The sequence below is a fragment of the Kitasatospora sp. GP30 genome (assembly GCF_029892145.1).
Classification (GTDB): Bacteria; Actinomycetota; Actinomycetes; order Streptomycetales; family Streptomycetaceae; genus Kitasatospora; species Kitasatospora acidiphila.
The window spans coordinates 1-55,437 of the sequence record NZ_JARZAH010000037.1; the positions used below are offsets into that span (position 1 = coordinate 1).

Here is a 55,437-nt window from a genome sequence, read left to right on the forward strand (position 1 = left end):
GGGGGGCGCGCGCCGGGCCACCCGGCCCCCCGCGGGGGGGGGGGGGGGGGGGGGGGGGGGGGGGGGCCCCCCCGGGGCGGGGGGGGGGGGCCCCCCCCCCCCCGGGGGGCGCCCCCCCCCCCCCCGCAACTCCTCCACCAGTGCGTAGAGCCGAGCAGTGCGGTTCATGAGGCTGACGCTACCGTCACGCGCCGGCCAGGAAGTCCCGCTCACGCTGCAGTTCCCGCTCGGTGACGGTCAGCGGGAAGAGGGTGAAGCCGTGCATCGCGCCGGCGACGACGCCGAGTTGCACGGGCGCCCCCGCCGCCTGCCACCGCTGGGCCAGGAACAGCGAGTCGTCCAGCAGCGGATCCTCGGTGCCGACGACGATCCGGGCGGGCGGCAAGCCGGTCAGGTCGGCGAAGAGCGGCGAGACCTCCGGATCGCGGCGCTGCTCCGCCGTCATCCCAGGCGTGAAGAGCTCATAACTGCCCCGAATCGAGTCGGAGTTGCTCAGCAGCCGCCGGGAGCCGAACAACCGCTGGCTCGGTGTCATCGACAGGTCGTACGGGCCGAAGAGCAGGTGGGCCGCCCGGAACGCGCCGGTGATGCCGTGCCGGTCGCGAAGGCGCAGCAGTGTCAGGACACTCAGGTGGGCACCGGCCGATTCGCCGCCGATCAGTAGCCGTTGGGTACCGAACTCGGCCGCTGCGTGATCCACCAGCCAGCGGGCGGCCGCTTCGCAGTCGTCGGGTCCGGCGGGGAACGGGTGCTCCGGCGCCAGGCGGTACTCCACGCTCACCACGGCCAGCCGTGCCTGCACGGCGTGCCGCCACAGCCTCTCGTCCTGCCCGTCCACGGAGCCGAACGCCCAGCCACCGCCGTGTATGTGCAGGTACACGCCGTCCACGTGCTCCGGCACGAACACCCGGACTTTCACCCCGCCCGCGACGACGCGGTCCTGGCCCTGCGGCAACCTCACCGGCGGCGTGTCGCCACCGAGCCGGTTGCGCCGCAGGGACGCCAGCAGGGCGGCGTCCGGCGCTTGCGTGCGGGCCGGGCGGCTCGCGGCCGCCGCCTCGAACTGCTCGTTGAATGCCAGGGTTTCGGCGAGGCAGTCCTCGTCTGTGATCGTCATGATCCGATGGTTGCAGCCGTCCGCGACAACACCATGTCACCTTTTCCCAGTGACCCGCGTCACAGTCCCCCGTTGCCCGTGGCGGTGTCACCTCGGGCGCCGGGGCAACGAGTTCGAGGCAACCGCAGGGCTCGGATACCGCGGGGCTCGGATGCCGCGGGGTTCAGATTCCGCGGGGTTCAGACGACGTCCAGTTCGATGGCCATGCTGCGCTGCGCCGACCAGCCGCGGAGCACCACACCGTCAGCAGCGGTTCGCACGCCGATGTCGCCGGCGAACGCCTCCCGCAGGGCGGTCATGCTGTCCCAGTCGAGCTGGGCGACCTGGTAGTAGGGCTCGCCGACGATCGGTGCCGGGTTGCGGGACAGGGTGAAGCGGCGCAGACCCGGCAGCTGCTTGCACAGCGGGATGTGCACCTCTCGGTAGTGCTTGTCGAAGGCCTCCGGATCGGACGGGGTGTCCCAGAGAACGAGGAACCTCGCAATACGCGCCATCTGCTGCTCCTTTCAGTGGCTTCCGCACATGTGGCTTCCGGTCAAGTGGGTTCTGGGTAGCGGCAGTTGCGTTCGTATCGCCCGGACCCACGACGGGCGGCGCCGCACGCTACTCGGCGATCGTCACCCAGCGCAGCTCGGTGAAGAACTCGATCTCCCGGCTGCCGCCGAAGGAGCCGTACCCGCTGTCCTTCATCCCGCCCATGGGCGCGGTGGGCTCCTCCATCAGCGTGTGTGTGTTGACGTGGGTGGAGCCGTGCCGCAGCCGCCGCGCGAAGGACAGGGCCTTGAGCGTGTCGCGGGTGAACACGCCGCTGGCCAGGCCGTATTCGGTGTCGTTCGCGAGCGCGAGCGCGGCCTCGTCGGAGTCGACGGTGTAGAGCGAGGCGACCGGGCCGAAGGTCTCCTCGTAGTAGATCCGCATCTGAGGGGTGAGGCCGTCGATGACCGTGGCCGGGTAGCGGTTGCCGTCCGCCGGGCCGCCGCCCAGCAGCACGCGGGCGCCCTTGGACACGGCGTCGGCGACCAGGCCGGCCACGCGCTCGGCCGAGCGCGGGTTGATCAGACCGCCGACGAGCGTGTCCGGCGCGTCCGGGTCGCCGGCCGGGGCCACGGCCGCGGCCTTGACGAACTTCTCGGTGAACTCCTCGGCGATGTCCTGGTGGAGGATGATCCGGTCCACCGAGAGGCAGATCTGGCCGGAGTTGTTGTAGCGCCCGTAGACGATCTCCCGCACCGCGTGGTCGACGTCGGCGTCGGCGAGCACGATGATCGGATTCTTGCCGCCGAGCTCGAGGATGGCCGGCTTGAGGTACTTGCCGGTGAGCTCGCCGATGATGCGACCGACGCCGGTGGAGCCGGTGAAGGTGACCCGGCGCACCCGCGGGTCGGCGATCAGCGCCTCGATGATCGCCGGGGCGTCCTCGCGGTCGTTGGTGACGACGTTGAGGACGCCGGCGGGGAGCCCGGCCTCGGCGAGCACATCGGCGAGGAACAGGCCCGAGGTGATCGGAGCGTCCTCGCTGGGCCGCAGCACGACCGTGTTGCCGACGGCCAGCGCGACCATCATCGCCCGCGCCTCCAAGATCAGCGGGGCGTTCCACGGGACGATGCCGACGACCACGCCGGCCGGCTCGACCATGGCGAGGGAGAGCTGCCTGCGATCGGTGGACGGGATGTGCCCGGCCAGGGCGGTGGCGGCGGTCGCGGCCTCGCGCATGTTGCGCGCGGTGACGAAGACGTTCTGCCGCGCCCAGTTCCGGGTGCCGCCGGTCTCGGCGATCATCGCGGCCGTGTACTCCTCGAGCCGGCTCTCGAGCAGGTCGGCGGCCTTGACCAGCACGTCGCGCCGCGCGGCGGGTGCCAGCCCGGCCCAGAGCGGGAAGGCGTCGTGGGCCGCGTCCACGGCGGCGGTCACATCCTCGGGACCAGCGGCCGCCACGATTGCGTAGACCGCGCCGGTGCTGGGGTCCAGGTCCTCGGTGGTGCGGCCGGAGCGGGCGGGGACGGACGTGCCGCCGATGAGCAGTTCACGCTTGATGGCCATGAGTTGCGGGTTCCTTGGGTGTCGTAGTGCGCAGGCGCTGCCGGAAGGTTCTGACCGGCCGGGGGAGAAGGTCGAGGGGCGTTCGGCGGCGTCGGCCGCCGACCGGCGGATCAGTGCGCGCGGGTCAGCACCGGCACACCGCCCGGGCAGGGCGCGTGGTCGTGGTGCGCGGGCAGCGGAGCCGCTTCGCGGGCGGCCGCCGACGGCCGCCGGTGCCGGAGCGAGGCGAGCACGGCCAGCGCGACCAGGGCGACGACGCCGATGCCGTAGCCGTACGCGCTGGTGAACAGGCCGATGTGCACCACCGCGACGCCCGCGCACACGGCCGGCACGCTGGTGCCGAGGTAGCAGACCACGTAGATGGAGGCGACCGTTTCGGCCCGGCGCTCGACCGGGGAGAGCCCGGTCAGGGTGCGCAGCGCGCCGGAGAAGGAGGGCCCGAACCCGGCCCCGGCAACGACCGTGCCCACGTAGAACAGCCAGGTCTGCTTCGTGGCCAGGGCAGCCATCGCCAGTGCCACACCGGCCAGCAGCAGGGCCGAGCCGCCGTAGAGCGCGCGCTCCACCGACCAGCCGCGGCCGTAGACCGCCATCAGCACGCCGGTGCCGTTGAACGCGGAGATGACCGAGGCGCCGATCAGGTGGTTCGAGGAGTGGGTCAGGGCGCCGACGATGGAGGGCCCGAGCGACAGGTAGAGCCCGGTGAGCGCCCAGGTGGCGACGAGCGCGGGGGTCAGGCCGAGGAAGGCGCCGCGCACCTGCGGCGGCAGCCCCAGATGAGGCTTGAAGGAGACCGGGACCTCGCCGCGCCGCACGGTCTCCGGCACCGCCGCCGTCAGCAGCAGCAGTACTGCGAAGCCGACGCCCACCAGGATGTAGACCAGCCGGGTCGGGGCGGGCGCGAACTGCACGAGCAGCCCGGAACCGATGGCCCCCAGCGCGATCCCGCCCGAGGAGGCCACGTTCGTCATCAGCGCGCCGAGCTTGGACCCGGGCTTCTGCAGGTCGATCAGCATCGCGCTGACCGCGCCGGAAGCGAGCCCGTTGGCCACGCCCTGGAGGATGCGCCCGACGAAGAGCCAGGCGACCCCGTGCGCATCGGCGAACACGGCCATCGAGGCCAGTTCGAGCACCGCGCCGGCCGCGAGCACCGGGCGCCGGCCGATCTGATCCGAGAGCGAGCCGGCGAACAGCAGGGTGAGCAGCATCGCCAGCGAGTTCATCGCGTACACGACCGTTACCGTGATCGGCGAGAACCTCCAGTCATGCTGGTAGATCCCGTACATCGGCGACGGTGCCGTGGAGGCGACCAGCAGCAGGCACATCATCGCCGCCAGCGTCCAGAACGCCGCGCCCCTGGGGAGGATGACGCGGCCGGGCGCCGCGGGCGCCGATGCGTCGGTGACCATGCTCTTCCTTTCGAATGTCGCGATCCCGACGCCGCGTCGTCGGGCGGCCCGCTCCGCCATCGCCGCGAGATCGGCGGCGATGGCGGAGGTGACGTCCCGTCATGGCCCGTCGTACGGCCTGTCGTACGGTCCGCCGCCGACGCGGACAGGTCGGTTTCGCAGCTGCGGGTCGCTACCCGGCTGAGGGCGTGACCGGGTGCGTCTCGCAATCCGCCGGACGGGTGAGCTCCAGGACCCGTGGTCCGTACCCGGTGCCGGTCGCGCCGCTGCTGTCGACGGCGAGTCGACGTCTGTCCATCCGTCCCCCTCGGTTCGGGGATGACGTTAGGCAGGCGCCACAACGCCGCTGTATCGCCGTTGTATCGCCGCGCTATCGCGGGCGAACGTGGCGGGGTGGTGCGGACGATGACGTGGTCTCTGTCGCCGCTGCGGCCGCTGTGGCCGCTGTCGCCGCTGTGGCCGCTGGCGCTGTGGCTGCTGTCGGATTCGCGGAGTTCGCCAGGCCCGGTCCGGCGGATCAAGTGACGCGAAGCCCACCGCTCCGAGACCACCGCACCCGGTTGGGCGACGAGCTCAGGCCGTCGCCTCCACGGTCGAGCCCGCGCGGGTCTGCCGCTGCACGATGCGGCGGCGCCGGGACGGCATCCCGAGCGTCGGGTTGGCGACGCTCCAAGCCGCGCCCTTGCAGACCAGTTCCTTGTAGCCGGCGGCGATCCGACCGGTCAGGGCCGCCCGGACCGCGCGGTCGTCGGCGGTGACGTACTGGATCAGGCCTTCGCCGCGGCCCAGTGAGATGCACTGGTTGAAGTAGCGGAGCGGCACCTTCGGGAGCTTCCCGCCGGTCAGGCGCGCCGCGATGCCGTCCGCGGCCAGCCAGGCCGTGGGGATGCCCGAGGCGCACGACATGCGCAGCGGCTTGCCGCCGGGGCCCGTCACCATGGCCGCGTCACCGATCGCGTACACGTCCGGGTGCGAGACCGAGCGCATGGTCCCGTCGACCACGATCTGCCCTGTGCCGGTGACCTCCAGGGCGCTGGCCTTCGCCACCGGGTGGACCGTGAAGCCCGCAGTCCACACCGTGACCGCCGCCGGGATCGACGTGCCGTCGGCGGTGGCCACGCGGTCCGCCTCGACGCTGGTGACGGCGACCTGCTCGTGCACCGTGATGCCGAGCTTGTCGAAGACGTTCCGCAGGTGCCGGCGGCCCTTGGGCGAGAGCCGGTCGCCGAGGCCGCCGTGGGTGGCCAGGGCGACGTCGAGGTCCGGGCGGGCCTCGGCGATCTCGGCGGCGGCCTCCAGGCCGGTGAGCCCACCGCCGACGACGAGGACGGGCTGCCCGGCGTCCAGGCGGGCCAGGCGTTCACGCAGGCGCAGTGCTCCGGGGCGGCCGGCGATCTCATGGGCGTGCTCGGCGGTGCCGGGGACGCCCTGGTCGGTCCAGCCGCTGCCGAGGGCGTACACGAGGGTGTCGTACGCCAGCTCCTCGGTGGTCGTCACGTTCGTGACGGCGACGGTCCTGCGGTCGACGTCGACGCCGGTGACCTTCGCGAGCTTCAGCTCGATCCCGGTGCCCGCGAGCATCTCGCTGAACGGCCGGGGCTTGAGGCCCCGACCGACCGCCAGCTGGTGCAGCCGGACGCGCTCGACGAAGTCGGGCTCGGCGTTGACGAGGGTGATGGCGACGTCCTCGCGGTGCAGCCGCCTGGCGAGCCGCCCGGCGGCGATGGCTCCGGTGTATCCGGCTCCCAGAACGATGATCCGGTGCTGCATGTCGCTTCTCCTGTCTCGCGCGGATTCGCGGGTTCGGCACTTGAACCGGGCGGCCCGCCGTTTCCTGACAGGAGTGCGATGTGAAGCGCGTCACATCGGTTCAGAAGGCGCTGAGCAGGGGTTCCCCGTGATCGGAGGTCGCCCAACGCCCGGTCGCGCGAGCGAGCTTGTCGGGATTGACCTGGTTGCGGAACGCGGTGATGCCCTCGGCGGTGATCTCCAGGCACATGACGCCGACGACCCGGCCATCGACGACCGCCACGACGGCCGGGCCGCCGTTGGCGGTCGTGACGTACACGTCGGCCGAGCCACCGACGATGGCGCGCTTGGCCGTGCCGGGCTTGAACAGGCCCCGCATGAACTTCGCGACCGCGAGGCCACCCTCGACCACCCTGGCGCGCGCCGGGATCTTCCCGCCGCCGTCGCCGACCGCGATGGCGTCCTCGGCGAGCAGCCGCACGAGCGGCTCGGTCCGGCCACTCGTGGCGGCTGCGAGGAACTCCTCGACGATCCGCCGGGCAGCAGCCCCGTCGATCTCGCTGCGGGCCTTGCCGTCCGCGATGTGCTTCTTGGCGCGGTGGAAGATCTGCTGGCTGGCGGCCTCGGTGATGTCCAGGATCTCGGCGATCTCCCGGTGCGGGTAGTCGAACGCCTCCCGCAGCACGTACACCGCCCGCTCGTTGGGGGAGAGCCGCTCCATCAGCGTGAGGATCGCGTACGAGACCGATTCGCGCTGCTCGGCGGTGTCGGCCGGTCCCAGCATCGGGTCCCCGGCGAGCAGCGGCTCGGGAAGCCACTGGCCGACGTAGGTCTCGCGCCGCACACGGGCCGAACTCAGCTGGTTGAGGCACAGGTTGGTGAGCACCTTCGTCAACCAGGCCTCGGGGACCACGACGCGCTCGACATCGGCGGCCTGCCAGCGCAGGAACGTCTCCTGCACGGCGTCCTCGGCCTCGCTCGCGGAACCGAGGAGCCGGTAGGCAATGGCCTCCAGGCGGGGCCTGAAGGCCTCGAAGCGCTCCACGTCGGCCATCGTCAGGGACATGGCCCGATCCTAGCGAGCCGGCCTTCTGCCACTGCGAGCCGGCCATCCGCGCCTCGCTCACGGGGAGGCCCCTGAGCAAGGAGAGGGTGATGGACACTGCGTGGACTTCCCCCTCACGATCCCCCTATCCTCCAGGCGATCTCTGCGGTGACCAGCACCGCAGGCATGTCCCGTGGGGGTCCGTCCGTGAAATCAGCACCTGTTGGCGAAGCAACGCGTCCGAGTCCACGCGCCGTCGCCTACCGAGGAAAGCTTGCTGATCCTCGACCGCTGGCCGTGGCCACGCAGGTGTTGATCGTCATGCATGCCGTCCTGGGAACGGCTGATGGCATCAGCCCAACGTTCTTCGCCGAGACCGCCCGGCTCCCGATACCTCTGTTCCTGGGCATCGTCGTGGTGTTCCTCTGTTGGTTCCGGCGCTGCCGGCTCAACGCTGAGGTCTTCGCACCCGGCACACACAAGTACCCGGCGAAACATGCGGTCGGGACGTGGTTCACTCCGGGGGTGATGTGGTGGGCTCCGCGCCGCATCACGCTGGACGTCTGGCGCGCTAGCGGTGCGACCGGCAGTCCCTGGGTGATCAACGCCTGGTGGGCGGCCTGGCTCGCCAAGTCCGTAGGAGTCACGGCCTACATGGTGATCGACCTGAACGGAAACCCGAACTCGCCCGCCACCGTTCTGGTCGACGTCGTCGCCTCAGCCCTGGCAATCCTGATGATCCAGCAGGTGACTGCCGCTCAGAACACGAAGGCGAATGCGGTGAACGGTCAGAGTGCGGAGAAGAGCTGAGAGCAGCCAGGCTAAGCTCGGCCTCTGACTGGCCGTTGCGGCCCGTGGTCCGGGCATCCGGGCGGGGACCGGCAGCGCGTGCGCCTGAGCAGTGAGCCGCGCCGGCGGCCCGCAGCAAGGCGCGAGGTGGGCCCGCCCCGGGGCTATGGGGCAGGCCAGGTGGTCCCTGAGGTGGGGCCAGACCTAGGGCCCCAGGGGGCCCTTTCGACCCGGCGCTGCCGCGCGATCCGGTGGAGCCAGTGGAGCCCGATGACCCTGGACGCGTTCGCCACCCGCTGGGGCTCCAGGCAGCTCGTTCGCCCTCGTGGTCGAGACCCTCGCCACCGCAAGGTGGCGGCCGGGTGCGCCCGTACGGGTTGACGTTCCGTCGACTCGGCGCGGAGCTCCGGCGAGCGGCCCGCCGTCCGCGTCACCATGGCCCGGTGGATCGGACAAGTACCAGGCTGCTCGCAGCGGTCGGCATCCTGAGCGCGGGGGCGGGGCTGCTGCTCGCCTGCTCGAACGGGTCCAGCAGCAGCGGGGGCAGCGGGACAACCACCTCGTCGCCGTCACCAACGGCCACCGGGTCAGCAGCGCCCACCGGTTCGTCACAGTCGACGGGCGGCAATGGCGGCGGTGGCGGTGGTGGCAGCGGTGGTGGCGGCGGTGGTGGCGGCAACGGTGGCGGTGGCGGCGGCAACGGCGGGTTCAACTCCGCCGGGCGGCTGTCGGACAACTTCAGCGGCTCGTGGCCGAATTTCGCCCCGATCGTCGCGAACACCTCCAGCAGCTCTCCGTTCGTGGGAACCGTGAGCGTGACCGAGTGCACGAGCGGATCCCATCCCGCGCATCCGAACCCGTCCGCCTTGACCATCACGGTGCCGCCGGCCTCGTCGACCACCGCCCCGCCCTTCATCTTCTCCGGCGGCAACACCGACCCGGCGGCCGTCCATGTGGTGTGCGCCCGGCTGGCCGCGCAGGGCGACGGCGAGCAGAGCCAGCGCTACACCGTCAGCCCGTCGGCCGCGGCGCCTCCGCAGAGTCCCGGGGCGTCGCCCTGACCGCACGCGAGGAGGGCGCGGAGCCGCGCACGCTGGCGGGCTGGGCGGGCGCGGTGGCCTCCTTCGTCGCCCCCACCACGTTCGTCACCGCGCTGCTGTTCTACTTCGGCTTCGCCTACACCGACGCGCTCTACGAGCAGTTCGGGGTGGACGCGGCCACCCTGGGCTTCTCCAGCCAGGACTACCTGCTGCGCAGTGCGAGCCCGCTCTTCATCCCGGGCTTCATCGCCCTCGCCACCGGCCTGCTGCTGATCCTCGCCTACTACCTGGCCGGCGCGGTCGCCGACCGGGACCCGGACGACCGGCTGCGGACGGGCGTCCGGTACGGGTCGTACGGACTGGTGGTGGTCGGCGCCGGCCTGTTCGTGCTCGGCATGCTGGCCGGGTTCTCGGTCTGGCGGACCAGGGAGATCGTCACCCCGCTGCTGCTCGGCGGCGGACTGCTACTCGCCTACTGCGGCCGGGTGTTCGCGCTGCGCAGCTCCGGGACTCGGCTCTCGCTGCGCCGGGAGCAGGGGGCACTCGCGTTCGTGGTCGCCCTGGTGGTGCTGACGGCCTTCTGGGCGACCAACGCGGCGGCCAAGGCCCACGGCCGCGCCGACGCCCGGACGCTGGCCGACCACCTCTGGCTCCGCCCGGAAGTCCGGGTGGACACCACCGAGCGGCTCTACTTCGACTACCCCGGCGTCCAGGAGACCGTCCTGCCACCGGACGGCCCCGCCCAGCGCTTCCACTACCGCTACGACGGCCTGCGCCTGCTCGCGCAGTCCGGCACTCGGATGTTCCTGATCCCGGACCAGTGGACCGGCGGGAAGGGATACGTCCTGGCGATGACCGCAGACCCGAACGTCCGGATCGCCTTCCACCCCTACTGACGGACAGCCGGGGCGAGAGCCGTGACTTGGCCGGGTGACGCCCTGGCCGTTCGCCGAACGGCGGCAGCAGAGGCCGGTGGTCCTGGGGCGTGAGATAGGCGCAGGGCAGCGGGTCGACAGCCCGCGCGAGGGCGGTGGCTCGCTGGGCCAACGAGGTCGACCTGGCCCTGCTCAGGTGGCCGCCGGCGGGAAGGCGAGCGCCAGCACAACGTGTGGCACAGCATTGAGCACCATCACCGTCCGTCATCTGACGTTCGCCCAGTGAGCCTCCTCCAGTAGGGTGCCGGGACGATCCAGTCAGGGGAGGGACATGTGATGGTGCCGGAGCTCGCGGGTGTCTGGGTAAGAGGGCTGGCAGCCGCTCGGCGGAGCCCGCAGCCGGTGGAGGTCGCGTGGGGGCTTCGGGTGGACGTCGGCCGCACCAGGGAGCGGGTCCGGCACGTGCTGCTGCGGTCCGATGAGGCGAGTGTTCGCGCCGCAGCAGCGACTGCCGACGAGCCGAACGTCTGGATCAAGGCGTTCGTCGTGCCCGAGCAGGGGTCGGCGTGGCTCGGACCGGACTGGCAGTACCGCGGCACCGAGTTCGTGATGACCACCGCCCTGACGAATCCCGCCCCGCGGCTGCCGGACGGCTACGCCGTGAGTGCCGAGGAGACCGACGGCATCGTCCACGTCCGGGTGCGGACCGTCGAGGGCGATGTTGCCGCCGCCGGATACGCGACCGTTACCGACGGCGTGGCGGTCATGGACCGGGTCGCCACCTACCCCGAGCACCAGCGCCGCGGCCTGGGCACGCTGGTGATGGACACCCTGGCCGCCACCGCTGTCGAGCGCGGCGCCCACACTGCCGTCCTGGGCGCGACCGACGAGGGCCGGGCCCTCTATGAGTCACTCGGCTGGACTCTGCTCGCACCCTTGGCGGGCTTCGTCCACCAGCCTTGAGGCCTGGCCTGGCGTCCCTCCGCAGCGGGTGGATCAGAACGATCCGGGTTGGCCGCTGTTACTGCTCGGCAGTTTGTCGGTGTGGCACCCCGCAAGTGCACAACGGCCCGGGAATACCCTTGTGTTGGCACAACGTCAGGAGCTGGAGGGGAATGCCGGGGACGATCTGTGCCGGCTGCGGAGGCAGCGGCCGAGAAGCTGACGCACGAGATGACCGGGCGATTGGCCCGAACGCCGAGCCGATCAATCACGACCGATACCGTCCAGGACGTGTGCACTACGTGTGTCGGCTCCGGCAAGCAGCAACACTGACAGCATGAGCGACGACGAGCAGCAGCCCACGGGATCCGAGTTCGTGAAGTTCCGGTTGAAGTGCCCCAACTGCAACGAGCAGGGGATCCGCCACCGGGCCCGCATGGGGGCCCGCGCCTACATCCGTCACGACGGCCAGGACTCCATCGCGGTCGGCACCAGCTACATCCCGGAGACCTGCTCCGACTGCGGTGGGTCGGGCTTCCTGCCGCTGGGCTCCGGGGAGTGGAAGGGGCGCCCCAAGCCCGACCCGTTGGACTGACCAACGGCCCTGCCTGAGCCCGTCAGTAGGCTTTGGTCGGGCCGGGCCTTCGCGCGGCGGAAGCGTGCGGGGCTCGAAGGAAGCACGGCTACGCAGCGCAGGAACGGCTCATGCTGCGGAGCAGATCGGTGGCGGTGCCTGGGCTGTGAAGTGATTCGTGTGGATACGAGGTGCTGGTCATGGTCGGCCAGACCGCGGACCGGCTCAGAAGATCTTCATGCCGTCGAGATCCACCCCGCCAGCATGGTTCGGGAAATCGAAGTAGGTGTACTTCCCGACCGGGGTGGAGGGCTGCCAGTTGCCGTCCGCCTCGTACTGCACGACGTTGTTTCCCGTCGAGAAAGCATCGAGCCAGCAGCCGCCGAAGCACGAGAAAGTCCATGTTCCAGCGTTGGCGAAGCAGGTATATTCGCTCCGCGGACTGTCGTTCCCCTGATGCCACCAGACCTGCAGGTAATCACTGCTGTCACAGGGGACGATGGACATGTTGGGGTTGGCGGTTGCTGCCGACGCGTTTCCGGCGCGGACAACCACTGACAGTCCGAGGGCCGCCAAGGTGGCAGCGAAGGCGACCGCGATCTTGCGCTTCAGGCGTGTCACGAGAGTTTCCTTTTGGTCCAGTTCGAGGGCGATGCCGCTGCGCTCGACGTGTGCAGCCAGGCAGGTGCCGACCGCCGGCCACACCACGGAACGCCTCAGGTCCATTGACTCTTTCGTATCGGCCGACGCGCCGTGCGTATCGCCCTGCTCACAGGGGTATTTGAGGGATTGCCAGAATCCTCACAAGGGAACGACCCGAAACAACGTCCGAATTGGCATTGCCGACCGGCGCCGGTGTTTGCCGGACCACCACAGGTCTGCGCCGTTCGGACCCAGGGCCGCGACGCGGTCGGCGCGGATGACCGTGCCGTCCAGGTTCAGGTGTGTCAGGCCGGCCGCCTTGACGTTCTCCAGCACCTCCTTGAGGTCCGGCCCGCCGGCGGCCGGGACCTCCAGGCTCTCGTGCGGATAGCGGTACGTCGTTGGTGCTGACACGCCGTTGTCGCAGGCGAGTTGGGCCATACGTGCGCCGTCGATGAACCAGCGCAGGACCAGCACCGCCTGCCGGAAGCAGACCGGAGTGCGGCGTCCACGACGTGTGCCGAGCTCGGCCCTCTTGTCGCTCAGCAGCCTGGCCAGGTGCTCGGCGGTCGCCCGGCGCACGTCGAGAACGGCGGTGTATGTGACCCTGGTGGACACGTGAGGCCCCTCGGTCGAATCTGATCTGTCGCAAGATCGTTCCTACCAGGGGCCTTACGTGTGCCCGTAGTTGGCACCCCGTCTTGGTGACGGTCAGTGGTCAGGGGGTCGGGGCGATGGTCAGGCAGGAGGTCGAGGGAGGCGCGGTGAATCCGGTGCCGGTGACCGTCGCGGTCTGTGCGGCCAGGCAGGCCGGGGCGATCATCGCGAACTGCACGAACCCCGCGCCGCGCGCCGTGTCCAGGGTGTCGAAGGCCTGGGTTCCGGAGATGTTGACGGGCCAGCCGGGGGCGGCGGGGCAGGACGGCGCCGCGTCGATGCTGTTCTTCGTGTTCGTGCCCGCTGTGTACGGACCGAGGCTCGGCGACGTGATGGTCGTGGTGAGCTGCGGGCCGTTGCCGGTGCCGGCGATCTGACGCACGCAGTTGTTGAGATTCAGGTAGCGGTTCCCGAGCATGTCCAGTGGCTGGGTTCCGGAGATGTTGACGGGCCAGCCGGGGGCGGCGGGGCAGGTCGGCGCGGTGTCGATGGTGTTCTTCGTGTTCGTGCCCGCTGTGTACGGGCCGAGGCTCGGCGACGTGATGCTCGTGGTGAGCTGCGGGCCGTTGGCGAAGAGCTGGCGGTCGCAGTTGTTCATGTTGATGTAGCGCCGCCCGAGCAGGTCAAGCGCCTGGGTGCCTTGCAGGTTGATGGGCCAGCCGGGGGCGGCGGGGCAGGTCGGCGCCGTATCCGCCGAGTTCGAGACGTTCGACCCCGCCACATAGGGGCCGAGGCTCGGCGACGTGATGCTCGTCATGAGCTGCGGGCCGTTGGCGGAGAGCTGGCGGTCGCAGTTGTTCATGTTGAAGTAGCGCTTCTTGCCGAACTCCATGACACCGCTGGTCGCGCCGACGGGCTGGCCGAACAGGCCGGCCGTCGGGGAGATGGTGAGCGTCGAGCCGGTCCAGACGGCGGCCTCGTTGATCGCGCCGGACTGCCCCGTATCGGTGTTGCAGATCAGCGAGGAGGTCCTGCCGTCGGCTTCGGTCAGGGTGGGCGTAGCCTCGGAGCCGGCGGGAGTCGTCGGGTTCAGGCACACCATGGTGGAGTTGGGCGCCAGGGTGAAGCCGGGCGGAAGCGTCGTGGACACCTGCGCGCCCGTGTGCTCGACCGGGTCGGAGTTGTTGTACCAGGCGCGCACCAGCACCGTGGCGCCAGGGGGGACAGTGGGGTTGGACGACCAGGTTGCCCCGTTGTCCGTGGAGTACAACAGGCTGCCGGTCGTGGCGGCCGTCGCTGGGGCGGCCGCGAACAGCGGCGCCCCCACAAACCCCAGGGCCATTGTGGCGGCGGCGACTTGGCGGGTCCACGACCTCGAGCTGTTCGGTTGCACGGTGTCCTCTCGGGCCCCGCGGCCGGAGGCGGCGGTGGCCTGCGCGCCGGTGAGCCGACAGGCGGATGCCAGGGTGGTAGTGGTGGCAGCCCAGCGGGAGAACTTCATGGTAGCTCCAAGGAGTTGCCTGGAAGTGGCAGCACAATTGATAGCTGAGCCATCTGTCTAGCGCGCCTTTTTTGTCCCCTACAGCACTCGAAATGGTGATTCGCAATCAAATCACGGTTAAAGCTTGGAAAGTCGGTAGTCCTGAGCGGGCCCATCGCCCTTGCTGGTCAACGACGTCCAGGGCGGGTGCTGGACGGTCGCGCCGGTTCCGCCGATTACGCTAGCAACGAGACCTTATCGAGAAGCCTCACTCCGATGCCCGACGGAGTGATCCCGTCCTGGTACGGGTTGACGCTCATTTACCGGCCTGCGAGCTCGGCGGCCTGCCGATCGAGCGGTTCCACCAGGCCCTGATCGCCGAGGGTGCGACCGAGTTCGACCGGCCCCCTGCGCGAACTCCTGCTCTACCAGCACCCGGACTCGCTGTTCCCCCGGCCACCCGCACCACCACCGCCGGTATCTGCCCGGTTGCTTCCCCATCGCCGAGCCCGCCTACCGCGACACGATCAAGCTCCCGGTCTGGCATCGTGAGCAGGATCTCGCGCCGGCTGAGCAATACGTCCGCGCGGCCGCCAAAGTGAGTGACCATCACAAGGAGGTGCTGACGTGAGCGTTATCTCCCCCGAGTTCCTGTCCGGCCTGGTCAGCGATGCCCAAGCCGACGGCATCACCGGCTTCGTGGCCGCCGCCGTCGTCACCGATGCGGACCGGGTCCTTCTCCTGTGGCGCAAGCCCGACGACTTCATGGGCGGGATGTGGGAGATCCCCTCCGGCAAGGTCGAGGACGGCGAGACCATTCTCGAAGCCCTCCACCGCGAGACCACCGAGGAGACCGGGCTGATAATCGACATGGTCAACGGCTACATCGGGCACTTCGACTATCCGAACAGCCGCGGTGGCACCACCCGCCAGTTCAACTTTGCCGTCACAGTGGCCAAGGCCGAACCCGTCGTTCTGACTGAGCACGATGCCCACCAGTGGGCCCTGCTCGGCGACCTGCCTGAGGTGAGCGACGCGGTTCGCAAGCTGATCGCGCCTCGGCAGGGGCCGGTGGGCTGAGTCAGCTGGTGTGGTCGGCGTGGTGGTCGAACTCGCCGGCCTTGATGCCCTGGAGGAACTTGGCGAACTTGATGGGGGTGGTGCGGACGATGATGTCGCCGGTGTCGGATTCGCGGAGTTCGACCAGGCCGTCAACTGTGCGAACCTCAATACAGTCGTTGTTCGCCGCGCTGTAGCTGGACTTCTGCCACTGTGAGCTAGCCATGATTGCTCTCCACTTCGATGGCTGAGGAGCACTGGGGCTGTTCTACCCAACGGCGCGCCCCTCGCACCGGGGTGGTGGCGAGGGGCCGTTGGGGTGGGTCAGTTGGTGTGGTCGGCGTGGTGGTCGAACTCGCCGGCCTTGATGCCCTGGAGGAACTTGGCGAACTTGATGGGGGTGGTGCGGACGATGATGTCGCCGGTGTCGGACTCGCGGAGTTCGACCAAGCCGTCAACCGTGCGCACCTCGACGCACTCGTTGCTGTTGGTGCTGAAGCTGGACTTCTGCCACTGAGAGCTAGTCATTGCTGTCCTGCATCTCTTTCATGATAGAGCGAATGAAATCTCGTGATTCGTTTTCTGATAGCGCGATAGACCCGATGCGCTCAAGGGCCGCGCGATAGCGTCCGAGCCGAGCAGGTGAGTCGAAGAGGTGGGAACCATAAAATGCATCCACCTGGATAGTGTCCAACTCCGGTACTGGCCCTGCCATGTGGGCGAAGTCCTCACTTGGGAGGGGAAGGTCAGCTACCTCGAATGGCACGACTCTGATGGAGATCCCCGGATGTTCGGAGACCTCAAGCAGTGAGAAGAGTTGGTCCCGGAGCACTGCACGCCCGCCATACTGGCCGCGTAGGGCGGCTTCATGCAGGAGTGCCAAGTATGGCGTCTCGCCTGACCGGACGACCTGCTGCCTACGCAGGCGGAAGGTTGTCCTGAGGTCGATCTCTTGCTGGGGAAGCGGCAGCAGCCCTTTCGTGAACAGGGCGTTGGCGTAGGACCGCGTCTGAAGTAGCCCAGGGATGTAGGTCATGGCGAAGTGGGTGAGCTCCCTCGCGTGCCCTTCCAGCTCTGCCACATCGAGGAAGTCGGTCGGGAGGACTCCCCGATACTCCTCCCACCAGCCGCGTGCTCCCCGGTCGGTGATGATGTCAGCCAGGGCGTTCACCAGGGGCTCATTGGTGCACATGCACAGCTCGGCGATGGTGTACAGGCGCTCCACGCTGATGCCGGTCTTCGCGGTCTCCATCTGCGTGATCTGGGCGGGGGCACAGCCGAGCAGGCGGGCGAGTTGGCTGCCCCCGAGGTTGGCCTGCTCCCGCATCCTCCGCAGTTCGACGCCCAGGCGGCGTTGACGAAGAGTCGGGTTCGCTCGAAGGGCCATGTCGTCCTTTCTATAGGTGCTGGGACCAGTCTGCCTCAGCCTCCAGCCTGGTCGTAGCCACGAAAGAGGGAACTTCCCGGCAGTCGCCGTAAAGTTTTAGGCGACCTGCGCTATGGTCGGTGTCACACCGATCCGACGGATCGTCAGTAACGCCTGTTCCCAGGGCAGTAGGCGCCCGCTGCCCCCGCACCGCAGAGCAGTCACGCGCGGCATCAACCAGCCGTGTCCTGGCCTGGTTCACGGCGACGCGTCCGCCGACGGATGACACTCACCCCCCAGCACATCCCGGAGGTTCCCCGTGCGTACCTTCACCCTGCCCAAGAGCCCCGAGCCGCCCGACTGGTCCACCGCCCGCGAGGAGTTGCGCGAGGCCATGGCCGGCGCTGGGTGGCCCGACGACCTGATCGCCGATGCCGAACTCGCGTTGCACGAGCTGTTCGTCAATGCGTGGAAGCACGGCGGCAGTTCCGCGCCCGTCGTGGTGGTCGCGCTCCTCGGCGAGCCCACCCGCGCTCATACTCACGCCCTGCGCACGCTCCGCGTCTCCGTGGCCGACGACAGCCCGACGCTCCCCGAGCAGCGTAGCTCCGCCGACCCGTACGAACTCTCCGGCAGAGGCCTGCACTTGGTCCGCTCGCTCACCCACCGGTTCGGCGCCGCGCCGCGCAAGCACGGCGGCAAGAGCGTCTGGTTCGAGCTGGACTCCGCCGCGTGAGCGCCGCCCGTCCCGCGCCGATCGCGCCGGCCGACCCCGGGATGCGCGACTACACCGAGGCCCAGGTCACCGAGCTGATCAGTGAACTCCAGGAGTGCGGAGGCCCGTTGGGCCTGCTCTGGGGGTCGGCGCGTACCAGCGGCACCGTCGACGGCCACGTCCTGGTCAACTTCGGCAACGCCCCGGTCAGCACCCTCCTCAACCTGCTCAACCTCATCCGGTATGCGGAAGGGAGCGGGCTGTGGGAGTCCTGATCACCCTCGTCGACAAAGGGGCGCACGTCGAGCGGACCACCGTCGCCCACCTCGACGTCGAGACCGTCCCGGACGCGGCCCTCCAAGTCCGGGTCACCGTGGACCTCGACATCCACGCCGGCCCCGGCGAGCAACTCGCGCTCGCCCTCACCCGGCAGCAGGCCGAGCAGTTCCTCCACGACCTCGCCGCCCGCCTCGGGCGCCGGCTCATCGGGCTGAGCCAGTGAGGTCAGCCGTCCCCGACGCCCTGATCGCCATCGTGCTCGCGGTCGTCTTCACGCTCGCGCTCGCGAGTCTCGTCCTCGGCGTCGTCGCGACGCTCAGGATGGCCAGGGCCGCTGACGAGGAGCAGTGGGCGTCGCGCCAACGACCCGGGCGCTGACAGCGGCGCAAAGCACACCCACCGCCGCACCCTGATGAGGCGTCAGTCGAGCCCGAGCTCGCCCAGCTTGCTCCAGCCGTTGGCGCCCTCGATGGTGGTGCTGACGATCTGCGGTGCCCGTTGGACCAGTGGGCGCATGGTCTCCATCGCCGCCCGGAAGTGGTCCGAGTTCACGTGGGCCTCGCCGGCGTCGTCCTGGAAGGCCTCGACGAGCACATAGGTGTCGGGCTCCTCGGCACTGCGCGACCACTCGAACCAGAGGTTGCCGGGTTCGGCGCGGGTTGCCTTGGTGAAGGCGTCGACGTGGGACAGCCAGGAGTCGGCGTACTCGGGCTTGACCGGGAATTTCACCACGATGAAGATCATTCACCGAGTCTAGTCCTCGAGTTCGGGTGGCTCCCGTGACGCCGCCGGAGGCAGGGCGATGCGGTGATTGTCGGGTTGTCGTCGGAATCGCCCGACACGGGGGCATGGGGCCGTGCGGTCCGGGCGTCGCGAAGCGGCTGCCGTTAGCGTCGGCCGCATGGTCACCGCGCCGGGCCCGGCCCGAGTCCTCGTCACTGGCGGAAGCGGCTTCCTCGGCACCGAGATCTGTCGGCAGCTCACCGCTCGTGGCACCGAGACCGTCTCGTTCAGTCGCCGCCCGAGTCGCACACTTGAGCAGCTCGGTGTGCGACAGGTGCACGGCGACCTCCTCGACCGCGCCGCCCTCGACCGGGCGGTCGCCGGCTGCGACGCCGTCGTCCACAACGCGGCCCTCGCGGGCATCAGCGGCGCGCCGGGCCCCTACTGGCGCACCAATGTGGCGGGTACCCGTGCCGTCATCGACCGCTGCCGCGCCCACGGTGTGCGCACCCTGGTCCACACCTCGACCGCGAGCGTCGTCTTCCGCCCCGGCGGCCTGGAGAACGCCGATGAGCGCCTCCCGTACCCCGTTCGGCATCTGGCCGCCTACCCGCGCACCAAGGCCGTGGCCGAGGCGCTCGTCCTCGACGCCAACGGCCCCGAACTCGCGGCCCTTTCGCTGCGTCCGCACATCATCTGGGGGCCGGGCGACCCGCACTTCCTGCCCGCCCTGACCCGGCTGGTCCGCCGCCAGGCCCTGGTCATGCCGGGCAGCGGCGCCAACCTCGTCGACACCACCCATGTGCGCACCGCCGCCCACGCCCACCTGCTCGCCCTCGACCGGCTGCACCAGGGCCAACCCGTCGGCGGCCGCGCCTACTTCATCGCCCAGGGCGAGCCGCTGCCGCTCGGCGGGTTCCTCGCGCTGCTGCTCGCCACCGCCGGCATCCGCGCCACCTGGCGGCCTGTGCCGGTCCCGCTCGCCGTCGCCGCCGCGGTGGCCCGGGAGGCCGTGGGTCGGCTGCGGCGCGGCACGGGTGGCCGCACAGGCGCCGGGGCTGGTACCGACCCAGGCGCCGGGGCCCGCAGCCATACGGGCACCGGCACCCGTGACCTCAGCCGGTTCCTGGTCGCCGAACTCGTCCACCCGCACTGGTTCGACCTGACCGCCGCCCGGAGGGACCTCGGTTTCACGCCGCCCATCGGCCTGGCCGAGGGGATGCATCACGCGTTCGAGGCCGCCGGGCGTCCGGGTGGCGGTGCGGGCGGGATCGCTGACCTGCTGTCCGGGCTGGCGCTCGACTAGGCCCTGCCTGGCGTGTGGCGCTGATCACACTTTCGGGATGCAACCTGATGGGTGGGTTAGCTGGTTATGGGGGGTAGTAGTGCGGGATTCGTGGCGGGGGTGTGTCTCGTGCTGTCTTCTCATGATGGTCCCCCGTGCATGCGCCTTATCGAACATTAGTTTCATTAAGGCGGCCGTCGGTTCCATTGACGGTCGCTCATGACCGGGGGGATCCATGACTCTCATCGACAACACCGTGCCCGTTGCGCCGATGACCAGCGAGCAGCGCGAGCAGTTCGAGCGCGACGGCTACCTGGTGGTGCCGGGGGCCCTCAGCAGTGCCGAAGTCGAGTACTACACGGACGTCCTGGACCGGCTCTACGAGCAGGAGCGGGCTGCCGGGCAGGTCTCACCGGCGGGTGCGATGCACAAGTTGAGCGCGGTGGCCAGCCTGCCGGAGGTGGTCGACCTGATCAACCACCCGAACACCTTCCCGCTGGTCTGGTCGATGCTCGGCTGGAACGTGCACATCTACCACTCGCACCTGGACGTGCACCCGACGATCCGGGTGCCCAAGCCGTACCGGTTCGAATGGCACCAGGACGGCGGCCGCCAGAACCGGGAGATCGAGACCACCCCGCGCCCGCGTCTCTCCGTGAAGATCGCCTACTGGCTGTCGGACGTCTCCGAGACCGGTCGGGGCAACTTCAAGGTGGTGCCCGGCAGCCACCTGCGCGACCGGATCGACGGGCCGCCGCGCCGCGACATCCGCTGGCCGGAGCCGGAGGGCGGGGTCGAGGTCACCGCGAACCCGGGCGACGCGGTCTTCTTCGACCGGCGGCTCTGGCACACCCGCACCGACAACTACTCGGACATCACCCGCAAGGGCATCTTCTTCGCCTACTCCCACCGCTGGTCGCACGGCCGCGACGAGAACGACGCCCTGTTCGCGCACGAGGCCTTCGCCGACTTCTCCCCGGTGCAGCGCCAGCTGCTCGGCGCCAAGCTCGCCACCGAGGGCCAGGTGCCCGGCGACCACCAGTGGGGCCACTACCCGGAGACCACGCCGCTTTACGGCTACCTCCAGGAGCACGGCCTGTTGGACCCGGCGTACCCGCCGCTGATGCCCTGACGGACCCGAGCGGCCCCGGTCCGGGAGGGCCGGGGCCGCATGGCCGCCGTCGCTCGTCGCTCGTCGCTCGTCGCTCGTCGCTCGTCGCGCGTCGGGCGTCGGGCGGAGACCGGGAGTGCGGGCCGCGCGGGCGCCATGGTGCCGGTGTCCCGGCCCGGCGGACTCATGAGCACGGCGATCGGCAACGAGGCGCCACCGGAGACACCGCCGGAGACCCAGGGACTGGACGACGTCGCGGTGGTGCTCGGCGGCGTGATCCCCGATGAGGACCGGCCGGCCCTGCTCGCCGCCGGAGTCGGCGCCGTCTTCGGCCCCGGCACGCCGCTGCCCGTGATCGCCGAGGGCATCCGGGATGCGGTGCACCGACGATGGTGACGGGCGGCCGCGGACCGAGGATGTCCGGATGCGGACGTCAAGCGCTGGTGGATGAGTAGCCGGTGCCGGGCAGCGGCAGACCAACTCCCAGGCCGGCAACGGGTTCTCGGCCTGTCAGCGGGTTGGGCCATGGCCGGCCGTCTAGGTGCCGGGCGGGCGCCCCGCCCCGCCCTGGGCCGGAGTGCGGCGCAGCCCGGGGTGGTTGGTGGACTCGCGGGACGTCAGCCGCGGGCGCTGCCGTAGCGGCGGTTGAACCGCTCGACCCGGCCGGCCACGTCCACCACGCGGGACTTGCCGGTGTAGAAGGGGTGGCTGGCGGAGGAGACCTCGACGTCGATGACGGGGTAGCTGTTGCCGTCCTCCCACTCGATCGTCTTGTCGCTGGTGGCGGTCGACCTGGTGAGGAAGGCGAGCCCGCCGGCGCGGTCGCGGAAGACGACGGGGCGGTAGGCGGGGTGGATGTCGGGCTTCATGGGTGCGCTCCTGGGGGTGACTGAGGAGTGGGGGCCTGGGGGCTGAGGGTCAGCGCTCTTCGCGGAACTCGACGTGGCGGCCCAGTACCGGGTCGTACTTGCGCAGGACCATGCGATCGGGGTCGTTCCGGCGGTTCTTGCGGGTGACGTAGGTGTAGCCGGTGCCGGCGGTGGAGCAGAGCTTGATGATCGGGCGCAGTTCGCTGCGGGCCATGGCGGTCCTCCTCAGGGCGGATGGGCTCGGGTGGGGTCGGTAGTCAGTCTACAGTGAAATGAAATCCGTTTTCATCTGGGCTATGGTGGAACGGTGCTGCGGGCACGGCGCGCCCGGCCCTGGGCTGCGCCGTGCCCGCACCGTTCGCACCTGCCCGACGGAAAGGAGGCGGACCATGTCCGCCCACTGCCAACTGACCGGCCGCAAACCGGGTTTCGGCAACTCGATCTCGCACTCGCACCGGCGCACCCGGCGCCGTTTCGACCCCAATATCCAGCGCAAGCGGTACTGGCTGCCCAGCGAGGGCCGCCATGTGCGGCTCACGCTCAGCGCCAAGGGGCTCAAGACCGTCGACGTGATCGGCATCGAGGCCGCTGTCGCCCGGATCCGGGCCCGAGGGGAGAAGGTCTGATGGCCAAGCAGAGCAAGATCGCCAAGAACGAGCAGCGGCGCGCCGTCGTCGCCCGGTATGCCGAACGCCGTGCCGAGCTGAAGCGGATCATCGCCCATCCGAGCACCAGCCCGGAGGAACGCGCCGCCGCCCAGCGCGAGTTGGCCGGCCAGCCGCGCGACGCCAGCGCCACCCGGGTGCGCAACCGGGACGCCGTGGACGGCCGCCCGCGCGGCTACCAGCGCGCCTTCGGCCTGTCCCGGATCAACCTGCGCACCCTCGCCCACGCCGGCCAGCTCCCCGGTGTCCGCAAGGCCAGCTGGTAGGCCGGCATGACCGACCACCTCAAGCTCCCCGTCGTGGTCGTCGCCGGCCTCCATGACGACGAGCGCCGCCAGGCCGTCGACGAACTGCTGCACCGCTGCATCGACGCCGTGGTGCTCCACCACGACCTGCGGGACGCCTCATTCGGCGTCGTCCACCGCCAACTGCGCGACAAGCAGCGCGTCTTCGAGCACGCCGAGGCGCCGCTCAGCAACGACTGCTCCTGCTGCGCGCTGCGCGAGGACCTGCTGCCGGAGCTGCTGCGCATCGCCGACGCCGGTCAACACGGCTTGGCCATCGTCGAGTTGTGGGGCGGCAGCGATCCGCACCCGGCGGTCGAGCTGATCGCCGGCGGCGAGGTCGGCGACCGCTGCCTGAACGAGGCGGTCGAACTCGCCGGTGTCGTCACGGCGGTGGACCCGATGCGGCTGGTCGGCGAACTGTCCGTGCCGGACGAGCTCGTCGAGCACGGAGAGCACACCGCCGGCCAGGACACCCGTACCCGGGCTGAGGCGCTCGCCCACCAGATCGAGTACGCCACCGTCCTCGCCGTCCCGAGCGCCCGTGCCGACGAGGACGCCCCCGAGCGCCGCGCCGGGCTCGCCATGCTGCGCCAACTGCACGCCACCGCCCGCGTCGTGCCGCTCGCGACCGGCGCCCTGATCCGGGCGGCGCTGGGCGGCTTCGACGTCGCGGCGGCCCGCGACCGGGTCAACCCGGCCATTGCCCAACTGCCGCAACCGCAGGACCGGGCGGGAGTCGCCACCCTGGTCTGGGAACGCCGCCGCCCGCTCCACCCGGCCCGCTTCCACGAGGCGTTGGAGCACCTCGTCCCGGCCGCCCAGCGCAGCCGTGGCCGCTTCTGGCTCGCCAACCGCCCCGAGTCGATGTTCGCCTGGGACGCCGCGGGGGCGAACCTCGCGGTGGAGGACTGCGGCCCCTGGCTGGCCACCCTCTCCGATGCCGACTGGGACGACTACCCGCCCACCCGCCGGGCCGCCGCCGCCCTCGACTGGCACCCCCTGCACGGCGACCGGATGCAGCAACTGGCTTTCACAGCAGAAGGATTGGATGTCGACGGCATCACCGAGCTGCTCGACTCCTGCCTGCTCACCGACGCCGAACTCACGGCTGGGGAGGACGGCTGGAAGGCCCTGCCGGACGCCTTCGAGGACCTGCTGGACCCGATCCTCTGACCCGCACAAGGAGACCACCCATGGCCAAGCGCCCCGGAACCGGACGGCCGGCCAAGCCTCGCCCAAACCCCCTGATCGAGGCCGGCATCACCTACATCGACTACAAGGACACCAACCTGCTGCGCAAGTTCATCTCCGACCGCGGCAAGATCCGCAGCCGCCGGGTCACCCGGCTCACCGTGCGGCAGCAGCGCGCCATGGCCCGGGCCATCAAGAACGCGCGGGAGATGGCCCTGCTGCCCTACTCCTCCGCCGCCCGCTGACAGCACCCTTCGACCACCCAGGAGTTGCCCCATGGCCGTCCCCAAGCGCAAGACCTCCCGCAGCAACACCCGGCACCGCCGGGCCCAGTGGAAGGCCGCCGCCCCGCAGCTCGTCCCCCTCACCATCGACGGGCGCGAGCACCTCGTCCCGCGCAACCTCGTCAAGGCGTACCAGCGCGGGCTGCTCACCCCCTGAGCCAGGGGCGGCTCAGAGCCCCGCGTTCTGGGGCTGGGTGGCGACCACGAGCACCGTGGGCCCGTCGGCGGCCAAGGCCTGGGTGAACTCGTCCTCCAAGCCCTTGGCGCTGTCGACGTTGACCGCGTGGCAGCCGAAGCCGCGGGCCAGCGAGGCGATGTCGAGGCCGGGCAGGTCCAGCCCCGGCACGCCCGGCGTCTGCTCAAGCTCCGCGAAGGACTTGAGGATCGAGTACTCCCCGTTGCGCATCACCACGTAGACGATCGGCAGTCGGTGCTGGGCGGCCGTCCAGATGGCCTGTACGGAGTACTGGAACGAGCCGTCGCCGATCAGGCCGATGACGGGGCGGGAGACGCCCCTGGCGCGATCGGCCAGCGCGACCCCGACGGCCGCCGGGGTGGCCCAGCCGATGCCGCCGCTGGCCGTGGCGAAGAACGAGCCGGACCTCACCGTCGGAAGCCACTCCAACTGCTGGGGCATGGTCGACGTCGACTCGTTGACGATCACCGCGTCGGGCGGCCTGACCCGGCTGAGCGCGGCGTAGACCTCCGGCGGGGTGAGCGGGCTGCTCGGTGTCGACGGGAGCCGGCGGGGCCTGGCCATCGGCACGGGCGCGCTGCGTGCGGACCCGTCGGCGACCTGTTCGAGCAGCAGGTCGATGGCGGCCTTCGGGTCGCCGAGCAGGCTGTCACCCATCCGCGCGGCCGCGGCCACGTCGGGGTCGCCGGTGATCTGCAGCAGGCTCGTGCCGGCCGGGAGGTAGTCGCCGGGAACGTACGGGTAGTACCGGAACACCTCGCCGCCGATCACCACGACCAGGTCGTGGCCGGCCATCCGGTCCCCGATCTCCTTGATGGAGATCCCGAGCGGACCGCAGAACAGCGGATGGTCCTCGGGGAAGGAGGCGCGGTCCAGCAGCGGCGCCCCGTACACGGCCGCGCGCAGCCGCTCGGCCAGGGCGACCGCCGCGTCCCAGCCGCCGCCGCGGTCCACCTCCGGTCCGAAGACCAGGGCGGGCCGGCTGCTGGCCGAGATCCGGTCGGCGAACAGCCGCAGCCGCCGCTCGTCCGGCAGCACCCGCTCGCTGACGCCGCGCAGCCGGGCGGGGCCGGCCAGCGGCCGCTGCCAGTCGTCGAGCGGAATCGACAGGTGGACCGGCCCCGCCGGCGGCTGCAGCGCCATCGCATAGGCCCGCATGAAGGCCTCCGGCACGTCCTCGGCGCGGGCCGGCTCGTACGACCACTTCACCCATGGCCTGGGGAACAAGGTCGCGTCCCGATTGGCCAGGTAGGGCTCGCCGATGAGCATCTCGCGGTGCTGCTGCCCGGAGGTGACGATCAGCGGGGTGTTGCCGTGGTAGGCGGTCACCAGGTTGCCCAGAGCGTTGCCCAGCCCCGCCGAGGAGTGCACGTTCACCAGCGCCGGACGCCCGGTGACCTGGGCGAAGGCGTCGGCCATGGCGATGACGGAGGCCTCCTGGAGCGCCAGCACATAGCTGAAGTCGTCGGGGAAGTCCTGGAGGAACGGCTCCTCAGTCGAACCCGGGTTGCCGAAGACCGTGGTCAGGCCGAGGGTGCGCAGCAGGTCGTAGGTCACGCTGTGGACGGTGGACTGCGGGGACATGGACTGCGGGGCCATGGACACCACCAGGTCTTCGCGGGCGCGGCGGGCGCGGGGAGTTGTCCGGTGCAGTATGCGCCGGCGGGGCGCTGCTGTCAGGGGCGCACGGGTCGTGTTCGGGGGAGGTTGCGTCGTTCGGGTGAGCCGCGACCGGGCCGGCGGAGCTCGTGGGAACTCCTCGGACGGTCCGTCCGCGCTAGGCGAGCGGGACGTGCTGGACGAATCCGGTGATCGAGTGGCCGGCGGGGTTGGCCAGGTCGGCGACGGTGATGCGCCAGGTGCCGGGGGCGGGCAGCTCGATGGTGGTGGAGTAGTGGCCGTCACTACGGTGGCGCAGGCCGCGCGGGCCCGTGCGGTCGCCGCTCTCCACGTCCTCGGCGGTGACGCCCAGGGACAGCCGCTCGTCGTCCGCGATGACCCGCACGGGGCAGCGGGCGTCGGACACCGCCTCGGGCAGGTCGAGGGAGAGTTCGAGCCCGCCGTCGAGGAAGCTCCGCGGCTGCTGGGCGGTCAGGATCGCCTCGATCTGGTTCAGCAGTGCGGGGTGGTTCTGCAAGGAGCCGTGCTGCTGGGCGAAGTAACGCACCGAGGAGTCGTCGGCGAGCCGGCTGGGGAAGCAGGAGAAGCGCGGGACGGTCCCGTCGCCGTCCCGGTCCACGCCATCGAGGTGGCGGTTCGTCAGATACCGTGCACCGTCCGGCCCCAGGGCGGCGCTCTGGCGGGTGGGCTGCCGGTAGCCGCCGAAGACGTGCACCTGGTAGGCATCGTTTGCGGCGGCCGCCAACTCGGCTCGCAAGCGGCGCGCGTCGGCTGCCAACACCGGGTCCGCGCCGGGAAGTTCGATGTGGTCGAGGCCGACGCGCGCACCGTCCGCCGCGGCCATGCAGCGCCAGTCGGGGAGCAGTTGGTGGAGTGAGGGGAGGGAGCGGGCCAGCCGGGTGACCGGTTCGGCGAGCCCGCCGAGACCGGGCAGCACGCCCGCGTTCAGCACCGCGAGCGCGTTGAGCGAGCCGCGGAACGGCGTCCCCAGGGTGATCAGAGCCCGCGCGTCGGCGTGGCCGCCGAGCACGTCCAGGTAGTAGCCGGCCACCAGGCCGCCCATCGAGTGGGCGAGAAGTACGGTCCTGGCCCCGGCGTTGCCGCTCCGCTCGCGCCAGCGGGCCAGCGCGCCCGAGACCGCGCGGTCCAACCGGTGGGCGTTGCGGCGCACCGAGAGCCGCCAGTCGTACGGGAAGGGCAGCAGGTTGCCGCCGGAGAAGTCGAAACGCCGGTTCAGGAAGTCGAGCAGGCCGGCGTAGCCGTCGATCGCGGACACCCCGGGCAGGATGTGCAGACCGGGGAGGAGCGCGACCGCCTCGACCCCGTCCTGCGGGTCCCCGTCGCCGATCCCGGGCGGCAGCGCGAGGTCGCCCAAGTCGCGCATCCCGCGCAGCGCGTGGCGGCCCATCACGGCGATGCGGCTGTTCCACACCTGACGGCCGTCCCGGACCAGCACACTGCCCATGATCCCGGGCAGCACCACGATCAGGTCGGCCACCGATGCCTTGGTCACGGCTCCCCCAGCACCCCGCAGGCCGTACAGTAGGCCCGTTCGGGAGGACCGATCCTGTCACATCGGCGAGCCGGTCAGCAGCGCCGGTGGGAGGACACGGCGACGTGGTGTGGTGCGAGTGATGCCGGGGGACGCTCGGTTCGTCACGATCGGCATGAGCAGCTACCAGGACCGGCGGTGGCGCAAGCTGACCCGGGTGCCCGAGAGCGTCGGCCGGGTCGCAGAGCTGCTGCGGTCCATCGGCCACCAGCAGGAGCTGGCCGAACTGGCCACCGGCGGACCGTGCCGGGAGATCAGCGACCGACTGGGTCGATGGCGCGGCTCCGGCGAGCAGTTGGTGCTCTACTGGACGGGCCACGGCTCGGTGGACGCGGGCCTGCACTTCCTGGTCACCGCGGACTCTCCCGCCACCGGCCTGAGTTCCTACAACGCGGTGCCGACCGAGCAACTGGCCCGGCTGCTGGCGCAGGCGGACTTCACCCAGGTGCTCTTCCTGGTCGACTGCTGCGCGAGCGGTGTGGCGGCCGCTCAGATCGCCGCCACCATCGGCGAGGTGGTCAGCCACACCAGCAGCGCTTTTCCCGACCGCCGGTTCTCGGTGATCGCCTCGGCCTGCGGCTACGAGAGCGTCGAGGAGGGCGTCTTCGCCGAGGCGCTGGACCAGGTGCTGCGCCGCGGCCCCGACGACCGGCGGTGGACCGAACACGACGAGGTGATCCGCTCCGACGACCTGGCCAGGGCGCTGTCCCAGAAGCTGGCCGTCCGCGACGGCGCGACCTCCTACCATGCGGTCGGAGCTCCGGTGCCGACGCTGCGCAACCCCCTGCACCCGGGAGCCCGGATCCCGGACGAGGACGTGGAGACCAAGCGGCAGCGGCGACTTCGCGCCGGCGACGTGGACCAGCACCTGGTGCTCTCGGCGCGCGGCATCGAAGTCGGCGAGACCGGCTGGTACTTCTGCGGGCGGGCACGGCTGCTGCGGCGCGTCCTCGGCTGGTTGGCGACCGCGGAGCGCGGACTCTTCGCCGTCACCGGCTCACCGGGCACCGGCAAGTCCGCGCTGCTCGGGCGGATCGCCACCCTGTCGGTGCCCGCGCTGCGGGCCGTCGCCGAGCGGGAAGGGGCGCTCGCGGACACCCCCGACACCCTGCTGCCGGTGCTCGGGTCTGTCGACATGGCGCTGGTCTGCCGCAACAAGACGCTGCAGGACGTGCTGCTCACCGTCACCGAGGCGCTGAAGCTGCCGATGCCCGCGAATCCCGGCCGGCTGCGGGCGGTCGACGTCGTCCACGCCGTCGGCGAGCTGGGACGGCGGATCGTGCTGGTGGTGGACGGCCTCGACGAGGCGGCGCCCTCGGAGGCCATGCTGATCGCGGCCGACCTGCTGCGGCCGCTCGCGGACCTCCCCGGAGTCCGGCTGCTGGTCGGCACCCGGCCGGGCCTGGCCGGGCTGACCTCCTCGGACGGTCAGCCGCGCCTGCTCGGCGGGCTGCTGCAGCCGCTCGCTCCGGACGAGGTCGCCGTCCTGGACAACGAACCGCAGAGCGAGCAGGACCTGACCGCCTATGCGCTCAGGCGCCTGCGCGGCGCCGGGAACCCGCAGTTGGCGGCGGACGACGGCACCGCCGAGCGCTGGGCAGGGATCGTCGCGCGGGCCAGCGCCGGGGCCTTCCTCTACGCCCGGCTGGCCACCCGGATGCTGGCCTCCGGGGCCGTCCCGCTGTCGGCCGACTCGGACGGCGGCTGGCAGAAGTACGTCACCGTCGAGAGCCTGCTGGACGGCGAGTTCCGCCGCTTCCCCGAGGCGTGGCGGGTGATCGACCTGCTGCGTCCGCTCGCCTGGGCCGAGGGGGCCGGGCTGCCGCGCCGCGACGTCTGGCCCAGGATGGCCACCGCGCTGGCGCTGAGCGGCCGTTCGTACGGCGACGAGGACATCGCCTGGCTGCTCCGACAGGCCGGGTTCTACCTGGTGGAGTCCGGTGAGTCGGGCCAGACCGTCTACCGCCTCTACCACCAGTCGCTCACCGACTACTTCCGCCGCCGCACCCCCGACGACGCCCAACTGCGCATCACCCGCGCCCTGCTGGCGGGGGTGCTCACCGACGGCCCGAAGAGCACTGACGGCCCGAAGAGCACTGACGGTCCGAAGAGCACTGACGGTCCGAACTCCTGGGCGAACGCCAATCCGTACCTCCACCAGCACCTCGCGGCACACGGGCGCGCCGCCGGCTTGCTGCCCCAACTGGTCCGCGACCGCGGCTTCCTGACCCACACCGACCCGGCCCGCACGGCCGGCGCCCTGCTGACCCTCCCCGACCGGTTCGAACTGCCCGCGGTGCGGCTCTACCTGCGGGTGGCGCACCGGCTCCAGGGACTGGCACCCGAGCAGCGGCTGCGACTGCTGCAGATGACCGCGATGACCAACGAACCCGAGCTGCTGCCCCTGCTGGGCGGGCGGACGGCGGTTCCGGTGACCGTCGTGGCGGGCTCGGCCCCGCCACGCGACTTCAGCATCAGCCTGCGCGGCCACTACGGCCCGGTCACCGCCCTGGCACGGCTGCGGCTGCCGGACGGCCGGGAGCTGCTCGCGTCGGCCGGCGGTGACAGCAGGATCAGGATCTGGGACACCGACACCGGGGAGACCGTGCTGGTCCTGGTCGGAGCGGAGGCGACGGTCACCGCGATGGCCTGCTTCAAAGACGCCCGAGGGCGTCAGCTGCTCGCGGCAGCGGCCGGATCGGTGATCCACGTGTGGTCCGTTCCGGACGGCACACCGGTCGCCCTGCTGCGCGGGCACGCCGGCCGGGTGCTCTGCCTGGCGGCCGCCGACTCCGAGCCGGGCTGGCCCGCCATGCTCGCCTCCTCCGGGAAGGACCGCCGGATCTGGCTGTGGAACCCGCGCGACTGGAGCAGCCACTCCCTTCCGCCCGACCACCTCGGCTACGTGACCGCGCTGACCTTCTGCCGCTCGACGGCCGGCGAGCGGCTGCTGCTGTCGGGCGGTGCGGACTGCACCGTGCGGGTGTGGGACCTGGACACCGGTCGGCTGACCGCCCGGCTCTACGGTCACACCGCCCCGGTGCACGCGCTCGCGGACCTCGGCACGATCCGCGGCCGCCACTACGCCGCATCGGGATCGGAGGACGGCATGGTGCGGGCGTGGGACCTCGGCGCCCTTCGCCCCGCGGCGGCCTGGCCGGGCAGGGTCGGCGCCATCCGGTCGCTGACCTGCGTTCGCGGGGCCGACGGTCTCGGCCGGGCTGACGGCCGCTTCAGGGCTGACGGCCCCTTCAGGGCCGACGGCCTCCCGGAGCTCGCGGTCGCCGGCACCGAGCCGCGGATCGCGCTCGTCGACCCGCTCAAAGGCACCCTGAGGCGACTGTTCGACAGCAGGATCGATCCGGAGGTCGAGGACGCGGCCAGCGTCCGCGCGCCGAGCGGCGCCGCCGACCTCGACCTGCGCGACTCGGCCGCCGGGCTGGAAGGCGCCGACTGCACCTATGCGCTGGTGTCGATCACGTCAGCCGGACACGTCCCGCTGATCACCTCGGGTGGTTGGGACGGGATGCTCCGGATCTGGCATCCGGCCCTCGCGGGACCGCCCCAGCCGCTGGCCCAGGACGGCCGCCGAGTCCGCCGGCTGTGCGCGGTCCGGGTGGCCGTCGACGAGTGGCGGCTGGCCATGGACTGGTCCGGGGAACTGCACCTGCTGGAGCCGGACACCGGGAGGACGCGACCACTCGACGACGCGCCCGCGGACCTCAGGGCGATCGCCGCCCTGACGACCCCGCAGGGCGTCCCACTGGTCTTCGCGGCCGGCGAGCGCGGCTTCGCCTGCTACGACGCGCGCCCGGGCGAGCCTGTCGACCCCGAACTGCTGGAGGCCCTCGCGGCCGGGAAGGGCGGCGACGTACGGTCTGTGACGACCTTTGTGGACGACTGGCGGGTCGCCGTCCTGGTGGTCAGCTACGTGCACGTGGGGCAGATCGACGTGTTCGTGTGGGAGCGGTACGGCAAGTGGCACACCAGCCTGTCAGCCCAGGACCTGCTGCCCGTGTCCGTCATCGGAGACGACGCAGCCGCGGCCGGGCTACCCGTGCCCGTGCCCGTCGTTCGGGAGGACGGCACCGTGCTGCTCGCCTTCCCGATGGGGGAGGACGGCATCTACGTCTTCGCGTTTCAGGAGGACCAGGTCGTCCCTGCCTTCGAGGAGGACCAACAGGTGTCTGCCGTCCAGGAGGACCAACCGGAGCCGATGGATGACGAGGATCTCGGCGAAGAGCCCGAGTGGATCGTGCTGCCGGCGCAGACCACCCTCCCCCCGCTGGGTGTGAAGCTCTCCAGTGGCCGGTACGCGCTGGCAGCGCCCGACTCCGAGGGCATCGCGGTGAGCCCGACCGGCTACTGGCAGCCGACCGTCCTCGGCGACAGCAGCGGGCCCTTCGACCACTGGGCCACGCTGCGTGTCGGCGGGCACGACCTGATCGTTGCCACCAGCAGTGACGGAAACCTCCGGGTCTGGAACCCCTCGTTCCCGGAGCGGTGGCCGCTGACCGTGCCTCTCCCCGGGCGGGCGACCGGGCTCAGCGTCGCCGCGCCGGATGTCGTCTATCTGCTCCTGGGCGATCGCTGGCTCGGGTTGCGGTTGACCGGGTTGGTGGAGTTCGCGCGGGTGCCGTGATCAGGTGCGGGCATCCGCGAGTTGCTCGATGACCGGCGCGAACGCCGTCATGTCCCGTTCCTGGACGCAGACGTAGGAGATACCGTAGCGCTCGCGGCGGGCCAGCAGGGTGTCGGCGATCTGGGCTGGGGTGCCGACCAGGAGGGTGGGGACTTCGAGGATCTGGTCGGCGGTGAGGTAGGGGAGGCGGCTGCGCATGGTGTGGGCGGCCGAGCGGCGGTCGTCGGTGACCACTACCGTCTGCACCAGGGTGTTGCGCTCAACAGTGGCGGCACGGGGACCCGCGTGGGTGGTGAAGTAGGCGACCCGCTCGTCCATGGCGTCGGCGTCGATGAGGCGCAGGGTGCCACGGGCGGAGTTGGGGGCGAGGGTGGCGCCGGAGAAGGAGACGATGTCGGCGTGGCGGGCGGCGAGGCGCAGCACGCGGTCGCCGTTGCCGCCGATCAGCAGCGGCGGTGGGGTGGCTGGCGTCGGGAAGCCGAGGGCGCGCGGGTCGGCGAGCAGGGCGCGCAGGCTGGTCGCGGTGTCGGCCAGGCGGTTGACCCGGGTGGCGGCGGTGCCCCACTCCAGGCCGGCCGTGTCGAACTCGGCGCGGACGTAGCCGGTGCCGAGGCCCGCCTCCACCCGGCCGCCGGTCAGCTCGTGGGCGGTGAGCAGGTCGCGGGCGAGCAGAACCGGGTTCCAGAAGGCGCTGTTGAGGACGAAGGTGGTCAGCTGCACGTGCTCGGTGGCGGCGGCCGCAGCCATCATGGCGAGGAACGGTGAGTGCACGCCGAGGTGGTCGGGGACGGCGATCACGTCATAGCCGAGGCGCTCCGCGGTGCGGCAAGTCTCAGGCCAGGACGGGCCGTTGGATGACGGGACCAGGTTGACGCCGAAGCGGAAGGGGTGGATGGGACTCGTGGGGATTGTGGCGCTTGTAGGGCTCATAGGGGGTTCAGCTCGTTTCGGTGCGGCGGAGGGTGAACACGGGCTCGCCGGAGAGGTCGTGGAAGTGGTTCAGCAAGCCGGCCAGGTCGGTGGCCAACTCGGCGGCGGCGTCGGTGTGGAGGAAGCCACTCCGGTAGGCGAGGGTGCCGAGCAGGGCGTCCGCGTGGCGGCTGAAGGTGACCGTCAGGCCGAACTTGTTGGCCGCCTCCTCCCGCAACTCATGGTCGAGTGAGGTGAGTTCTGCCTCACCGAGCGTGGTGGACCAGGCGGTGGTGCCCACGCTGTTGAGCAGGCAGTCGAGGTAGGGCGTGCGGCCTGCGGTGCGGGCGGGCCGCAGGCGGCGGACCAGCTCGTCGAACGGCGCGCTCCGGTGCTCGAAGGCGTCGATCACCTGTTCCCGGGTGGCGTGCAACAGGTCGCCCAGCGTGGTGTCGGGTGCGCAATGGGAGCGGAGCACCACGGTGTTGAGGCACGGGCCGAGCACTGCGCTGTAGTCGCCGCCGGCCCGGTCGGCGACCGGGACACCGAAGGTGAGGTCCGCCTGGCCCGACCAGCGGTGCAGGGCGGCGGCGAGCGCCGTGGCGAGCACGATGAACTGGGAAGCCTGGGCGGCCTCCTGGACTGGCTTCAAGCGCTGGGTCAGATCGGTGGCGAGTGGCAGGGCGACGCTGCCGGAGGGGGTCGCAGGCACGAGCGGGTCCGGCTTGGGGGAGAGCGGCCCGAGGGTGCTGGGAGCGCCGGTGAGGGCGGTGGACCAGTAGGCCAGGTCGGCCGCCGCTCGCTCGCGGCCGGCGTCGGACTGCTGGGCGTGCAGCAACTCCCGGTACTGGCTGGTGGGGGAGAGCAGGTCCTGCCGGTAGCAGCGGTCCAACTCGGTCAAGAGCAACGGCACCGACTCGCCGTCGAGTACCAGGTGGTGAACGCAGAGGGCGAGGATCCGCTCGCCGTCCGGCAGGGTGAACAGGCCTGCGGCGAGGAGGCGCCCGGCCGCCGGGCTGAAGTCGGTGGCGGCCTCCTCGAACCAGTCGGTGAGCCGGTCGGGGTGGTCGGCGTTCACCACCGTGAGCTCGGGTTCCCACGGTGCCCCGATCTCCTGGACCAGTCGGCCGTCCTGGTCGGTGAATCGGGTGCGCAGGATCTCGTGCCGGGCGGTGAGGCGGGCGAGCGCGGTGCGCAACCGGGCCGGCTCCAACTCGCCGCGCACCCGCCAGGAGAGCGGGATGTGGTAGCGCGCATGAGTCGGGTCGAGGCGTTCGGCGAGCCAGATGCCCTCCTGGAACCGGCTGGCGGGGAGGGTGGTGGAGTCCTGGCTTGCGTGGTCGTGGTCGTGGTCGTCGGCAGCGGCAGCGGCAGCGGCAGCGGCGGCGGCGCCAGCGTCGTCGGTGTCGTCGGCGTCGGAGCGCTTGAGGGATGCTGCGGAGGCGGCTGCGCGCTGCTGGTCGACGACTGCGGCCAGTGCACCGAGTCGCGGGTGGTCGAACAGGTCGCGGACGGTGAGCTCCACGCCCAGGCGGTCGTTGATCCGGGCCAGCAGGGTGGCCGCGATCAGTGAGTGGCCGCCGAGTTCGAAGAACGAGTCCTCCGGCAGCAGGTCGGGCACGCGCAGCACCTCGGTCCAGGCCGCGCCGACCTCGGCGAGGGTGGCGGGGGAGGCCGTCGGCGCATCTTGCTTGGTCGTGGCGTTGTTTGGGGAATCGGGTGTCGCCTGGACGGCCGGCAGCAGGGCGGCCGCCTCGGCCAGTGTGCGGTCCGGCACGGCGGCCATGTCGGCGAGCACGGTCAGGTAGTCCCGGGTCAGAGCAGTGGTCGTGGTGGCGCCGACCGAGCCGTCCGCGTCCTTCCACAGCAGCCGGGTGCCGTTGCTGCCCTTGGTCAGCATCACGGTGAGGCGGTAGTCGGGCACGTCCATCGGGTCGAGCATGCGCACCGAGCAACTACCGCGCTCACCGGCCAGCTTGAAGTCGAAGACGTCCAGGCCGTTGTCGGCAGCCGAGTCCCAGTACTGCAAGACCGCTTGGTGGGTTTGCCGGCGGCCGTCGGGGCCCAGCAGGCCGGCGCTGCGCAGAATGGCCGGTAGCGGCAGGTCGCCGTGGCGCAGGCCGGCCCGGATGGTGGTGCGCAACTCGCGCAGCAGGTCGGTGTAGCGGTCGGTGGGACGGATCCGCTGGCGGAACGGCAGCACGTTGACGAAGAAGCCGACCCGTCCCCTCAACTCCTCGGTGGACCGGCCGTGGTAGGGAGCCGAAACGATCAGGTCGGCGCTGCCGGTGTGGTGGTGCAGCGTGACGAAGAGTGCGCCGAGTAGCACGGTGAAGTAGGAGGTGGCGGTGTCCCTGGCCAGTTGGCGCAGCCGGCGAGTCAACTCGGCATCCACGGTGAGCGGATAGGGATGGGCGACGGTGTCGGCCGGGCTCGCTGTCAGGGGGCGGGCGGGCAGCAATTCGGTTGAGGTGGTGGGCAACGGGCGGGCCGGCGGCAGCTCGGCCAGCGCCTCGCGCCAGTAGGCCCGCAGTGGCTCGCCACTCTCCTCGTCGGCGGCCGCGCGGGAGCGGCGGGCGTGCTCGACCAGCGGTGCGAGGTCGTCCGCAGGAGCCAACTCCTCGCCCGCGTAGGCCCGGCGCAGGTCGTCCAGGAGCAGCGGCTGCGAGGTGCCGTCCATGGTGATGTGGTGCACGGTGACCAGCAGCACCGTCCAGTCCGGGCCGGTCAGCACCTCGAACCGGGCCAGTGGGCCGGCGGCCAGGTCGAACGGCCGCTGGGCTGCTGCGAGTTCCTCTTCGCGGGTGCCGGTCACCAAGCGCTCGGTGACCGGCACGGCGTCCGGCGCGGTGCCGGACCAGTCCAGGCACATCCCGTCGGTGCCGCGCGTCACCCGGGCACGCAGCGCGGGGTGGCGGTGCAGCAGCTTGGTGACGGCGGTGCGCAGGCGCGGCAGTTCGAGCTCACCGTCGACCAGCAGGGCGATCGGGATGATGTGCTCCCACTTGGCGGGGTCGAGCTGCCAGGTCACCCACATCGCCTCCTGGGTGACGGACAGCGGTAGCGAGCGGGACTGGTCCATGAGGTTCCTCCTGGCGGGGGTGAGTCAGCCTGGCCGGGGGTGAGTCAGCGCAACCGGTCGACGAGGGCGCGCTTGTCGGTCTTTCCGGAGGGGCTGAGCGGCAGTTCGGGCACCTGGATGAACCGACCGGGCACCATGAAGGCGGGCAGCGCCGCCCGGGCGTGCGCGGCGAGGTGATCGGCCTGGACACTGGTGCCAGCGGGGGTTTCGGCGGTGCCGGCAGTTTCAGCGGTTCCGGCGGTGCCAGCGGTGAAGAAGGCGACCAGCATCCGTTCGCCGACCCGGCTGGTGGCGGGCACCACCACCAGGTCGCCGACGCCCGGAGCCGTTCGGAGCACCGACTCGACCTCGCCGATCTCGATCCGGTAGCCGTTGATCTTCACCTGGTCGTCGGCGCGCCCGGCGTATTCGAGCACGCCGTCGGCGCGGACCAGGGCGAGGTCGCCACTGCGGTAGTAGCGGCGGGGCTCGCCGTCCGCCAGGGTCAGCACCGGGTAGCGCTCGGCGGTGAGTTCGGGGCGGTTGAGGTAGCCGATCGCCAACTGCGGCCCGGCCAGGTAGATTTCGCCGAGCTCACCGGCGGCGGCCGGCCGGCCGTCCTCGGTGAGCACGGCCACCTCGAAACCGTCCAGCGCCGGCCCGATGTTGAGGCCGGGGTCGGCGGCGCCTTCGGATACCGGAGTGCCGACCGGCACGTCGATCTCCGCCGGGAGCAGCCGTCGGCCGGTGGCGAAGACGGTGGTCTCGGTGATGCCGTACATGTTGACGAACTCGGCGCCGGTGCCGTGCGCTTGGCGCCACTCGCGGACCGCGTCCACATCCACGGCCTCGCCGCCGAAGATGACATAGCGCAGGTCGGGCAGCGGTTCGACGCCCGGGGTGGTGGTGGCGGCGCGGGAGAGGTGGCGGAAGACCGAGGGCACCTGGTTGAGCACGGTCACCCGCTCGGTGCGGAGCAGTCGCAGCAGTGCTTCGGGGGATCGGGCGGCCTCGGCGGAGACCACCACCAAGGTACCGCCGTGGGCCAGGGCGCCCCACAACTCCCAGACGGAGAAGTCGAAGCAGTAGGAGTGGAAGAGCGTCCAGACGTCGTCGGGCCCGGCCGTCACCACCTGCTCGCAGGCGTCCAGCAGCGCGGTCACATTGCGGTGCGAGACCTCGACGCCCTTGGGCGTGCCGCTGGAGCCGGAGGTGTAGATGACATAGGCGGGTGACTCCGGTGCCACCAGGGGGAGTTCGTCGCAAGCCGCTGTCTCCTCGGTCCAGAGCGCCGAGTCGATGACGAGCACTCGCCGGCCCGCCGGTGCGGCCGCCGCGCCATCGGCGTCGGTCAGCACCAGGTCCACCGCGGCGTCGTCGGCCATGTACTGCACCCGCTCGGCCGGGTAGGTCGGGTCGAGCGGCACATAGGCGCAGCCGGCCTTCAGTACGGCCAGGATCGCGACCACGACGGCATTCCCGCGCCGCAGATGCAGGCCGATCCGAGCCGGGCCCGATCCGGTCTCCCGCGTCAGCAGTGCGGCCAAGCGGTCCGACTGCTCGTCGAGTTGGCGATAGCTCAACTCCTCCTTGTCGTCCCGGACCGCCGGTGCGTCGGGCTGGTGGGCGGCCTGCCGGGCGAAGAGCTGGTGGAGGCAGAGTTCGGTGTTCATGGTGCTGATCACTCCTTGCCGGTGGTCGACTGGCGCAGGCTGAGCGGGCGCAGGTCCGTCCAGACCTCCTTGATGTGGGCCAGGCAGGCGGCCTTGTCGCCGGTGACCCCGGCGTCCTCCCAGCCGGCCGGCAGCTCCCGGCCCGCCGGCCAGACGGAGTACTGGTGCTCGTGGTTGCGGACCACGAGGTACGGGCGGTCGTCGCCGTCCTCGAACATGTGGTGTCCCTTGGTCATTGAGTCGTCGAATGCGGTTCAGCTGGGTTAGGTCAACGCCGCTGTGGCTCAGCCGAGTGAGGCCGACGCCGCTGTGGTTCAGCCGAGCTAGGCCGACGCCGCTGTGGTTCAGCCGAGTCGGGCCAACTCGGCGCCGAGGTGCGTGAGGAGTTCGGCGCCGGCGGGGCCGGTGGGTTCGGCGGGGAAGAAGTGGCCGCCGGGCAGCATCCGCAGAGTGAAGCTGTCGCTGGTGTGATCGCGCCAGGCGGCGATTTCGGGCTCGCTGCACGTGGTGTCGGCGAGGCCGCCGTAGACGCCGACCGGGATCGACAGCGGCGGACGTTCGCGATAGCGGTAGCCGTAGTCGAGTGCGAAGTCGGCGCGGATCGCGGGCAGCGCCAGCCGCAGCAAGTCCGGCCTGGCCAGCACCGCTTCGGGCGTGCCGCCGAGCGCCGTCATCACCCCGGCCAACTCGGCATCCGGCAGCTGGTGGTAGGGCAGCCCGGCACTGCCGAGCCCGGGCGCCCGGTGAGCTGCGGCGACCAGTGCGACGGGGGCGTGGGCGGCCGAGTCGCGCAACCGGTCGGCGAGTTCGAAGCCGATCACCGAGCCCAGGCTGTGGCCGAAGACGACGGTCGGCAGCGCGGGTTCGGCCAGCACCGCCTCGGCCAGCGCGTCGATCAGCGGATCCATCGCGGTGTACGGCTGCTCGCGCAACCGGGAGCCGCGTCCGGGCAGTTGCACCGCGCAGACCTCCACGCTCGACGGCAGCCGCTCGCTCCACCCCCGGTACATCGCGGCGGCGGCACCGGCACCGGGCAGGCAGAGCAGCCGCACCCGGGCGTCGGGGCGTGGCAGGAACCGCAGCAGCCAGCGGCCGTTCACCCCGTGCCCTCCTGCCGCAGGCGCTCGGCCAGCTCCCCGATGGTCGGGTGGTGGAAGAGCACGCTGACGCTGACCGTCAGTCCGGCCTCGCGGGCCCGGTGGACCACCTGGATGCTCTTCAGCGAGTCGCCGCCGATCTCGAAGAAGTCCTCGTTCACGCCGAGTTGGGGCCGGCCCAGCACCTCGGCCCAGATCCCGGCCAAGGTCCGCTCCAACTCATCGCGCGGCTCGACCAGTTGAAGCTGATCAGGATCGCTGTGGTCGGGCAGGGGCAGGGCTGCCCGGTCGACCTTGCCGCTGGAGGTGACCGGGAACCCGGGGAGCACGATCAGATGGGCGGGGACCATGTGCCGGGGCAGCTGCTCACGCAACCGCTCGCGCAGCGTCGTGATGTCGGCACCGGCCTGGCCGAGCAGCAGGTAGGCGGTGAGCGCGGGTTCGGCGCCCGTGGTGGCGGCCGGTGTGGTCGTCACCAGGGCGTCGCGCACCTCGGGCTGGGTGCGTAGGGCGTTTTCGATTTCGCCGGGTTCGATTCGGAAGCCGCGGACTTTGAGTTGGTGGTCGTTGCGGCCGAGGTAGTCGATGGTGCCGTTGGCTCGCCAGCGGACCAGGTCGCCGGTGCGGTAGAGGCGGGCGCCGGGGGAGTTGGTGGCGAAGGGGTGTGGGACGAAGCGGTCGGCGGTCAGGTCGGGGCGGTTCAGGTAGCCGCGGGCCAGGGCGACGCCGCCCAGGTAGAGTTCGCCGGCCACGCCGACCGGCACCGGGCGCAGCTCCGCGTCCAGCACGTAGACCTCAACACCCGGGATCGGCCGCCCGATCGGCACCGAGGCGTTGGGGGCCAGGTCGGGAGGGCAGGCCCACTCGGTGACCTCGATGGAGGCCTCGGTAGGGCCGTAGAAGTTGGTCAGCCGCACCGGAAGCTCGCTCAGGCAGCGCTCCACCAGCGGTGCGGGCAGCGCCTGGCCGCTGCACAGCACCCGCTGAAGGGACTTGCAGCGGTGCAGGTCGGGCTCACCGAGGAAGGCCTCCAGCATCGGCGGCACGAAGTGCACGGTGGTGACCGCCTCCTGCTCGATCAGTTCCACCAGGTACGCCGGGTCGCGGTGTCCGCCCGGGGCGGCGATCACCAGGGTCGCGCCGACGGTCAGGGGCCACAGCAGCTCCTGGACCGAGACGTCGAAGGTGTACGGCGTCTTCTGCAACACCCGGTCGTCTTGCGTGAGTTGCTGGGAGGCCTGGAGCGTCCGGATCCGGTTGGCCAGCCCTCGGTGCGGCACGCCGACCGCCTTGGGCTCGCCGGTGGAGCCGGAGGTGTGGATGACGTAGGCGAGTTCGTCCGGCTGGACCTTGGCCGGTTCGGGCATCGCCGCGTGCGGATCGGGTGCGTGCGGTTCGTTGAGCGTGTCGACTGCCAGCACCGGGACCCCGGCCGGCGCCAGCGCGGTGGCGAGTTCGGTGGTGGTCAACACGTGGGCCGCGCCGGACTGTTGCAGCAGCCGGGTCAACCGCTCCGGCGGGTCCTCGGGCGACAGCGGGAGGTATGCGCAGCCGGATCGCAGCACGGCCAGGATCGCCGGGACCAGGTCCAGCCCGCGCGGCAGGCAGAGCGCCACCACCGATCCGGGCTGCAGTGGCGCCCGCTCGGCCAGTCGGGCGGCGATCCGCCTGGTCCGCGTGGCCAGTTCGGCGTAGCTCACCTCGGTGCCTTCGAAGACCAGTGCGGTTTGCTCGGGCGTTCGAGAGATCTGACTGTCGATCAACTCATGGACTGGTCCGTCCCATGGGTGCGGATCACCGGTTCGGCTCCAGTCATGCAGGACCTGCGCGGTCTGCTGCTCGTTGAGTAGTGGCAGGTCCGTCGCCCGGGTCTGCGGTGCGGTGAGCGCGGCGTCCAGCAGGGTGCGGTACTGCTCGGCCAGTCGGGCCACGGTGGGTGCGTCGAACAGCTCGGTGCGGTAGCGGAAGGTCGCCAGTGCGCCGTCGCCGTGCGGGCGGACCTCCAGCCACAGGTCGGTGAAGGTGGTCGGTGGCCGCACCGGCAGCACCGCGACCGCCAGGCCCACCAACTCCGGTACGGTGAGCGGCTGCTGGAGAGCGAACATGACCTGGAAGAGCGGGTCGTGACTGGGCGTGCGGTCCAGCCGCAGTTCCGTCACCAACTGGTCCAGCGGCACACCCTGGTCGGCGAACGCCGCCAGCGCCGTACGCCGGGTGCGGGTCAGCAGCTCGGCGAAGCTCGGCTCGCCGGTCAGATCCAGGCGCAGCGGCAGCGTGTTGACGAACATGCCGATCAGCGGTTCCACGGCGCTGCTGGTGCGGCCGGCCGCCGGGCTGCCGATCACCAGATCTTGGGCGCCGGAGAGCCGGGAGAGCTGCACGGCGAACGCGGTGAGCAGGGTCATGAACGGCGTTGCCCGGTGCTGCCGTGCGGTGTTCAGCACGCGCTGCCACAACTCGGCGTCCAGCGGAAGGTCGTGGGTGGCACCTGCGAACCCCTGGACGGCGGGGCGCGGGTGGCTGGTCGGCAGCTCCAGCACGGTGGGTGCACCCGCCAGGCGGTCGCGCACCCGGGCGAGCGCCCGCTGCCCGTCCGGACCGAGCAGTGCGGCCCGCTCGCGTTCCGCGTACTCGCCGAACTGCATGGGCAGTTGGTCGAGTTCGGGTGCGGCGCCGCTGCGGTGGGCGTCGTAGAGCGCGCTGAGCTCCAGATAGAACCTGCCCATCGACCAGCCGTCGGACACGGTGTGGTGGCAGATCACGGCCAGCACATGGTCCTGCTCACCCAGTTGGAGCAGGCTGGTGCGGATCAGCGGTCCCTGGGCGAGATCGAACTCGTCCAGGACGTCCGCCTCGACGAGGGCGGTGGCCCGGGCGGCGCGCTCCTCGGCGGGCAGCCCACGCAGGTCGGTGAGCGGAAGGGCGAGCTTGAGGTCGGTGGCGATCTGCTGGCGGGGTTCGCCGTCCACCAGCTCGAAGGTGGTGCGCAGGCTTTCGTGCCGGTCCACCAGCTGCTGTAGTGAGCTGTGCAGGGCGTCGCGGTCCAGGGAGCCGGTCAACCGCAGGGCGGAGACCAGGTTGTAGGCACTGTTGCCGCCGGTGAAGTGGTCGAGGAACCAGAGCCGGCGCTGCGCGAACGAGGCGGGTGCGGTCCGCCGATCGGCGGGCGGGGGAGCGGTGTCCGTCACAGGGCTTCCCCAGTCGCGTGCAGGGTATCGAGCAATTCGGCGATCACCGAGGCGAGTTCGGGAACCGTGGGGTAATCGAAGACCGCTTCCAGCTCCGGCGCCACGCCGAACTCGTCCTCGACCAGCGAGATCAGCTGTACGGCGGTCAGCGAGTCGCCGCCGAGCTCGAAGAAGTCGCGGTCGGCGAAGGCGCCGCCGTCGCTGCCGGCGTCGTCGCCCAGGACCTTGGTGAAGAGCACCGAGAGGCGCTCGGTGATGGTGCCGCTCACGGGAGCGGCGGGAGCCTGAGTCTGCCCCGGAGCGGCCTGGTGGCCGGTGAACGGCTCGGGGCGGACCAGCAGTTCGCGGCGCTCGAACGGATAGGTGGGCAGCGGCACCCGGAACCGGGGAGCGGTGCCGTGCAGTCGAGCCCAGTCGACCGCGGCGCCCTGTTGCCAGTGCCGGCCCACCGTCTCGAGCAGCGCGGGGCGTTCGGCCTCCGGGGCCTGCTCAAGCCGGTCGAGGACCTCGTCGAGTTGGGCGGTCGGCTCAGCGTTGGTCACCTCGCCGTCGAGCATGGCAACCGCCTCGGCGACGGAGGCACACACCAGGTATCGCCGGTGCGCGAAGGCGTGGCGGCCGGTCTGCAGCGTCCAGGCCACATCGGCCAGTGGCAACTGCGGCTGCTGGCACAGGTGTTCGGCGAGCCGGCGGGACGCGGCGGCGAGCGCGGCAGGCGTGCGGGCGGAGAGCACCAGCAACTGGGCGCGCTGGTCCGTGACGTGGGGCACGGTCGGCGCCTCTTCGAGCACCACATGCGCATTGGTGCCGCCGATGCCGAAGGAGCTGACTCCGGCCCGGCGCGGCTCACCGGCGGTCACCCAGTCCCTTGCGTCGGTGTTCACCATGAACGGGGTGGCGGTGAAGTCGATCGCCGGGTTGGGCGCGGTGAAGTGCAGGGTGGGCGGCACGATCCGGTGTTGCAGGGCCAGCGCGGTCTTGATCAGGCCCGCCACACCGGCGGCGGTGTCGGTGTGGCCGATGTTGGTCTTGACCGAGCCCAGCAAGACCGAGCCGGCCGGCAGCCGGTCGCCGCTGCCGTCCCGGAACGCCTGGGCCAGCGCGGTGACTTCGATGGGGTCGCCGACCGGTGTCCCGGTGCCGTGTGCCTCGACGTAGGAGATGGCGCCAGGTTCCACCTCGGCTGCCAGGTGCGCCAGTTGGATCACCTCGGACTGGCCGGCGACGCTGGGCGCGGTGAACCCCGCCCGCTCATGGCCGTCGTTGTTCACGGCGGAACCGCGGATCACGGCGTGGATGTGGTCGCCGTCCTCCAGCGCGTCCTGCAGCCGGCGCAGCACCACGACACCCGCACCGTCGCCGCCCACGATCCCCTTGGCATCCGCCGAGAAGGTGCGGCAACGGCCGTCGGGCGACATCGTGCCGCCCTCCAGGTGGCGGTAGCCGGAGCGCGGCAGCCGCAGCGTCACCCCGCCGGCCAGGGCCAGGTCGCAGTCGCCGGCGAGCAGCGCCCGCCCGGCCTCGTGGACAGCGACCAGCGAGGACGAACAAGCAGTCAGCACCGCCATGCTGGGGCCGGTCAGGCCGAGCTTGTAGGAGACCCGGGTGGCCAGGTGCTCGGGTTCGTTGGAGATGGCGAGCGCGAGGTCGTCCACTCCGGGGAACCGCTCGGCCTGGGCCTGGACCAGCATCGGGTAGCCGTTGCGCCCGGCGCCCGCGTAGACGCCGACCGTGCCGGGCACGGCCCGCGGGTCGTAGCCCGCCCGCTCCAGGGCCTCCCAGGCGCACTCCAGGAAGAGGCGGTGCTGCGGGTTGAGCAACGTCGCGTCGCGGGTGGAGAACTGGAAGAAGTCGGCGTCGAACTCCCCGATGCCGTCCACGATTCCGTGCATCGGCACCTGGCGCGGGTCGTCCAGCACGGCCGGGTCGTGGCCCCACTCGGCCAACTCCTCGGCGGTGAACGGGCGCACGCAGTCCCGGCCGGCTACCAGGTTGTCCCAGTACTCCTCGGGTGTCGCGGCGCCGGGGAAGCGGCAGGCCAGGCCGACGATGGCGAGGTGGGTGTCCGTGTTGTCGTATTCGGTGGTGCTCACGTGTCAGTCCTTCCGGGTGTGCTGGGCGCGCAGCGCCTTGAGTCGGGCGGTGCCGCGGCGCAGCCGGGCGGCGGCGGGGGCGGCCGCCGCCTCGCGGATGGCGGGCGCCTGTTGGCGGGTGGCGGGCGCCGGGGAGTCGGCTGCTGCCAGATGGCGGGCCAGGGCGGCGATGGTGGGGTGCTCGAAGAGGGTGAGGACACCCAACTCGCGCGCCAACTCCCGGGCCAGCCGCTCCCGGACGCCGGCCAGCAGCAGCGAGTGGCCGCCGAGGTCGAAGAAGTTGTCCTGAGTGCCGAAGTCGCGGTGGCCCAGCGCCTCCGCCCAGACCTCGGCGATCTGCTGTTCCAGCGGAGTGAGTTGGCCGCCACCGGAGGTCGGCTGGACCACCAGCGGGGTGCCCTGGCCGGGCAGCGCGGCGCGGTCCACCTTGCCGTTGACGGTCAACGGGAGTGCGGGCAGCAGGCGGTAGTCCTGCGGGCGCATGTAGCCGGGGAGGCGGCCGGTCAACTCCTCGTGCAGCTCGGCGCGGTCGGGCGGGGTCGTCGGGTCGGCGGGCACCAGGTAGGCGGTGAGCGCCTCGCCGTCCAGACCCACCACGGCGTCGCGGACCCCGGGGTGGGTGCGTAGGGCGTTTTCGATTTCGCCGGGTTCGATTCGGAAGCCGCGGACTTTGAGTTGGTGGTCGTTGCGGCCGAGGTAGTCGATGGTGCCGTTGGCTCGCCAGCGCACGAGGTCGCCGGTGCGGTAGAGGCGGGCGCCGGGGGAGTTGGTGGCGAAGGGGTGTGGGACGAAGCGGTCGGCGGTCAGGTCGGGGCGGTTCAGGTAGCCGCGGGCCAGGGCGACGCCGCCCAGGTACAGTTCGCCGGCCACGCCGACCGGCACCGGGCGCAGCTCCGCGTCCAGCACGTAGGCGTCGACACCCGGGATCGGGCGGCCGATGTCCGGCAGGGCGCCGCGGTCGTCCGGGGTGACCGTTCCCGAGGTGGCCACCACCGTGCACTCGGTCGGGCCGTAGTTGTTCACCAGGCGGAACGGCAGCTCGCCTGCCCCGAGGCCGTGCAGGCGGTCGCCTCCGGTGAGGACGGTGCGCGGGGCGCCGGCCGGCCAGGGGGCGGTGGCCAGGCGTTCGACCAGCGGGGTGGGCGCGAAGCAGCTGGTGACCGCCCGCTCGGCCAGCCAGCCGGCCAGCTCGCGCGGGGCCAGCACGGTGGCTGCGTCCGGCACTTCGAGGGTGGCCCCGGCGGCCAGGGCCGGCCAGATCTCCCAGGCCGAGGCGTCGAAGCCGGGGGCCGCGATCAGGGTGGTCCGGTCGCCAGGGGTCAGGCCGAACTCCTGGTGGTGCCAGGCGACCAGGTTGGCCAGCGCCCGGTGGTCGATCATCACGCCCTTGGGGGTGCCGGTCGAGCCGGAGGTGTAGATGACGTAGGCGAGATCGGTGGGGGTGGGTCCGGCGGGGGCGAGGTTGTTTGGGGGTGTGGGGGGATGCGCGAGTGGGGGCGTAATACTGGGCATTATTAGTGCGTCGGCGTCGGCTGGCGCGGGGTCCGGTGCTGCGTTGGGCGCGCCCGTCCTAATGGGCATTATTAGTGCACCGTCGGCGGTTGATGCGGCGTTCGGTGCTGCTGCTGGCGGCGTAAGAATGGCCATTATTAGGACACCGTCACCGCCACCTCCGTCGCGGCCGCGACCACCGGCGACCGGCGTGACGTCCGGCGCTGTCCCCGGCGAGCCCGGCCTAATGCCCACTATTAGCGCGTCGCCGCCCGCCGGAGCAGTCAGCGCGCCCGAGCCCGCCCCCGCCCCCGACTCCCCCGTCCTAATGGGCATTATTAGATCCGGGCGGTCCGTCACCACCGCCATCGGCGCAGCCTCCGCAAGCACAGCGGCCAGCCGCCCGCGCGGGTTTGCCGGGTCCAGTGGCAGATAGGCGGCGCCACTCTTGAGGACTCCCAGCTCCGCGATCACCAGCTCTGGCCCGCGCGGCAGGCAGACGGCCACCAGGCTGCCGGGCCCGGCTCCCTCGGCGACCAGTCGGGCCGCCACCAGGCCGGCCTGCCGGTCGAGTTCGGCGTAACTGAGTTCGCTGGTCGCGGTGCGCACCGCGATGGCCGACGGCTGCGCCGCGGCCCGGCGCTCGATCAGCCGGTGCACGCAGTCGTCGACGGGCACCGGCGGGACCCCCGCAGCGGTCAGCAGTCGCCGCTCCTCCCGCGCACCCAGCACGGGCAGTTGGGCGAGCGGAGTGTCCGGCGCGGCCAACGCCGCAGTCAGCATCCGCAGATACCGCTCGCCGAGCAGATCGGCGGTCTCGGGTGCGAAGAGGTCACCGCGGTAACCCATCCAGCCTTCGGCCGCGTCGGAGCCGAACGCCACATGCAGGGTCAGCTCGAACTTGGCGGTGTCGATCCGGACCGGTACCGCGCTGGCGGCCAGCCCGCGCAGCCCGAGCTCGGGGCCGGCCTGGTCCTCGTAGGTGAAGACGCTCTGGAAGACCGGGTGGCGCGAGGTCAGCCGCTCCTCGACCAGCTCCTCCACCAGCTGCTGGAACGGCAGATCCTGGTACTCGTGGCCGGCCAGGAAGGTGTCGCGGACCTGGTGCAGCAGCTCGGCGAAGGTCGACTCGGGCCGCAGCCGGACCCGCAGCGGCAGCATGTTGACGAAGAGCCCGACCAGCCCCTCGTCCGCCAACCTCGTGCGGCCGCTCACCGGTACCCCGACCACCACCTCGTCCGTGCCGGCCAACCGGCCCAGCAACGCGGCGTAGGCGGCTAGCAGTACCACGAACCGGGTGACCCGCCTCTTGATGGCCAGCTGGCCTGCCTGTTCGGCGAGTTGGGGCGGCAGACCGAACCGACGGGCGCCGCCGGCACTGCTCGCCACCTTGGGGTGCGGCCAGTCAGTGGGCAGCTCAAGGGAGTTGGGGGCGCCATCCAACTCGCGCCGCCAGTAGGCCATTGCCACGGTGCGGCGCTCGGCGGCCGACGGCGCACGCTCGGCAGCCGCGTAGTCCCGGTAGTCATGCGCGGGTTCGGGTAGCGGGGAGGGAGACAGCGTGCCGTCGAGCGCGGCGGCGTAGTCCTCGGCCAGATCGCGTTCGACGATGCCAAGCGACCAGCCGTCCACCACGATGTGGTGGAACGACAGCACCAACACATGCTCCTGCGGCGCCAGTCGGACCAGCCCGGCGCGGAACAGCGGCCCCTCGCGGAGGTCGAACGGCGCCAGGGCGAGCCGGTCGACGGCCTCGGCCAGCGCCTGCTCCCGGGCCGGCTCCGGCAGGTCGGTCAGATCGGTGACCGGCAGCGGCACGGGTGCGGTGGCAGCCGGGATCCGCAGCACGGGTGCACCGTCGCGGAGCGGGAAGGTGGCCCGCAGCAGGCTGTGCCGCTCGGCCAGCCGCGTCACCGCCCGTTCCAGTGCCGGGAGTTCGAGCGGACCGCGCAGCCGAGTGGCCTTGGGCACGTGGTAGTCGCTGCTGTCCGGCCGCAGTTGCCAGAAGAACCACAGCCGCTGCTGGGCCGCCGAAAGCGCTGAGAACCCGGGCCGGGACTCCTGAGTGCTACCGGGCATCACTGGTCTCCAAGCCCGCAGTGTAGAGCGCGAGTTCGGCGATGGTCGGGTGCTCGAAGAAGGCCGCCAGCGGGACCTCCACGCGCAGCGCCTGCCGCATCCGGGAGATCACCTGCGAGGCGGTCAGTGAATGGCCGCCCAGCTCGAAGAAGTTGTCCTCGGCGGTGAGGCCGTCCAGGCGCAGCACGTCCTGCCAGATGCCGGTGATGGTGGCCCGCAGTTCCTCGGGCGATTTCCGGCCGGACGCGGTTTCCGTTGCCTGCTGCGGCGCATTCTCCGCCGATTGTCCTCGGCCAGTCATGGCGCGGCCTTTCTCTCGCTTCAAGGGAGTTGGTGGAAGGGCGTCAATTGGGCCCCGCCGCAATGGCCGCAGAGCGCTTTGCGGTTCTTCGCAGCGGTCCCAAGATGAACGGATCCGGAGAGCGGACGCAAGCCGTCCCACCCCTTTGTGCAGGGAGGGTTGCACCTTTGGGCAGCGGCTTGGCGGGGCGCTGGGTTGCAGGGAGGCCAGCGTTCGGCAGCCGTTCATGCCCTGCTCAGCGGCGGGATGGGCCCTCGTCGCCCCTTGGGGAAGGGCCCACTGCCCATGGGATTCCGGGGCCCCGGCCTGCCCGTTGATTGACTGTGAACGCTCGTGAACTCCCGGCTGACCGTCGGCCGTAGAACCGGATGGCGAGGCGGCGGACGACAGTGCGACGGGGAGCGGACTGGCGAGAAACTGACGGTCAGTCAGCAGGACGGGAATTGCGGCGCATAATGGGTGGTGCGGGCGGACGGCGGATCCGCCGTTCCGCCGCATCGATCGCAGGCGAATTCCTGACCGGGAAATCGCCGCCGAACCTGGCGGGGGGAACGCCGATGACCGACAAGTCCGTGAAAACCGTCACCGTGGCCGTGTTGGCGAACGATCCGGTGACCGGCGAGGGAGCCGTCTGGTGGCTCTCCGCATGCAAGGAGATCACCGCGAGTTACTGGCGGTGGGGCCAACCGGCCGACGTGCTACTGGTCTTAGCGGCCGAGGTAACCGCCGACACGCTGGCCCGGGCGGAACGGGTGCAGCATGAGACGCCCGACGGCGTGCTGCCGATGGTGCTGGTCGCGGCCGACTTCCCCGAGCAACACATCCTGCGCGCCATCGATCTGGGCCTGGTGAGCTACCTCAACCGCCAGGAGGCCGGGTTCGACGACATCAGGCGCGCCGTCCACGAGGCTGCCGCCGGGCCTCGCGACGAGTCGGCGGGCGTGCAGCAGTCCCTGATCGCCCACATCCGCGCCATCCGGGACACCGCACTGGCCCCGGCCGGCCTGAATCTGGCCGGCCTCTCGGACCGCGAGGTCGAGGTGCTGCGCTTCCTCGCCGACGGGCTGAGCACCAAGCAGATCTCCGCCAAACTGAGTTACTCGGAGCGGACGGTGAAGAGCGTGGTCCATGGCGTGGTCACGCGCTTGAACCTGCGCAACCGCACCCACGCAGTGGTCCACGCCCTGCGGACCGGGGTGATCTGACACCCACGCCGACACCAACGCCGACGTCCACATCCACGTCCGCTTTCGAGCCGACGCCCGCGTCGCTGTCAGCGGTCGTGGAGCACCTGCGGCTGGGGCACCGGCACCATGGTGAGTACGTCTTCCAAGGATGACGATGTTGAGCAGTTCCTACTTGTGGTGCTTGAGCTCACCGGTCATCTGGATCATCCAGGTACTGGTCGGCAGTGGCATCCTGGTCGGCGCGGAAGGCTTCGAGCGAGACGGTCGGCGTGCTGCGGGACATCGCTGTGAATTCCTGCGGAGAGACGAAGCGCCTGGACGGTCGCCGCGGCACGAGCTCGCCGATCTGGTGCCCGTCACGAGTGACCGTGAACGATTGGCCCGCCTGGACCGCGTCCAGGATCTCCTTGGACCTGTTCCGCAGATCGGACTGCGTGATCTCTGGCTGTGCCGTCATGTCGTACACGGTAGAACGGCGCCCCACGCAGTGCTACCAGATGGCACTGCGTGTCATCAATGCCCGGTCGGGGGCTTGGTCTCGCGCCGCAGGCCAATGGCGGGCAGGTCGCCGAACCGCCGTCAGGCGGGCGGGAGGAGGTGGCGCTGGTACCAGGTGCCTGGCTTGCCGCCGGGGGCGGCCGGGCCGATCGGGAGGAATCCGGCCTTTGCCAACACCCGCTGGGAGGCGGTGTTCTCATGGGAGGCGCCCGCCTTGATGGTCTGCAGGCCGTGCTGTGTCGCGGCCAGTTGGCAGAGCTCCAGGACGGTCGCGGTCGCCACACCGCGGCCGGCGACGTGCTGTGCGACCCGGTAGCCGAGTTCGGCGGTGCAGTGCTCGATGTCCACCAGATTGAACCGGCCGAGCACCGAGCCATCGTCGGCGACCAGCACGTAGAAGGCGCACAGGCCGCTCTCCTGCTCGGCCAGCAGGGCACTGAACCGGTCGGCGAAGTGGCTGAAGTAGTCGTCGCCGCGGTCGGATATCGAGGCGGCGAAGTAGGCCCGGTTCGCCAGCTCGAAGGCCAGGACTGCCGGGGCGTGGTCGGCGTGCAGGCGTTGCAGGTTGGGCATGGCCCGATGCTATCGAGACACTGTGCTGAGGCGCCCAGGCAATTTGGCTGGCACGGTGAGGCGCCTCGCCTTCGACTGGCCGCAAACGCCTTGGGCTGCCGCGGTGCCCAGGAGGGCTTGCTCCCTCCAGGGCTGGTCAGTTCTGGAAGAGCACGCCCACCGTGGGCTGCAGGGTGCCGACCGTGATGCCCGTGGCGGAGACGGTCAGCTGCTCGACCGGCTTGTTGTCGAGGCCCGTGACGTCGGCGGTCAGCTGGGTGGTCTGGTCCGGCGGGGTGACGACCAGACCGGCCAGCACGTGGCAGGTGGTGTCAGCCTTGTCGCAGGGGCTCCACTTGAGGCCGGCGAAGGCGTTGTCGCCGGACTTGATGATGGTGGAGTTGTCGGCGGTCGGCGGGAACGGGAGCGGGACACGGGTGGTGTTGAGCGACAGCCGGCTGTTGTCGGCGAGCAGCCCGCCCAGGCCCGCGTAGCCGGTGACTTCGCAACTGCGCTTGCCGACGTTGGACAGCTTCAGCAGACCGGAGCTGAGCTTGCCGATCGGCGGTTCCAGCTGGATGTAGGCCTTCAACTCGTCGGTGCGGCAGCGGCTTGCGGCGGGGACGGGCTTGGCGCTGCTGCCGTTGCCTCCGCTGCTGGAGCCGCCCGTGCTGCTGCCACCGCCGCTGCCGGAGCCCCCGGTGCCGCCGCCGGAGCCCGTCCCGCCACCGGTGGTGGCGCTGCCGCCGGTGCCGCCGGAGGTGCTCGGCGCGTCCGAGTGCGCGGCGGTCGGCGTGGCGGTCGGAGCGGCGGACGCCGGCGGCTTGGCTGCGCTGGAGGAGCCGTCGTCGTTGCAGGCCACCGCCCCCATCGCCAGCGCAACCGTGCTCGCCGCGATCGCCGCCGCCTTGGTGATCCTCATGACTGCTTCCCCCTCCGAACGGGCGCTTGTGCTTACTCCCTTCATCACGTGGTGTGCCCGGCTGAGGGTTCGTGATCTTGCGTCGCAGGCGCGTAACAGGAAGGTCGCCGAACTGTCAGGCGGGCCTTGGCCGGTTAGAGCTCGGGCACGATCATCGCCGTGAACGGCACAGTGGCGGCCAGCCGTTCGTCCAGCAGCTCCTGCTAGCGGGCCGACTCGTAGACGGCGCGCGCCTGTTCGGCGTCGCGGAAGCGCAGCACGGCGGTGTGGGTGCCGCCCGGCGGCCGGCCGCCCTCGCGCAGGTGGACCGTCTGGTCCGTGCCGGCCGGCAACTGGCCGCCGTCGGGGCCGAGAAGGACGGGGGTGGCCGCCTGCCGGTAGGCATCGAGGCGCTGCGGGTCGGTCACGTCGTAGTTGAGGATCAGGAGAGCGGTCATGGGGAACTCCGGTCAACTCGGGTGATGGGAATGCTCGACTACCCATGCTGGCAGCTGAACTGAGACGTAGTCGGATCGTGGAGAGGCGCAGGCGATGGACTCGACAACGCTGGGTGCTTACGACCGCGACGCCGCCGTCTTCGCCGAGCAGTGGCACGAGCAGCCGCCGCCGGACGATCTGCGGGCCGCACTGCTCCCATCGAGCTGCGAGCGGTCCACGAGGCCCTGGCAGGAACGGAGTTGCTGCTGAACGAGGAGTCGACGAGCGCGTCCTCTGGCCGGACAGTGCACCGGATTGTCGCCCGCTCATGACCGGCTACGCCGAGCGGCCGCAGCTGATTGCTCGGCCGACCACCGAACGATCAGGGCCTACCGAGTGGATCTCGACCACCTAGCGGTCACACCCCGATGAAGCTCACTGTTTCCGCCATCTCCGCCCGCCCGGTGCGCAGCCGTGGCACACCTTCCTTCTCGAACCCCACCGCGACACCGCAGAACAGGACCAGCCCGTCACTGGCTCCGACCATCTGGCTGACGGTTTTGCGATACATCGTCCACATCACCTGGGGGCAGCTGTGCAACCCTTCCGCCCTTAGCAGCAGCATGACCGTCTGCAGGTACATCCCCGCGTCCCCCCATTGTCCGGGGCCCATCGTCCGGTCGAGGTAGCAGAAGAGTACGGCGGGCGCCCCGAACGCCTCCGAGTTCAAGGCGGCGATCTTCGTGGGCCGGTCAGGGTCGTCACGTTGGATTCCCAGCGCTTCGTACCGTTGGGCGGCTGCGGCGGAAAAGCGGTCCTGATAGGGCGAGGCGAGGTCGGCCGGGTACATCGGATACTCCCGCTCATCACCCGGATCTCCCGCCAGTGCCCGGGCTGTCGCGCGCCTCTTCAGCTCGGCCAAGGGCTCGCCGGCCACGACGTACAGGTGCCACGGCTGGAGGTTCCCACTCGACGGAGCCCTCGTTGCTGCGGCCAGCACTCGTTCGAGTATGTCCTTGGGCACCGGGTCACCGCTGAACGCCCGTACGGCCCGGCGGCTGTCCACGGCCTGATACACATCCACGTCTTCTCGTCCTCTCACTGGGCGTCAACCACCTCCACCGTATTCAGCGGTCAGCGCCGAGCATCGGCAGGGCGGCTCGGACAGCGTCCTGACGATCAGGTGAGGCAATGAGAGGACAGTGGGAGAAAGGGGCGATCCCCGCGACCGGTACGGCGTCACCGTCGCGGGCGCCGACCAGCGGGTGTGGCTCGACACACCGAGCGGCCCCGGCCGGCTGGTTGGCTGATCACCTGACGGTACGAGCGCCCGACCTGAGCCCCACCGCCTCCGCTCGGGCTCCGAGGTGGCAGGCTGAGGGAGCGGTAAGCAGGCAGAACAGAGAAGCCAGGGGGACGTACGCGGTGGTGGTTGAGGAGGCCGTCTGGACCTGGGGGCGTGCGCTGCCGCTCAAGTACGTGCTGGTCAGCGAGGAATGGGACGGTGAGCTGATCGTGTGGGCGCGCTGCGCCGAGGTCGACGGCCTGTTCGTTGAACCGGCCCTGCGCCGGGAACGGCTGACGCTCGTGGGCTGCGCCCCGACCGGTCGACTGCTCAAGGCGGCCGAGCGCGCCCGGCACCGGTCCGGCGAGCCCATCGACCTCGGGGCGCTCGGCCTCATCGTGGGTTTCCCCGTGCCTGGGGCCGACCCCGAGGGCGGCCCGTACGACGCTTACGACGACGACCACTGGGAGCTATTCGCCCCCGTCCTGATCGGCTGCAGGCCCTCAACGCTCGGCACGTCCCTGTTCGACCTGGTCGTCGAGGCCGAAGTCGAGGGCCCCGTGTGGCGCGGCGAGCCTGCGGACGCCGAATGGCGGCTGTTCAACGGAGGGGGCGGAGGGAGCCTCGGTGAGTGCCTCCGGGTCGAAAGCCTTTACGGCGACCGGCCCTTCCCCGCATCGCCGCCCATGCGGCTGATGGGCTGCGAGCCCGGTGAGAGGCTGCTGCGCCGGCTGGTGCGCCCGCGGGGCGACGGCGACCGGGTGACGCTGCTCGCCGTGGACCGAACCGGCCAAGTCATGCGCCAACAGGAGCACATGCCGCTGCAGGTCGTCGCCTCCCGCCCGTCCGTGCTCGGTGGGACGCTGCTGGACCTATGGCTGAGCGAGGGCCCCGCTGTCCGGCCCGTGCCGGCATCCCGACCGGTGTGGGACGCCTGGTTCGAGGGGCCGCCGACCGAGCCCGGTGCGTGGGCCGCGTTCCCGTCTGAGGGCCGGGCCGAGTGGGCCGCCTTCGCCGCCGCCCGTCAGGGCGCCGGCCGGCCCCTGCCCGACCCCGTACGGCACCTTGACGGCCGGCATGTCATCGATGTGCCGGGCCTGGTGTGCGCGATCGGCGAAGCGGTCGCGGGCCCCGGCGGCCACTACTCCCAGTGCTGGCACACGTTGCGAGGCTGCCCGTGCGGCGGGGATCTGCCGCCCTCGCCGTTCACCCTGGTCTGGCACGACGCCGAGGTGGCCCGGCGCGCGCTCGCTGCGGTAACCGTGGACACGGCGGGTGAGACGCCATACGTTGACGACATCCTTCGGCTGCTCGCACGCGTCGGCATCACCGTCGAACTCCGCTGATCCTCCAGCGACGAGGTAGCGGCGAACGCGGTCGCGGCTGCGGCCGAGTCCCAACGGCGGTTGTCAGCGTCCTTGACGCGGTCGGCGGTCGGCAGTTCAGCGGTCGGCGGCGGACAGTCGCTGAAGCGCAGGCAGCCGAACGAAATCGGTACGGAGGAAATCCAGGGGAGCGGAAGCCCGCGCGGTGCTACGGTCGGGCGCCATGAGCTGGCTTCCCGATGACTTCGTCCACCCCGTCCTGGTGCCGCTGCCGGGCGGCGGCCATCACTTGAGGCCGATCCGGGAAGCGGACACCCCGCTCGACTATCCGGCCGTGATGGGCTCGCGCGAGCGGCTGTGGACCATCTTCGGCCCGGCCTGGGGCTGGCCCGCGGCCACCATGACCTACGAGGCCGACCAGGCCGATCTGTTGCGACACGAGAAGGAGATCGCCGCACACCAGTCCTTCAACTACGCACTGTTCGATGCGGCCGAGACGGCCCTGCTCGGTTGCGTCTACATCGACCCACCGGAGAAGGCCGGCGCGGACGGCGAGATCTCCTGGTGGGTGGTGGACGAGCTGGTCGGCAGCACGGTCGAGCAGGCCCTGGACGCGCTGGTGCCGCAGTGGATCGCCGCCGACTGGCCGTTCGAGCAGCCGCGCTTCGTCGGCCGCGATATCTCCTGGTCGCGCTGGCTCGCCCTGCCGGCGCACCCCGACGAGTAAGTAGCCGTTGTCGTGCCGGGCGCTTGTTGATCGAACGGGAGTCTCGTCCGGGTGATCACGGGCCGGTGAACGCATAGAGGCAGGGCCTCCGGCACATTGAATGCCGTCAAGGATGCCGGCCGCCTGGGTTGTTGATGTCGGTCCACCACCGATGGCCCACCACCGATGGCCCACCACCGATGGCCCACCACCGATGGTCCATCACCGATGGGAGGGGAGCCATGGCACGACCCGCGGTCGGAGCACCCCTGCGCCGCTGTGGTGAGTGTGGGGGGTATGAGTACGGCGGGGCGCCGGGCTGTACCGCCTGCCGGGAGTTGGTGGACGGCATTGTGGAGGGGGAGTGGTCCGCCTTTCTGGCTGGGTGGGGCGTCAGCAGCAGCCAGGAGGCCAAGGTCCTCGCCGAGATGGTAGTGGCGGAACCCGAACGGCATGACTGGCGGGTGGTGGATGCCGCGTTGGACAGGCTGGTCTGTTCCGAGTGCGGTG

Annotated in this window: 54 protein-coding genes and 1 pseudogene (1 of these 55 only partly in view); 24 read left to right on the top strand and 31 right to left on the bottom strand. The window is 71.0% G+C overall.

Features of this window, described 5'->3' with window-relative positions; genetic code table 11:
• Positions 1 to 184: 184 nt before the first annotated feature.
• The 6 genes from P3T35_RS32555 to P3T35_RS32580 all read right to left on the bottom strand — a co-directional run bounded on the left by P3T35_RS32555 (position 185) and on the right by P3T35_RS32580 (position 7,381).
• Positions 185 to 1,117, bottom strand: coding sequence for an alpha/beta hydrolase (locus tag P3T35_RS32555; RefSeq protein ID WP_101383220.1), 933 nt, complete (start codon positions 1,115 to 1,117; stop codon positions 185 to 187).
• Between the two features lie 179 nt (positions 1,118 to 1,296).
• Complete coding sequence (locus tag P3T35_RS32560) at positions 1,297 to 1,611, bottom strand: EthD family reductase (RefSeq protein ID WP_218976724.1); 315 nt, start codon at positions 1,609 to 1,611, stop codon at positions 1,297 to 1,299.
• A 109-nt stretch (positions 1,612 to 1,720) separates the two neighbouring features.
• Positions 1,721 to 3,157 carry an aldehyde dehydrogenase family protein gene (locus P3T35_RS32565; RefSeq protein WP_101383221.1) on the bottom strand — a complete coding sequence of 479 codons (1,437 nt, stop codon included), beginning with the start codon at positions 3,155 to 3,157 and terminating at the stop codon, positions 1,721 to 1,723.
• 110 nt (positions 3,158 to 3,267) lie between these two features.
• Positions 3,268 to 4,566: an MFS transporter gene (locus tag P3T35_RS32570; protein WP_180356695.1), complete on the bottom strand. Its 1,299-nt coding sequence runs from the start codon at positions 4,564 to 4,566 to the stop codon at positions 3,268 to 3,270.
• Positions 4,567 to 5,139: 573 nt separating this feature from the next.
• Complete coding sequence (locus P3T35_RS32575) at positions 5,140 to 6,336, bottom strand: FAD-dependent oxidoreductase (protein WP_101383223.1); 1,197 nt, start codon at positions 6,334 to 6,336, stop codon at positions 5,140 to 5,142.
• A 100-nt stretch (positions 6,337 to 6,436) separates the two neighbouring features.
• Positions 6,437 to 7,381 (bottom strand): RNA polymerase sigma-70 factor, encoded by a 945-nt coding sequence (locus P3T35_RS32580; protein ID WP_101383224.1) that lies wholly within the window; start codon positions 7,379 to 7,381, stop codon positions 6,437 to 6,439.
• 276 nt (positions 7,382 to 7,657) lie between these two features.
• Here P3T35_RS32580 and P3T35_RS32585 point away from each other — a divergent pair, with 276 nt between their 5' ends.
• The 5 genes from P3T35_RS32585 to P3T35_RS32605 all read left to right on the top strand — a co-directional run bounded on the left by P3T35_RS32585 (position 7,658) and on the right by P3T35_RS32605 (position 11,601).
• Positions 7,658 to 8,170, top strand: coding sequence for a DUF4328 domain-containing protein (locus P3T35_RS32585; protein WP_180356696.1), 513 nt, complete (start codon positions 7,658 to 7,660; stop codon positions 8,168 to 8,170).
• Between the two features lie 422 nt (positions 8,171 to 8,592).
• On the top strand, positions 8,593 to 9,210 hold the full coding sequence (locus P3T35_RS32590) for a hypothetical protein (RefSeq protein ID WP_180356697.1): 618 nt from the start codon (positions 8,593 to 8,595) through the stop codon (positions 9,208 to 9,210).
• Between the two features lie 53 nt (positions 9,211 to 9,263).
• Positions 9,264 to 10,085, top strand: a complete 822-nt coding sequence (locus P3T35_RS32595; RefSeq protein ID WP_101383227.1) for a hypothetical protein — start codon at positions 9,264 to 9,266, stop codon at positions 10,083 to 10,085.
• A 381-nt stretch (positions 10,086 to 10,466) separates the two neighbouring features.
• On the top strand, positions 10,467 to 11,027 hold the full coding sequence (locus tag P3T35_RS32600; RefSeq protein ID WP_218976725.1) for a GNAT family N-acetyltransferase: 561 nt from the start codon (positions 10,467 to 10,469) through the stop codon (positions 11,025 to 11,027).
• A gap of 316 nt (positions 11,028 to 11,343) precedes the next feature.
• On the top strand, positions 11,344 to 11,601 hold the full coding sequence (locus tag P3T35_RS32605) for a hypothetical protein (protein WP_101383229.1): 258 nt from the start codon (positions 11,344 to 11,346) through the stop codon (positions 11,599 to 11,601).
• A gap of 204 nt (positions 11,602 to 11,805) precedes the next feature.
• Here P3T35_RS32605 and P3T35_RS32610 read toward each other — a convergent pair whose 3' ends face one another.
• The 3 genes and pseudogenes from P3T35_RS32610 to P3T35_RS32620 form a co-directional block, all read right to left on the bottom strand.
• A complete protein-coding gene (locus P3T35_RS32610; protein ID WP_101383230.1) occupies positions 11,806 to 12,306 on the bottom strand; it encodes a beta/gamma crystallin domain-containing protein in 501 nt (166 codons plus the stop codon).
• A gap of 126 nt (positions 12,307 to 12,432) precedes the next feature.
• A pseudogene (locus tag P3T35_RS32615) lies at positions 12,433 to 12,840 on the bottom strand (IS5/IS1182 family transposase); the annotation flags it as partial.
• Between the two features lie 100 nt (positions 12,841 to 12,940).
• Positions 12,941 to 14,320 carry a hypothetical protein gene (locus tag P3T35_RS32620; RefSeq protein WP_101383231.1) on the bottom strand — a complete coding sequence of 460 codons (1,380 nt, stop codon included), beginning with the start codon at positions 14,318 to 14,320 and terminating at the stop codon, positions 12,941 to 12,943.
• Positions 14,321 to 14,926: 606 nt separating this feature from the next.
• On the opposite strand from P3T35_RS32620, the gene P3T35_RS32625 reads away from it, so the two are divergent.
• A complete protein-coding gene (locus P3T35_RS32625; protein WP_280708834.1) occupies positions 14,927 to 15,379 on the top strand; it encodes an NUDIX domain-containing protein in 453 nt (150 codons plus the stop codon).
• A 1-nt stretch (position 15,380) separates the two neighbouring features.
• On the opposite strand, the gene P3T35_RS32630 is transcribed toward P3T35_RS32625, so the two are convergent.
• The 3 genes from P3T35_RS32630 to P3T35_RS32640 form a co-directional block, all read right to left on the bottom strand.
• On the bottom strand, positions 15,381 to 15,584 hold the full coding sequence (locus P3T35_RS32630; protein WP_101383232.1) for a DUF397 domain-containing protein: 204 nt from the start codon (positions 15,582 to 15,584) through the stop codon (positions 15,381 to 15,383).
• Between the two features lie 98 nt (positions 15,585 to 15,682).
• Positions 15,683 to 15,886 carry a DUF397 domain-containing protein gene (locus P3T35_RS32635; RefSeq protein ID WP_101383233.1) on the bottom strand — a complete coding sequence of 68 codons (204 nt, stop codon included), beginning with the start codon at positions 15,884 to 15,886 and terminating at the stop codon, positions 15,683 to 15,685.
• Positions 15,879 to 16,745 (bottom strand): helix-turn-helix transcriptional regulator, encoded by an 867-nt coding sequence (locus P3T35_RS32640; RefSeq protein ID WP_101383234.1) that lies wholly within the window; start codon positions 16,743 to 16,745, stop codon positions 15,879 to 15,881. Before P3T35_RS32640 ends, P3T35_RS32635 begins: the two co-directional genes overlap by 8 nt.
• A 298-nt stretch (positions 16,746 to 17,043) precedes the next feature.
• Here P3T35_RS32640 and P3T35_RS32645 point away from each other — a divergent pair, with 298 nt between their 5' ends.
• Genes P3T35_RS32645 through P3T35_RS32660 form a run of 4 tightly spaced genes read left to right on the top strand, consistent with a single transcriptional unit; the run spans position 17,044 to position 18,096 of the window.
• Entirely contained in the window at positions 17,044 to 17,460 is a 417-nt protein-coding gene (locus tag P3T35_RS32645) for an ATP-binding protein (RefSeq protein WP_280708835.1), read from the top strand.
• Entirely contained in the window at positions 17,457 to 17,714 is a 258-nt protein-coding gene (locus tag P3T35_RS32650; RefSeq protein WP_101383235.1) for a hypothetical protein, read from the top strand. Before P3T35_RS32645 ends, P3T35_RS32650 begins: the two co-directional genes overlap by 4 nt.
• Complete coding sequence (locus P3T35_RS32655; RefSeq protein ID WP_101383236.1) at positions 17,702 to 17,941, top strand: hypothetical protein; 240 nt, start codon at positions 17,702 to 17,704, stop codon at positions 17,939 to 17,941. Before P3T35_RS32650 ends, P3T35_RS32655 begins: the two co-directional genes overlap by 13 nt.
• Positions 17,938 to 18,096, top strand: a complete 159-nt coding sequence (locus P3T35_RS32660) for a hypothetical protein (protein WP_280708836.1) — start codon at positions 17,938 to 17,940, stop codon at positions 18,094 to 18,096. The genes P3T35_RS32655 and P3T35_RS32660 overlap by 4 nt, the downstream gene beginning before the upstream one ends.
• A 42-nt stretch (positions 18,097 to 18,138) precedes the next feature.
• Here the strand turns inward: P3T35_RS32660 and P3T35_RS32665 are convergent, their stop codons facing one another.
• Positions 18,139 to 18,462, bottom strand: a complete 324-nt coding sequence (locus tag P3T35_RS32665) for a putative quinol monooxygenase (RefSeq protein ID WP_101383237.1) — start codon at positions 18,460 to 18,462, stop codon at positions 18,139 to 18,141.
• A 157-nt stretch (positions 18,463 to 18,619) separates the two neighbouring features.
• Here P3T35_RS32665 and P3T35_RS32670 point away from each other — a divergent pair, with 157 nt between their 5' ends.
• From P3T35_RS32670 to P3T35_RS32680, 3 genes are all read left to right on the top strand, one after another.
• Positions 18,620 to 19,747 (top strand): NAD-dependent epimerase/dehydratase family protein, encoded by a 1,128-nt coding sequence (locus P3T35_RS32670; protein WP_101383238.1) that lies wholly within the window; start codon positions 18,620 to 18,622, stop codon positions 19,745 to 19,747.
• Between the two features lie 214 nt (positions 19,748 to 19,961).
• Positions 19,962 to 20,858, top strand: coding sequence for a phytanoyl-CoA dioxygenase family protein (locus P3T35_RS32675; protein WP_101383239.1), 897 nt, complete (start codon positions 19,962 to 19,964; stop codon positions 20,856 to 20,858).
• 165 nt (positions 20,859 to 21,023) lie between these two features.
• Entirely contained in the window at positions 21,024 to 21,233 is a 210-nt protein-coding gene (locus tag P3T35_RS32680) for a hypothetical protein (RefSeq protein WP_180356698.1), read from the top strand.
• Positions 21,234 to 21,454: 221 nt separating this feature from the next.
• Here P3T35_RS32680 and P3T35_RS32685 read toward each other — a convergent pair whose 3' ends face one another.
• Complete coding sequence (locus P3T35_RS32685) at positions 21,455 to 21,706, bottom strand: type B 50S ribosomal protein L31 (RefSeq protein ID WP_101383240.1); 252 nt, start codon at positions 21,704 to 21,706, stop codon at positions 21,455 to 21,457.
• A gap of 49 nt (positions 21,707 to 21,755) precedes the next feature.
• Entirely contained in the window at positions 21,756 to 21,920 is a 165-nt protein-coding gene (rpmG, locus tag P3T35_RS32690) for a 50S ribosomal protein L33 (protein ID WP_101383241.1), read from the bottom strand.
• A 175-nt stretch (positions 21,921 to 22,095) separates the two neighbouring features.
• On the opposite strand from rpmG, the gene rpmB reads away from it, so the two are divergent.
• Genes rpmB through rpmF form a run of 5 tightly spaced genes read left to right on the top strand, consistent with a single transcriptional unit; the run spans position 22,096 to position 24,290 of the window.
• Positions 22,096 to 22,332: a 50S ribosomal protein L28 gene (gene rpmB / locus P3T35_RS32695; protein WP_101383242.1), complete on the top strand. Its 237-nt coding sequence runs from the start codon at positions 22,096 to 22,098 to the stop codon at positions 22,330 to 22,332.
• Complete coding sequence (gene rpsN / locus P3T35_RS32700; RefSeq protein WP_101383243.1) at positions 22,332 to 22,637, top strand: 30S ribosomal protein S14; 306 nt, start codon at positions 22,332 to 22,334, stop codon at positions 22,635 to 22,637. The genes rpmB and rpsN overlap by 1 nt, the downstream gene beginning before the upstream one ends.
• 6 nt (positions 22,638 to 22,643) lie before the next feature.
• Entirely contained in the window at positions 22,644 to 23,831 is a 1,188-nt protein-coding gene (locus P3T35_RS32705) for a GTP-binding protein (RefSeq protein WP_101383244.1), read from the top strand.
• 20 nt (positions 23,832 to 23,851) lie between these two features.
• Positions 23,852 to 24,094 (top strand): 30S ribosomal protein S18, encoded by a 243-nt coding sequence (gene rpsR / locus P3T35_RS32710; protein ID WP_101383245.1) that lies wholly within the window; start codon positions 23,852 to 23,854, stop codon positions 24,092 to 24,094.
• 31 nt (positions 24,095 to 24,125) lie between these two features.
• Positions 24,126 to 24,290, top strand: a complete 165-nt coding sequence (gene rpmF / locus P3T35_RS32715) for a 50S ribosomal protein L32 (RefSeq protein ID WP_101383246.1) — start codon at positions 24,126 to 24,128, stop codon at positions 24,288 to 24,290.
• A gap of 12 nt (positions 24,291 to 24,302) precedes the next feature.
• Here the strand turns inward: rpmF and mdlC are convergent, their stop codons facing one another.
• Both mdlC and P3T35_RS32725 read right to left on the bottom strand, forming a co-directional pair.
• The gene (mdlC, locus tag P3T35_RS32720; protein WP_280708839.1) at positions 24,303 to 25,928 is read right to left on the bottom strand and encodes a benzoylformate decarboxylase; all 1,626 of its coding nucleotides are present in this window, start codon (positions 25,926 to 25,928) and stop codon (positions 24,303 to 24,305) included.
• A 178-nt stretch (positions 25,929 to 26,106) separates the two neighbouring features.
• Positions 26,107 to 27,462 carry a hypothetical protein gene (locus P3T35_RS32725; RefSeq protein ID WP_101383247.1) on the bottom strand — a complete coding sequence of 452 codons (1,356 nt, stop codon included), beginning with the start codon at positions 27,460 to 27,462 and terminating at the stop codon, positions 26,107 to 26,109.
• Between the two features lie 121 nt (positions 27,463 to 27,583).
• Here P3T35_RS32725 and P3T35_RS32730 point away from each other — a divergent pair, with 121 nt between their 5' ends.
• Complete coding sequence (locus tag P3T35_RS32730) at positions 27,584 to 32,143, top strand: WD40 repeat domain-containing protein (protein WP_101383248.1); 4,560 nt, start codon at positions 27,584 to 27,586, stop codon at positions 32,141 to 32,143.
• Here the strand turns inward: P3T35_RS32730 and P3T35_RS32735 are convergent, their stop codons facing one another.
• From P3T35_RS32735 to P3T35_RS32775, 9 genes are all read right to left on the bottom strand, one after another.
• Positions 32,144 to 33,073 carry a TIGR03621 family F420-dependent LLM class oxidoreductase gene (locus P3T35_RS32735; RefSeq protein ID WP_101383249.1) on the bottom strand — a complete coding sequence of 310 codons (930 nt, stop codon included), beginning with the start codon at positions 33,071 to 33,073 and terminating at the stop codon, positions 32,144 to 32,146.
• A 7-nt stretch (positions 33,074 to 33,080) separates the two neighbouring features.
• Positions 33,081 to 36,134 (bottom strand): condensation domain-containing protein, encoded by a 3,054-nt coding sequence (locus P3T35_RS32740; RefSeq protein ID WP_101383250.1) that lies wholly within the window; start codon positions 36,132 to 36,134, stop codon positions 33,081 to 33,083.
• Positions 36,135 to 36,178: 44 nt separating this feature from the next.
• Positions 36,179 to 37,786 (bottom strand): amino acid adenylation domain-containing protein, encoded by a 1,608-nt coding sequence (locus tag P3T35_RS32745; RefSeq protein ID WP_101383251.1) that lies wholly within the window; start codon positions 37,784 to 37,786, stop codon positions 36,179 to 36,181.
• Positions 37,787 to 37,794: 8 nt separating this feature from the next.
• Positions 37,795 to 38,022, bottom strand: a complete 228-nt coding sequence (locus P3T35_RS32750) for an MbtH family protein (protein WP_280708846.1) — start codon at positions 38,020 to 38,022, stop codon at positions 37,795 to 37,797.
• A gap of 108 nt (positions 38,023 to 38,130) precedes the next feature.
• Positions 38,131 to 38,886 (bottom strand): thioesterase domain-containing protein, encoded by a 756-nt coding sequence (locus P3T35_RS32755; protein ID WP_101383253.1) that lies wholly within the window; start codon positions 38,884 to 38,886, stop codon positions 38,131 to 38,133.
• Positions 38,883 to 42,071 (bottom strand): non-ribosomal peptide synthetase, encoded by a 3,189-nt coding sequence (locus P3T35_RS32760; protein ID WP_101383254.1) that lies wholly within the window; start codon positions 42,069 to 42,071, stop codon positions 38,883 to 38,885. The genes P3T35_RS32755 and P3T35_RS32760 overlap by 4 nt, the downstream gene beginning before the upstream one ends.
• Positions 42,068 to 44,164, bottom strand: coding sequence for a beta-ketoacyl synthase N-terminal-like domain-containing protein (locus P3T35_RS32765; RefSeq protein ID WP_101383255.1), 2,097 nt, complete (start codon positions 44,162 to 44,164; stop codon positions 42,068 to 42,070). Before P3T35_RS32765 ends, P3T35_RS32760 begins: the two co-directional genes overlap by 4 nt.
• 3 nt (positions 44,165 to 44,167) lie before the next feature.
• Complete coding sequence (locus tag P3T35_RS32770) at positions 44,168 to 47,734, bottom strand: non-ribosomal peptide synthetase (RefSeq protein WP_101383256.1); 3,567 nt, start codon at positions 47,732 to 47,734, stop codon at positions 44,168 to 44,170.
• Positions 47,724 to 48,035, bottom strand: coding sequence for a phosphopantetheine-binding protein (locus tag P3T35_RS32775; protein ID WP_101383257.1), 312 nt, complete (start codon positions 48,033 to 48,035; stop codon positions 47,724 to 47,726). The genes P3T35_RS32770 and P3T35_RS32775 overlap by 11 nt, the downstream gene beginning before the upstream one ends.
• 455 nt (positions 48,036 to 48,490) lie before the next feature.
• Here P3T35_RS32775 and P3T35_RS32780 point away from each other — a divergent pair, with 455 nt between their 5' ends.
• The gene (locus tag P3T35_RS32780) at positions 48,491 to 49,240 is read left to right on the top strand and encodes a response regulator transcription factor (protein WP_280708852.1); all 750 of its coding nucleotides are present in this window, start codon (positions 48,491 to 48,493) and stop codon (positions 49,238 to 49,240) included.
• A gap of 169 nt (positions 49,241 to 49,409) precedes the next feature.
• On the opposite strand, the gene P3T35_RS32785 is transcribed toward P3T35_RS32780, so the two are convergent.
• The 4 genes from P3T35_RS32785 to P3T35_RS32800 form a co-directional block, all read right to left on the bottom strand.
• Entirely contained in the window at positions 49,410 to 49,679 is a 270-nt protein-coding gene (locus tag P3T35_RS32785; protein WP_101385414.1) for a type II toxin-antitoxin system prevent-host-death family antitoxin, read from the bottom strand.
• 122 nt (positions 49,680 to 49,801) lie between these two features.
• Entirely contained in the window at positions 49,802 to 50,293 is a 492-nt protein-coding gene (locus P3T35_RS32790; RefSeq protein WP_101383258.1) for a GNAT family N-acetyltransferase, read from the bottom strand.
• A 136-nt stretch (positions 50,294 to 50,429) separates the two neighbouring features.
• Positions 50,430 to 51,194 (bottom strand): DUF4232 domain-containing protein, encoded by a 765-nt coding sequence (locus tag P3T35_RS32795; protein WP_180356699.1) that lies wholly within the window; start codon positions 51,192 to 51,194, stop codon positions 50,430 to 50,432.
• Between the two features lie 203 nt (positions 51,195 to 51,397).
• A complete protein-coding gene (locus P3T35_RS32800) occupies positions 51,398 to 51,631 on the bottom strand; it encodes a DUF1330 domain-containing protein (RefSeq protein ID WP_101383261.1) in 234 nt (77 codons plus the stop codon).
• A 94-nt stretch (positions 51,632 to 51,725) separates the two neighbouring features.
• Here P3T35_RS32800 and P3T35_RS32805 point away from each other — a divergent pair, with 94 nt between their 5' ends.
• Entirely contained in the window at positions 51,726 to 51,881 is a 156-nt protein-coding gene (locus P3T35_RS32805) for a hypothetical protein (RefSeq protein ID WP_280708856.1), read from the top strand.
• 148 nt (positions 51,882 to 52,029) lie between these two features.
• On the opposite strand, the gene P3T35_RS32810 is transcribed toward P3T35_RS32805, so the two are convergent.
• On the bottom strand, positions 52,030 to 52,695 hold the full coding sequence (locus tag P3T35_RS32810) for a nitroreductase family protein (RefSeq protein ID WP_101383262.1): 666 nt from the start codon (positions 52,693 to 52,695) through the stop codon (positions 52,030 to 52,032).
• Between the two features lie 341 nt (positions 52,696 to 53,036).
• Between P3T35_RS32810 and P3T35_RS32815 the strand changes: the two genes are divergently transcribed.
• From P3T35_RS32815 to P3T35_RS32825, 3 genes are all read left to right on the top strand, one after another.
• Complete coding sequence (locus P3T35_RS32815; RefSeq protein ID WP_101383263.1) at positions 53,037 to 54,242, top strand: hypothetical protein; 1,206 nt, start codon at positions 53,037 to 53,039, stop codon at positions 54,240 to 54,242.
• Positions 54,243 to 54,444: 202 nt separating this feature from the next.
• Positions 54,445 to 54,948: a GNAT family N-acetyltransferase gene (locus P3T35_RS32820; RefSeq protein WP_101383264.1), complete on the top strand. Its 504-nt coding sequence runs from the start codon at positions 54,445 to 54,447 to the stop codon at positions 54,946 to 54,948.
• 320 nt (positions 54,949 to 55,268) lie between these two features.
• Positions 55,269 to 55,437, top strand: the beginning of a protein-coding gene (locus P3T35_RS32825; protein ID WP_101385415.1) for a hypothetical protein. The gene runs 350 nt beyond the window's last position; 169 of the gene's 519 nt are visible here — the first part of the coding sequence; it begins with the start codon at positions 55,269 to 55,271; the stop codon falls past the right edge of the window.

Coding starts and splice junctions, on each gene's coding strand:
- P3T35_RS32555 (WP_101383220.1), bottom strand. CDS start 1,117: ATGACGATCACAGACGAGGACTGCCTCGCCGAAACCCTGGCATTCAAC.
- P3T35_RS32560 (WP_218976724.1), bottom strand. CDS start 1,611: ATGGCGCGTATTGCGAGGTTCCTCGTTCTCTGGGACACCCCGTCCGAT.
- P3T35_RS32565 (WP_101383221.1), bottom strand. CDS start 3,157: ATGGCCATCAAGCGTGAACTGCTCATCGGCGGCACGTCCGTCCCCGCC.
- P3T35_RS32570 (WP_180356695.1), bottom strand. CDS start 4,566: ATGGTCACCGACGCATCGGCGCCCGCGGCGCCCGGCCGCGTCATCCTC.
- P3T35_RS32575 (WP_101383223.1), bottom strand. CDS start 6,336: ATGCAGCACCGGATCATCGTTCTGGGAGCCGGATACACCGGAGCCATC.
- P3T35_RS32580 (WP_101383224.1), bottom strand. CDS start 7,381: ATGTCCCTGACGATGGCCGACGTGGAGCGCTTCGAGGCCTTCAGGCCC.
- P3T35_RS32605 (WP_101383229.1), top strand. CDS start 11,344: ATGAGCGACGACGAGCAGCAGCCCACGGGATCCGAGTTCGTGAAGTTC.
- P3T35_RS32610 (WP_101383230.1), bottom strand. CDS start 12,306: ATGGACCTGAGGCGTTCCGTGGTGTGGCCGGCGGTCGGCACCTGCCTG.
- P3T35_RS32620 (WP_101383231.1), bottom strand. CDS start 14,320: ATGAAGTTCTCCCGCTGGGCTGCCACCACTACCACCCTGGCATCCGCC.
- P3T35_RS32630 (WP_101383232.1), bottom strand. CDS start 15,584: ATGGCTAGCTCACAGTGGCAGAAGTCCAGCTACAGCGCGGCGAACAAC.
- P3T35_RS32635 (WP_101383233.1), bottom strand. CDS start 15,886: ATGACTAGCTCTCAGTGGCAGAAGTCCAGCTTCAGCACCAACAGCAAC.
- P3T35_RS32640 (WP_101383234.1), bottom strand. CDS start 16,745: ATGGCCCTTCGAGCGAACCCGACTCTTCGTCAACGCCGCCTGGGCGTC.
- P3T35_RS32665 (WP_101383237.1), bottom strand. CDS start 18,462: ATGATCTTCATCGTGGTGAAATTCCCGGTCAAGCCCGAGTACGCCGAC.
- P3T35_RS32670 (WP_101383238.1), top strand. CDS start 18,620: ATGGTCACCGCGCCGGGCCCGGCCCGAGTCCTCGTCACTGGCGGAAGC.
- P3T35_RS32675 (WP_101383239.1), top strand. CDS start 19,962: ATGACTCTCATCGACAACACCGTGCCCGTTGCGCCGATGACCAGCGAG.
- P3T35_RS32680 (WP_180356698.1), top strand. CDS start 21,024: ATGAGCACGGCGATCGGCAACGAGGCGCCACCGGAGACACCGCCGGAG.
- P3T35_RS32685 (WP_101383240.1), bottom strand. CDS start 21,706: ATGAAGCCCGACATCCACCCCGCCTACCGCCCCGTCGTCTTCCGCGAC.
- rpmG (WP_101383241.1), bottom strand. CDS start 21,920: ATGGCCCGCAGCGAACTGCGCCCGATCATCAAGCTCTGCTCCACCGCC.
- rpmB (WP_101383242.1), top strand. CDS start 22,096: ATGTCCGCCCACTGCCAACTGACCGGCCGCAAACCGGGTTTCGGCAAC.
- rpsN (WP_101383243.1), top strand. CDS start 22,332: ATGGCCAAGCAGAGCAAGATCGCCAAGAACGAGCAGCGGCGCGCCGTC.
- P3T35_RS32705 (WP_101383244.1), top strand. CDS start 22,644: ATGACCGACCACCTCAAGCTCCCCGTCGTGGTCGTCGCCGGCCTCCAT.
- rpsR (WP_101383245.1), top strand. CDS start 23,852: ATGGCCAAGCGCCCCGGAACCGGACGGCCGGCCAAGCCTCGCCCAAAC.
- rpmF (WP_101383246.1), top strand. CDS start 24,126: ATGGCCGTCCCCAAGCGCAAGACCTCCCGCAGCAACACCCGGCACCGC.
- mdlC (WP_280708839.1), bottom strand. CDS start 25,928: ATGGCCCCGCAGTCCATGTCCCCGCAGTCCACCGTCCACAGCGTGACC.
- P3T35_RS32730 (WP_101383248.1), top strand. CDS start 27,584: ATGCCGGGGGACGCTCGGTTCGTCACGATCGGCATGAGCAGCTACCAG.
- P3T35_RS32735 (WP_101383249.1), bottom strand. CDS start 33,073: ATGAGCCCTACAAGCGCCACAATCCCCACGAGTCCCATCCACCCCTTC.
- P3T35_RS32740 (WP_101383250.1), bottom strand. CDS start 36,134: ATGGACCAGTCCCGCTCGCTACCGCTGTCCGTCACCCAGGAGGCGATG.
- P3T35_RS32745 (WP_101383251.1), bottom strand. CDS start 37,786: ATGAACACCGAACTCTGCCTCCACCAGCTCTTCGCCCGGCAGGCCGCC.
- P3T35_RS32750 (WP_280708846.1), bottom strand. CDS start 38,022: ATGACCAAGGGACACCACATGTTCGAGGACGGCGACGACCGCCCGTAC.
- P3T35_RS32770 (WP_101383256.1), bottom strand. CDS start 47,734: ATGCCCGGTAGCACTCAGGAGTCCCGGCCCGGGTTCTCAGCGCTTTCG.
- P3T35_RS32775 (WP_101383257.1), bottom strand. CDS start 48,035: ATGACTGGCCGAGGACAATCGGCGGAGAATGCGCCGCAGCAGGCAACG.
- P3T35_RS32780 (WP_280708852.1), top strand. CDS start 48,491: ATGGGTGGTGCGGGCGGACGGCGGATCCGCCGTTCCGCCGCATCGATC.
- P3T35_RS32785 (WP_101385414.1), bottom strand. CDS start 49,679: ATGACGGCACAGCCAGAGATCACGCAGTCCGATCTGCGGAACAGGTCC.
- P3T35_RS32790 (WP_101383258.1), bottom strand. CDS start 50,293: ATGCCCAACCTGCAACGCCTGCACGCCGACCACGCCCCGGCAGTCCTG.
- P3T35_RS32795 (WP_180356699.1), bottom strand. CDS start 51,194: ATGAGGATCACCAAGGCGGCGGCGATCGCGGCGAGCACGGTTGCGCTG.
- P3T35_RS32800 (WP_101383261.1), bottom strand. CDS start 51,631: ATGACCGCTCTCCTGATCCTCAACTACGACGTGACCGACCCGCAGCGC.
- P3T35_RS32805 (WP_280708856.1), top strand. CDS start 51,726: ATGGACTCGACAACGCTGGGTGCTTACGACCGCGACGCCGCCGTCTTC.
- P3T35_RS32820 (WP_101383264.1), top strand. CDS start 54,445: ATGAGCTGGCTTCCCGATGACTTCGTCCACCCCGTCCTGGTGCCGCTG.